The organism is Natrinema salaciae, assembly GCF_900110865.1.
Classification (GTDB): domain Archaea; phylum Halobacteriota; class Halobacteria; order Halobacteriales; family Natrialbaceae; genus Natrinema; species Natrinema salaciae.
Window position 1 is genome coordinate 794,377 of the sequence record NZ_FOFD01000003.1, and the last position, 54,596, is coordinate 848,972.

A 54,596-nucleotide genomic window follows, 5' to 3' on the forward strand; every position below is an offset into this window, starting at 1 on the left:
TTCCAGTGACCATCGCAGGTTATCCTGCATGTGTGAGCACTCCCTCATAAACCTCTCGCTCGTGTACTGTTTCCGGACTGTGTCGCGTCCCGAAACGCGGCGGGGCTCGGCGCGGTTTCCCGCCCCGATACCGCCGGCTGCGCGCTCGAGCGGGCCGCGTGGGAGCGTTTCGGCTCGCCGGACGAAACGGGTTCCGTGCTGGCAGGTCCGGCGTGGTGTCCGCGACGGGACCATCCGGCGGCGATCGGCTGGCACCTCGATCGCTACCGGACGTCCCGGCGCACGGCGATCTCGAACCACGGACAGAGCCGCAACTGCCGGTACCACTCCGGATTCGAGTGGAGCCGCTCGTAGGGGACCCACATCAGCCCGGCGACCTCCTCCTCGTTGGGGTCGAGGCTCCGGTCGGACAGCGTCAGTTGCAGGACCGCACAGACCTCGTGCTCGACGCCCGCGTTCTCGAAGTACCGCTTGTACTCGAAGCGGTCGGTCACCTGCAGGTCGTCGTACTGGTCCGGCGTGATCCCCAGTTCCTCCTCGAGTCGCTGGCGGGTCGCTTCCTCCTGGCTCTGGCCCTCGACGGGGTGGGAGGCGACGGTGCCGTCCCAGTAGGTACCCCACAGGCGCTTGCCCGGCGCTCGCTGGGCGAGTAAGACGTTGCCCTCGCCGTCGAAGACCAGCGAGGTGAACGCCCGGTGGCGAATGCCGTCCCCGGTGTGGGCGTCGAGTCGGTTGACGAGTTCGAGTTCGTTGTCGTCGGCGTCGACGGCGATCACGTCCTGGCCGGCGTTCTCGTGTTGGAGGTCCTCGTCCTCCTGCGGCGCGCTCATACCCGCACAATTACGGTGACTCTTGAAACCAGTATCGTCTCGTCTCGACCGTTTCGAATCGATACCGTCGGTGAGACTACCGATTCGCGGGCACCTCGAGCGGCCAGCGGTCGCCGTCGTCAGGGTCCGGTCGATAGCCGTCTCCGACCGGGATCGTGAGTCGCTGCACGGCCGTCTCGAGGCGGAGGGTCTCGGTCTCGAGCATCTCGCCGTCGAGACTGTACTCGACGGAGTCCCCGCGACTCTCGATCGTGAGCGACGGCGCTCGGCGGCGAATGATGTGCGCGCTGTCCCGGCCGAGCAGGCCCTCGAGCGCCGCGCCGCCGACGAGGTTCGCGGTCGCGGCGTCCTCGACGATCGTGACCTCGAGCAGGCCGTCCTCGACGTTCGCCTGTGCGGTCCGCGCGCCGGTAAAGCGCCGGCAGTTCCCGATGAGGACGAACAGCGCCTCGCCCTCCCAGGCCCGCGCCCGCTCGCCGTCCGGTGCCGACGCCGTCTCCACCCGCAGCGGGAGCGAGTCGAACTCGCCGACCGTCTCGACCGTGTTTTTCACGTACGCGAGCACGCCCAGCTCCGCCTTGCTCTCGGTGGTCGTCTCGCTGCTCGCCTCGGCGGTGATCCCGCCGACGCAGGAGTTGACGAAGAGCCGGTCGTTCGCCGTGCCGATGTCGATCGATCGCCGCCGCCCCGCTTCGATCACGGTAAACGCGTGCTCGATCCCCTCGATCCCGACGTTGGCCGCGAAGTTGTTGCCCGTCCCGGCGGGGACGACCGCGACGGTGGTCGTCTCGAGCGCGTCCGCGGCGGCGACGCCGTTGACGACGGCGTTGAGGGTGCCGTCGCCGCCGGCCGCGGCGACGAGGTCGGCGTCGGGTGCGGCCTCGCGGGCCAGTCGCGTCGCGTCGCCGGCTTCTTCGGTTCTACGAATGTCGAAGCCGTGGTCGCCGGCGAGCGTCGCGACGTCGTCGACGTGGTTCCCGTTTCCGCTGACGGGGTTGAGGACGAGAACGCGGTCGCTCGTCTCCGCGGGAGTCATACTGCAGTACATGCCGGCCGCACGCAAAAGAGTCTGCCCGGCGTTTGCTCCAGTATGTACGCGGTCGATCTGCACGCACACACGCGCTTCTTCCACGGCCGACGCTCGCTCGGGGACCGGTTCGACCCGCTCGGCGTCCGCCTCCTCGCGGCGGTGGCCCGGCGGCGCGGCCTCGACGGGGTCGCGACCACCAACCACGATTACTACACCGCGTTCGATCCGTCCTCCCACGTCGAGACTCTGCCGGGGATCGAGATCACGACCGACCGCGGCCACGTCCTCGTCGTCGGCCCCGATCCGCCGGCGGCGACGAAACCCGGCGCGCTCTCCCCCGGGGAGGCGGTCGCGCTTGCGCACGACCGCGACTGCGCCGCCATCGTCGCCCACCCCTTCCGGAACAGCACGGTGCGGGAACTCGAGGACGTCCCCTTCGACGCGATCGAGGTCAACGGCAAACACCCGCGCTCGCAGCCGCTGGTCGAGCAGTTAGCCGAAGAACGGGATCTCCCGCTGGTCGGCGGTAGCGACGCGCACTACCCCTTCGAGGTGGGCCGGGCGTACACGGTCGTCGAGGCCGACCGGCTCACGCCCACGTCGATCGTCGACGCCATCCGCGAGGGGAACGTCAGCGCGCGCGTCTCGAGGACGGGACCCGACCGCCTGCTCCGCCGGGGCTACCGGGCGATCCACGACCGCAAACAGGTGATCGACGCGATCGAACGGCCGACGCCCGGCGTGGGCAAACCGCCGGGCGAGGAGGAGGCCGATTGAGGGATCAACTGCGGTCCGGCCGACAGACCGATCGCCGTGGGGTGGCGCGCGCTGTCTGCGAGACGCTTCCAACGATCGCGTCTCCAAAGCGAACAGAGAGCGAAGCGATCCGTGAGCGGGCCATCCGTGCTCGTGCGAGTGCGTGGTCCGAAATCACCGTCTTCTGCTCACCGCTACAACGACGGAACGTGGTTTTCACCCCCGTCACTCGAGGACGCGCTGTTCGCAACGGTCACTGTGATATCGTCGGTATCGCGCTTCGAGGGGGCCGTCTCCCCGTACGACTTCCGACTGTCTCGATTCGCAACGGAAGCGAGTCGAACTCGCCGACCACTCCCTTTAATACCGTGACACTTTTCCCCTCTATCTGGTATACTGTGAAACATGATGGTCACGATCGTCGTGGGATACGTTTTCTTGTCCGTCGTCGCTCTTCCGGTTCTCGTCTATTTCGACGCGCGACGACTCGAGATAGACGATCCCGGTAAATGGATCGGAATTGTCCTCTTGACGGGCGGAACGGGTGTTTTGTTGTACCTCTTCGAACGGACTGATGCGAAACACGGAAGCGGGAGCGACGAGGCTGATCCGTTCGGTCTCCCCGGGTCATCGCCCCCCGACAGAGCAGCGTCCGATCGCGATATCGACGACTCCAAGTGAGACGGTACACCGCCGTCTCGTGGGTTTCATCCTCGACCCAGACCGATACAATCCGGGCCCATTAGCAGTAGATATAAGTTCTAACGAGTCAATGGATAGACCGGAAGCCGGTCTCCCGTGGGGACGTTACCGAAACGTCCCGGGTGGTCCAAGCACCCGAGACTTGGCTTCCACCATACGGCGAAGCCATGATTCCGTACAGCCTTCCGGGATATAAACGTCCCGCACGACGCCCGAATCGCCAGCCGCGACCAGTCTCGAGTCCGCGCACACGGCCGCGACGACCCGGGAGGGCCGGCGCGTGAGCGACGACGGCGAGGCCGGCGCGGTCTCCCCGGCCCCGTTCCCCGACTGTCCCCACTGCGGCGAGCCGGTGCAGTTCGTCGTCGCCACGGGTCCCCACACCGGCACCGTCGAACCCTGCGGCTGTTCCCTGCCGCCGGACCTGTTCGACCAACTTCGCGAGGAGTAGTCGCCCTCGCGCTCGAGCCCCCCGAAACCGGCCGGAACGGAGATGAGAACTCGAGGGGCGGTCCGATCGATTCTGCCCGTTTTATTCGTCGCGTTGCGCACTTTTATACTACCCCGTTTCGTACGTATAATCATGGGTCGCGATAGGGAGTCCGTTCCGGTCTTGCTTCCGCCGGAACTTGTTCACGAACTCGATGCGCTGGTCGAACAGGGGATGTTTAGCTCACGGTCCGAAGCGCTCCGGTACGGCGCGCGGCTCGTCGTCCGCGAAGAACGGCGGTCGCGCCACAACTGACGCGCCGACGGGCGGACCCGCGACGACGGTCGCGAGCGACTGGGACGGAACGTGCGTCCGCGCCTCGCCATCGATTCTCGCGCTACTGCACCCGCCCGATCGGCCGGCGAGCTGTGTCGATCGCGAGTCGCTCGAGCCGCCGCCCTCAGCCGCCGGGCCGCCTGAACGTGTACGCCACGTCGTCGGCGTCGATCGTGAGCGACCCCGCGTCGTGGTCCACGACGAACTCGACCGCCCCACGCCAGTCGAAGTCGTGCAGCGGCATCCCCGTACTGACGCGTCCGTCACGCGAGACCTCGAGGTGGGCGGCACCAAAGTCGATCCGAATCCGATCGTCTCCGGTCGTCACGTCGCCGGTTTCGCCGAACCGGCGCAGTTCGTCGATCACCGTCTCCCAGTCGCCGAGCTGGACCCTGTTTGCCATCGGGGTGAAGACGACGCCCGCGAACTAATACCGCCGGGCGACAGATTCAGGTCCCTGGTCCGGGACTACCCGGTACGGATTCGACCTCTCGCATGTCCACATCGCTTCCCGACTCGTTCGATCTCCTCGAGGCGACCGTCGCCGACGTTCGCGCGGCCGTGGCGGACGGGCGCGTCACCGCCGAAGCGCTCGTCGACCGCTATCTGGCGCGTATCGACGCCTACGACGATCTGAACGCGATTCTGACGGTCAACGACGACGCCCGGCGGCGGGCTCGCCGGCTCGATGAGCGCTTCGAGAGCGACGGGTTCGTCGGCCCGCTCCACGGCGTTCCGGTCGTCGTCAAGGACAACCACGACACACACGATATGCCGACCACGGCGGGATCGGTAGCGCTCGCCGAGTCCACGCCGTCGCGCGACGCGTTCGTCGTCGAGCAACTCCGCGACGCCGGGTGCGTCGTCGTCGCGAAGGCGAACCTGCAGGAGCTGTCGTTCGGCGTCGACACGATCAGCTCGCTCGGCGGTGCGACGCGGAACGCGTACGACCTCGAGCGGCGGCCGGCGGGCTCCAGCGGCGGCACTGCGGCGGCCGTCGCCGCGAACCTCGCCGTCGTCGGAACGGGGACCGACACCTGCTCGTCCGTTCGGTCGCCGCCCGCGTTCAACGATCTCGTCGGCGTCCGTCCGACCAGGGGGCTGGTGAGCCGGACGGGCATCGTCCCGCTGAGCGAGACGCAGGACACGCCGGGCCCCATCGCTCGGACCGTCGCGGACGCCGCGCGGCTGCTCGAGGTCGTGGCCGGCTACGATCCCGCGGACCCGGTCACGGCGAGGGGCGCGGATCAGATCCCCGAGGACGGGTACGTCGCCCACCTCGACGATGCCGGTCTCGAGGGGGCGCGCATCGGCGTCGCCCGGCAGTTCTTCGGGCTCCGGAACGAGGAGCACGCGTCCGCGGCCGACGCCGAGGCGGTCACGGCGGTCGTCGAGGACGCGATCGAGGCGATGGCGGCGGCCGGTGCGACGATCGTCGACCCCGTCGAGGTCGTCGACGGCGACCGCCTCGCGAGCGCTCGCGTGCTGCAGTACGAGTTCGCGCGCGACTTCGACGACTACCTGTCGGAACTCGGGGACGCGACGCCCCTCGACTCGCTGGCCGACCTCGTCGACACGGGAACGATCGCCCCGTCGATCGAATCCCGAATGGAAGCGGCCGGCATCCTCGAGATGGACACCGGGTCGCTGGACGAGAACGTCGGCTACCTCCGGCGACTCCGGCGGCGAGGGCGGCTCAGGGAGACGACGCTCTCGAGGCTGGCCGAGCACGACCTCGACGCCGTCCTGTATCCGCCCTCGACGGTTCCGCCCGTCGAGATTCCCGACCACCAGCCGTTCGAAGAGATGAACTGCGAGCTGTCCGCGCACACGGGACTGCCGGCGATCGTCGTCCCGGCCGGCTTCACGGACGACGGGCTCCCGGTCGGCGTCGAACTGCTCGGCAGGGCGTTCGCCGAACCCCGGCTGTTCGAGCTGGCGTCCGCCTTCGAGCGAGCGACCGACAACCGGCGGCCGCCCGACCGGTTCGGGGCGCTCGACTGACGCGTTCGACCGATCGGCCTAGCCGAGCTCCTCGTCCAGAATCAGCCGCGTCTTCGTGTTCACGACCTCCTCCTGGTCGCGGGCCTTCGTGATCAAATCGTTGACCCCGCGCGTGTCCGCGGCGTCGACGACGAGCACGACGTCCTGCTCGCCCGAGACCATCCAGACGAAGTCGACCTCGTCCCACTCGGCCATCCGCTCCGAGACCGCTTTGGTGTCGACGTCGACCGCGACGCTGATCTCGAGCATCGCCTGGACGTTGCCGGTCCGGGTCGAAATCGTGAAGCGTTCGATGACGTCGTCGTCCATCATGCGCTCGACGCGGTTGCGGACGGTCCCCTCGCTCGTCCCAACCTCGTCGGCGATCTCGGTGTACGGCGTCCGGGCGTCTCGCCGGAGAATATCGAGAATCTGTCGGTCCAGGTCGTCCATGGAGATGCGTACCTACGTGTGACCTGCACTTACCGATTACGAAAATCGTAACTGAGCTTCGAAGACAACACTTATGATGGTCCATCCGATACGTAGTTCGTAATGACGGAAGCCTACGTCGCACTGGAGGGCGGCCACGTACTCGAGGGTCGTGGTCGCGCGTCAGGAACGGCTCGCGGTGAACTCGTTTTCACGACAGCGTATACGGGGTACGAGGAGAGTCTGACCGACCCCTCCTACGAGGAGCAGATTCTCACGTTCTCGTACCCGCTGATCGGGAACTACGGCGTCCGCGAGGAGCGGTTCGAGGACGACCGCGTTCACCCGCGTGCCGTGATCGCGAAGGAACTCACCGAGGACGTCGTCGGCTGGCTCGAGGACGAGGGCGTCCCGGCGGTCGACCACCTCGACACGCGCGAGGTCGTCACCGACATCCGCGACGGCGGCGCGATGAAGTGCGGCATCGCCGTCGGCGAGGACGTCACCGAGGAGGACGCGCTGGCCGAACTCGAGCAGTGCGAGGCCATGAGCGACCACACCGACATCGGCGCGCAGGTCAGCGTCGACGAGCCGGCCGTCCACGGCGCGGACAACGACGGCGAGACCGTCGCCCTGATCGACTGCGGCGCGAAGGGCTCGATCGTCGACTCGCTGCTCGAGCGTGACGCGACCGTGCACGTGTTCCCCTACGACGCGGCCGCCGCCGACGTCGAGGCCGTCGACCCCGACATCCTGTTCGTCTCGAACGGTCCCGGCGACCCGGTCAACTTCGAGGGCGCGATCGCGCTCGTCGAGGCGTTCGTCGAGGACACGCCCGTCGCTGGCATCTGTCTCGGCCAGCAGATCGTCGCCGAGGCGCTCGGCGGCACCACCGAGAAGATGACCTTCGGCCACCGCGGCGTCAACCAGCCCGTCCTCGACCTCGAGTCCGGGCAGGTCGTCATGACGACCCAGAACCACGGCTACACCGTCGCCGATCCCGGCGAGCACCTCGAGGTCACGCAGATCAACGTCAACGACGACACGCCCGAAGGGATCGACGGCGTCGAGTACGACGTGATCACCCGCCAGTACCACCCCGAAGCGAACCCCGGCCCCGAAGACACCCTCGACTTCTTCGACGACGTGCTCGCGATGGCTTCCGAGCGAGCGGACACGCGGGCGGTTCCGGCCGACGACTGACGGCCAACTGCGACCGCGACGTGTCGTGTCGATTCTATGTTTGTTCCCGTCCAGTGGCGACGCCGGCCGTGACTCGAGGACGATCGGAGCGACGAGTGAGCGAGTCCGACTCGCGATCGCTTCCGGACCTGCTCACTCGTCGCTCGAACCGTCCCGGTCGAGCCTGTCGGCGTACTCCCGGACCGCCGCGTCGTCGACGGCCTCGAGCAGGACCTCGTCGTCGAGTGCCGCCGCGAGCCGTCGCTGGCCGCGGTCGGCGCGCCGGTCGGCCGCGTCGGCATCGACGTACTGCTCGAGGCGGTCGTCGGTGTGCTCCTCGGCGAGCCGGCGGATCGTGTCCGCCTCGAGATCGTCGGGTGCGTCCCGATCGAACAGGTCGACCCACCGTTCGGGGTCGGCCCACTCCGCTTGCAGGTTCGCGGCCCTGCGCCGCCAGTCGTAGTGATCCGCGAACCGGCCCCAGTACCCGTCCTCGCGTCGCAGGTCGCGGCACAACGCGCGGGCGACGGTCGCGCCGTGGCCGGCAGCGATGATCGCCTGATCGCCGCAGCCGGCGAGCGGCCCGGCGACGTAGCAGCCGTCGACCGGCGTTCGACCGTCGTCGTCCGGATACTCGCGATCGAACCGGTCGGCCGTCTCGCCGTCGCCTTCCGCGGTGACGAACAGCGCGTCGTCGTCGTCGAGCCCGCGGAGATACGACCCGTCGTACTTCGTCGCGGCGATCACGAACCGTGCCGTGAGCGGGTCCCCTTCCTGCGTCTCGAGCCGGAACCCCCCGTCGTCGAGGGACGCGACCGACTCGACGAGGTCGTCGCGGAGCCGACAGCCCGCGGTTTCGGCGTGCTCGTGCGCCAGCGAGAGGAACGTGTCGACGTCGATCGCGCCGGGAAACCCGAGGTAGTTCTCGAGGGACGCACACCGCCGCAGCGAGGAGGGGCCGCGATCGAAGAGCACCGTCTCGAGGTCGGCTCGAGCGGTGAAGACGCCGGCGGCGCAGCCGGCGGGACCGCCACCGACGATAGCGACGTCGGCGTCGAATCCCGGATCGCCGTCGCCGGGTCCGCGCTCGTCGTTGTCGCCGCTCATTCTACGCTCCGTCAGTGACGATCGCCGCCACGCGCTGGCGGTCGAACAGTTGCTCGTCGTCGGGGATCGTCGGGTACGAGTCGCCGGACTCGTAGCCGGGCCACTCGCCGAACTGCTCGGGATAGAGCTGCTTGGCCGTCATCTCCAGCTGGAAGAGGTTCATGATCGGCCCCTGGTATCGCATGCCGCTCGCGAGGACCTGGTCGTTCCCGACCGCGGTCAGTTCCCTGCCCGCGGCGTGTGATTCCAGGCGGTCCCGGACGTTCTCGATCGCGTAGTTCGGCGTGATACCCCAGAGGTGGAGGATGACGTCCGGGTCGGCCTCGAGCATCGTCTCGTAGTCGACCTGCCCCCAGTCGCCCTCCCACTCCACGTCGGCGAGCGCGTCGTGGGCACCGAGTGGCCGCGTCTCCGCCTGCCAGAAGCCGGGCGTGTTGAGGTGGTAGGCGTAGAACACGCCGTCTCCCAGCGTGACTCGGGCGACCGTCGGCCGGTCGTCTTCGGGCGGGAGGGCCGACTCGATCCGCGTCCGCGTCTCGTCGTAGACCGCGGCGAGCGCCTCGTAGCGGTCCCGTTCCTGAAAGACGGCCGCCACCGTCTCGAAGAGCTCCCAGAGGGTGTAGTACTCGTAGCTGTCGGCGTAGACGTCGGCGGGCTCGCTGTGGACGCCGCTGTGGTAGCTGCCGATCCAGGGGGCGACCGCGTCGGCGATCTCCTCGACGTCGTCGTCGTCCCAGTCGTCCTGCGTCGTCAGCACGTACGACGGATCGAGGAAGTGGACGTCGCTCTCCGCGCCGTAGAGCTGTTCTTTCGTCACGCCGCCCTCGAGCGGGTTCTCCAGGCCCTCCCAGTCGAACTCGACCCCCTCGAGTCGGTCGTAGAACTTGGTCATCGTCGTCCCCGACATCTCCGGGGCGAAGAGCGTCTGCACCGCGTCGCCGTGCCCGAGCGCGACCGCCATGTCGGCGTACTGCGTGAAGGTGACGAAGGCCCGCTCGGGGACGCCGTCGAACTCGACCTCGCCCATCGGTGCCATCGACACCGTGTACGAGTCGCCCCCGCTCTCCGAGCCGGGCTCGGTCCCGCTGATACAGCCGGCCAGCGCGGCGCTTCCGGCGGTCACTCCCGTCGCCACGAACGCACGTCGGCTTTGGCCCGATCGCATCGTCGCTTCCATACGTTTTAGGCTCGCCTAACAATTCAAAAGTCGTTCGGTTTTAGGCCGGCCAAAATGTGGGGGAAGGCACCGTCTCGTCGCACAGCGCCGCCCTCGTCGCTCGAGGGCGGCCGCCGATCGCCCCGCTCGCCGCGATCACTCGTCGAACGAATACGTGACCGTGACGCTGGCGCTCACGCTGACGGGGTCCGCCTCGATCTCCGTCGGCGGTGCCGCGTCCTCGGCTGCGTCGCCGCTCGAGAGCGTCTCCCGGACCGGGTGGACCGCCACGTCGTTGGTCGTGACGGCCGTCGTTCCCTCGAGTTCGACGTTGCGGTTGTCCGCGATGTGGCTCGCTTCCTCGTCGGCGCTCCCGAGTGCGGCGTCGATCGCCTCTTTTCGCAGCGTCGAGCGCGTGTCTTCCTGTAGCGTGAAGTTCACGCGTCCGACATCGTCGGCGCCGGCCTCGATCGCCGCGTCGATGACCTCGCCGACGCGGTCGACGTCGGTGACCGTCACCTCGAACGAATGTGATCCCTCGAACCCGTCGGCGTCTCGTCCGTGCGCCGGGTGAACGCGGTACCGGCCTTCTTCGACGTTCTCCTCCGGAATGCCGAGATCGTCGAACGCCGCGCGAAGCTGTTCGGCCCCCGTCGCCAGCTCGTCGGTCACGGCGTCGGCGCTCTCGCCGGTCGCCTGCACGCCGACGCTGATGGTCGCTCGATCCGGGTCGGCGTCGACCTCGCCGGTCGCGCTGACCGTAATCTCGCCGCGGTCCGCGCTCGCGTTCGCGTTCGCGTCCTCGTTCGGTTCGGAGTCGGTACGACTGAGCGGATTACCCGCACAGCCCGCGATCGCCGCCGCGACCCCGACGCTCGAGGCCGCGAGGAACTGTCGTCGATCCATACCGTTCGGTCGACGGGCAGGGAAAAAACCCCTCGCCAAGCTCAAACGGGCCTTTGAGCGTCGAGTCCGTGCGACGATCGATCCCGTTCCCAAGGGCTGGTACGACAGTCGAAGACGTTCGGGGGAATCGATAGTTCGGAAGGCACGAATGACTGTCCGATGGACGGAACTGCCGAATCCACGGCCGACATCGACGCCGCCGAGAGCGTCGACGAACTGATCGGAGAGACGCCGCTCGTTCGGCTGGACGCCTTCGCCGACAACTGCTACGGGAAGCTCGAGGCGGCGAACCCCTACTCGGTCAAGGATCGCATCGCGCGGGCCATCGTCGACGCCGCCGAGCGTGCAGGTGCGCTCGAGCCCGGCGGCACCCTCGTGGAATCGACCAGCGGCAACACGGGAATCGGGCTCGCCGCGGTCGCCGCCGCGCGGGGGTACGACTGCGTGCTGACGATGCCCGAATCGATGTCGACCGAGCGCCGCCAGCTTCTGCGGGCGCTGGGGGCGGACCTCGAGCTCACCCCCGCCGAGGACGGGATGGGCGGGGCCAACGAGCGCGCCGAGGAACTCGTCGCCGACCGCGAGGACGCGATCATGGCCCGCCAGTTCGAAAACGCGGCCAATCCCGCGGCCCACCGGGAGACGACGGGGCCGGAGATCTGGGCGGCGACCGACGGCGGCGTCGACGCCGTGGTCGCGGGCGTCGGCACCGGCGGGACGATCACCGGCGTCTCGGAGTACGTGAAAGAGGAGCAGGGGAAGACCGAGTTCACGTCGGTCGCGGTCGAACCCGCCGAATCGCCGACCCTCTCGGCGCTCAGTTCCGACGGCCACGACATCCAGGGGATCGGCCCCGGCTTCGTCCCCGATATCCTCCGGACCGAGCTCGTCGACGAGACGCGAGCGGTCGAGGCGGCCGATGCGAAAGCCGCGGCCCGGAAATTGGGACGCAGCGACGGACTGCTGGTCGGTATCTCCGCGGGGGCAGCGCTGGCCGCCGCCGCCGACTACGCGACCGACCACCCGGACGAACTGGTCGTCGCAATCCTGCCGGACACCGGCGAACGGTACCTCTCGACGGATCTCTACGCGCTCGAGTAGCCGGTCCGGCCCTCGAGCCGTCCGGGTTTTGCTCGAACGGGGCCGCTCGAGCCCGACCGCCGCCTCAGTCGAGCGCGACCCGACAGCCCGTCTCGGTCGACTCGTAGGCGGCCTCGATGGCGTGCAGGTCCGCGAGCCCGTCTTCGCCGTCGGGCTCGGGATCGGTTCCCGTCAGCACGCAGTAGCCGAAGTAGTCGAACTCCTCGCAGACCTCGTCGACCGTCGGCCCCGTGTACTCCATTCGAACGTCGCCGCTCTCGACGACCATCTCGTGGGGGACGACGCCGCCGAACGGCGACTCGATGTGGATCTTTCCGTCGGTGCCGACCAGTTCGAGCTGGCTGCTCGCGTGGGCGTCGAAGCTCGCCGTACACGAGGCCGTCGCGTCGGTCTCGTACTCGAGCTGGAAGGCGACGTGTTCGTCGACGTCCGCGAAGGGGCCGCCGCTCGAGTGTGCGGTGGCGTACACGCCCGTCGGCTCGCAGTCGAGCAGGAACCGGATGGTGTTGAGCGGATAGACGCCGAGGTCGACCAGCGCCCCGCCGCCGGCCAGCTCCGGATCGAGCCGCCACGTGTCGGGACTCGCGTGCTCGAGCAGCGGGTGCGAGAACGCGCCGTGGACCTGCACGACGTCGCCGATAACCTCCTCGTGAACGAGCTCTCGGGTGCGTCGAACCGTCGGCTCGGTCTGCAGCCGGTAGGCCGTCATCAGCGTCACGCCGGCGTCGGCGCAGGCGTCGACGATCCCTCGAGCGCGCTCGCTGGTGATCTCGAGGGGTTTCTCGCAGAGGACGTGCTTTCCGCGCTCGGCCGCCGCGGTCGCGTACCGTCCGTGGAGGGCGTTCGGCGTGGCGACGTAGACCGCGTCGTAGGCGGCCGCGCGCTCGCCCGCGAGGAAGTCGTCGTAGTCGAGGACCACCGAGACGTCGCACTCCGCTGCGACGGCGGTCACGTCGTCGGGGGAACTCGTGACCAGCGTCGTCGTCTCGCAGTAACTGCTCGCGGCGATCGCGGGGAGTGCGCGCTGGCGGGCGAAGCCGCCGATTCCGACGACGGCGAGCCGGACCGTTCCGTCGGCCGGTTCGTGCTCCCAGTCCCGTACCGTGAAGTTCGCGAACACGTCCTCGAGTGCCATACCGTCTCTAGGGATCACGGCGAAAAGCTTCCATCGACCGGACTCCTGACGGTCTCGAGCGGTGATCTGTCGGCAGCGATGAACAACCGACAATACGTTTTCGACCGTTGTATCCGTCGATGGTATTCCCCCGGAACTAACTTTCGAAGGAAAAATTTATTCAATAGCCGGGACTGATATGCGTGTACCCACAGGTGACGTAAGATGGTCAAAATGGAAACGGCGGAGCTGGAAACCGATCTGAGTTTGTTCAAATACGACTCCCTCGAGCAGCTGCCGTCCCGGTACCGGGATTTGGCGGCGGACGAGCGGACCGATCGCATCGAGGCGGCGCTCGAGGAACTCGGCGACGACGTCGTGATTCTGGGACACAACTATCAGCGACGGGAGATCGTCGAGCACGCGGACTTCATCGGGGACTCCTACCAGCTCTCGAAGGAGGCGGCCGAGGCCGACGCCGAGTACGTGATCTTCGGCGGCGTGACGTTCATGGCCGAGAGCGCGGACATCATCACGGACGACGATCAGTCCGTGATCCTCCCGAGCATGGAGGCGTCGTGTCCGATGGCGGGGATGGCCGAAGCGCTGCAGGTCGACAGCGCGTGGGCCGAGATCACGGCGGCCGCGCCCGACGCCGACATCGTCCCGATCACGTACATGAACTCGTACGCGGATCTGAAAGCGTTCTGTGCGAGTCAGGGCGGGCTCGTCTGTACCTCCTCGAACGCCCACAAGGCGTTCGAGTACGCCTTCGAGCGGGGCGACAAGGTGCTGTTCCTGCCCGACAAGCACCTCGGGGAGAACACCGCCCACCGGCTCGGCATGGAAGACGAGATCGCCGAGTGGGACCCCTGGGACCCCGAGGGCAAGGACGCCGACGAGGTCGCCGAGAGCGACATCATCCTCTGGGACGGCTACTGTCAGGTCCACGAGCGGTTCCGCGAGGACCACGTCGACCAGATCCGGGCGGACCACCCGGACGCCAACGTCATCGTCCACCCCGAGTGCCGTCGCGAGGTCGTCGAAGCGGCCGACGTTGCTGGCTCGACCGCGACGATCTGTGAGACGGTCGCCGAGGCCGACCCCGGCGACACCTGGGCGATCGGCACCGAGATCCACCTCACCAACCACCTCCAGCGCTGGCACCCCGAGGTGAACGTCCTGCCGCTCTGTGGCGACGCCTGCATGGACTGCAACGCCATGCGCCAGATCGACCCCAACTACCTCACCTGGGTGCTCGAGGAACTCGCCGAGGGACGCGAACACAACGTGATCGAGGTCGCCCCCGAAGAGAAGGAACTCGCGGGCGTCGCGCTCGATCGCATGCTCGAGATCTAACCATGACCGAAACCGACACCGACACCGACACCGGCACGGCGACGACCGACGGCGAGACCGCGGACGTTCTCGTCGTCGGCAGCGGTATCGCGGGCTGTGCGGCCGCCCTATCCGCAGCCAGAGCGGGCGCGGAGGTCCTCCTGCTGACGAAGGCGACGAAACCCGACGACGCCAGCACGGACTGGGCGCAGGGCGGTATCTCGACCACGCGAGGCGACCCCGAATCGCTCAAAGCAGACATCGTCGACGCCAGCGACGGCACCGCCGATCCGAACGCCGTCGACGTCCTCGTCGAGAACGCCGACGACGCCGTCGAGGACGTGCTCGTCGACACCCTCGGGGTCGGGTTCGACGAGACCGACGACGGCGAGTTCGACTACACGCGCGAGGCCGCCCACTCGGAGTACCGCATCCTCCACGTCGACGCCGCGACCGGGACCCACATCCTGCGGCCGTTTCTGAACTACGTCGACGACCACGAGCGCATCGAGGTCCGGCAGGACACGGCCGCGCTCGAACTGATCACCGCGGAGGGACGCGTTCACGGCGTGATGTCCGACGAGGAGCCAGCGGGCCACCCGATCTACGCCGGCGCGACGATCCTCGCGACCGGCGGTATCGGTGCGCTCTACGGTCGGTCGACGAATCCCGACGACGCGACGGGCGACGGGATCGCCATGGCCGCGCTCGCCGGCGCGGACGTCGCGGACATGGAGTACATCCAGTTCCACCCGACGGCGTACGATTGCGAGGCGCGAAGCGGCGAAGCCGCGGCGCGAAACCAGACGTTCCTGCTCTCCGAAGCCCTGCGCGGCGAGGGGGCCGTCCTCCGCAACGGCGAGGGCGAGCGGTTCATGGACGACTATCACCCGCAGGGCGACCTCGCGCCCCGCGACGTCGTCGCCCGCGCGGTCGAAACCGAACGCGAGGCGACCGGCGAGGTCGTCCTCGACGTCGGTTCCCTCGCCTTCGAGACCGACTACCCCGCCATCGCCGAGCGGTGCCGCGACCGCGGCATCGAGGGCGACGAGATCCCCGTCGCCCCCTGCGAGCACTTCCTGTGCGGCGGGATCGACGTCGACGAGCACGGCCGCACGTCGCTCGATCGGCTCTACGCCGTCGGCGAGTGCGCCCGCACCGGCGTCCACGGCGCGAACCGGCTGGCCAGCACCAGCCTGCTCGAGGGGCTCGTCTGGGGGCTCCGGGCGGGCGCGGACGCGACCAGCGAGGTGCAACGCACCTCGAAGCGAAGTGGTGGGACCGCGGAGCGCTTCGAGCCCGAGATCGTCGACGCGCCCGAACTTCGAACCCGGGACCCCGACCTCCCCGAACGATTCGCCGCCGAGAAGTTCACCCGGCTCACGCGGACGATGGACGAGTATCTGGGCCTCGAGCGCGACCCCGAGGAGATCGCCCGGGCGAGCGCCGTCCTCCGGCGGCTCAAGGGCGAAGTCGACGCCTACGTCCGCACGCGGACGGCGCGGGACCTCTACGAACTCCGGAACGCCAGCGTCGTGGCGCTGTTGATCGCGCGGGCGGCCGGCGAGAACACCGAGTCGGTCGGCTGTCACTACGTCGCCGACGACGAAACGCCCCTCCCGTAGCGACCGAGCAATCGCGCCGCTGCCGGTGTGATCATCGCGGTCGCGCTTTCCGACGCTTCCGTCGCCCGTTACGTCTGCCGATCCGACGGCGAGTCGTTCGCGTCACCCGTCGCCGACTGCGCCGGTGCCGTCCGTTCGGCGGTCGGCTCCGTCCACTCGGTGACCACGTCCCCCTTCGCGACGTGAATCTCGCGCTGGGGGAACGGAATGTCGATATTCGCTTCGGTCAGCGCCTTGTACATCGCCCTGTTGAGTTTGTGCGTCGCTTTGGCCGCGCGTGTCGGCGACGCTACCCAGCAGAGGAGTTCGTACTCGAGCGCCGAGTCGCCGAACGCCCGAAACCGCATCCGCGGCTTCGGCGAGTCGAGGACGAGCGATTCCTCGTCGGCGATCTCGAGGACGAGTTCCTCGAACGCGTCGATGTCCGTCCCGTAGGCGACGCCGATCGGGACTTTGAGCCGTTTCCGGCGCTTCGGAGCCGACTGGTTGATCACCTTCGCGGCGTTGAGAACCGAGTTCGGAACGGTCACCAGTACTTCGTCGCGCATCATGAGCGTCGTCGACCGGATGCCGACCGAGACGACGGTTCCCGCTTCCCCGGAGTCGAGTTCGATGTAGTCGCCCAGCTTGTAGGTGTCGTCGAAGTAGAGCGCGATGCCGCCGAAGAAGTTGGCGACGGTATCCTTCGCAGCGAACCCGACGGCGATGCCGGCGACGCCGGCGGCCCCGAGCAGCGGCGAGATGCTGTACTCCCACAGCGACAGCAAGACGGCACCCGTTCCGCCGACGACGACCAGCGTCCAGACGTTCGAGAAGACGGGCGCGAAGTCGAACCGCGAGCCCTTGTCCTTGACCTCCTCGACGAACCGGTTGACGATCCGGTTCGAGGCGAAGGCCCAGGCGACGATGATGACGGACAGCGACGGCTTTCCGAAGAACGTCTCGAGTTGATCCGGCGTCACCAGAACGGTTTCGGTAACGGACGGCACCTGTGTGAGCAGGTACACGCCCGTCAGTGCAGCCGTCACGACGATCGGCAATCGGAGCTCCTCGACGAGGATGTGATCGTACCGCGTCTTCGTCCGGCTCGTGTACCGAAGCAGCCCCCGGAGAACCACGATCTCGAGGGCAACCGCGATGCCGAGTGAGATACCGACGAGCAGTATCGTCGCTTGCCACCCGGGAACGCCGTCGAAGAAGGAGGCGAATAGATCGGAGAACGCCGCGGTCATACGGGGGACAGGCAGCGGGACGAGGTAATAGTGTCTGAAACTCGACTGTCACCTTCGCCCGACAATCGCCGAAGCGAACAGGCGACTCGAACCCGGGTCGATCATCGTCGCCCGGATCGCGTGCCGTGTCGATGCGACGGAGCGCGTGCGATCGGTCGGTCCCGTCGGGCGTCTGCGGTCCGGCCAAACGGATCCTTTATTTTCGCCGGGACCGCACCCGCATCCACGGCTGTATGTTCACCGACGCACAAATCGAACGCTGGCTGCGCGAGGACGTCGGCCACCACGACGTCACCAATCAGGTGCCCGGCGAGACGACCGGCCGACTCGTCGCAACTGAACCGGGCGTCGTCGCCGGTCTCGAGGCCGCGGCGGCCGTCTTCGACTCCCTCGGCGTGGCCGTGACCGATCGGCTCGAGGACGGAACCGACGTCGAACCCGGGGACGAACTGCTCCACGTCGCGGGGACCGCCCGCGAGGTCCTCCGGGGCGAACGGGTCGCCGTCAACCTCGCGGGCCACGCCTCGGGGATCGCGACGCGGACGCGGACGGCGGTCGAGAACGCGCGGACCGAATCGGACGACGTGGCGATCGCTGCGACCAGAAAAACCACGCCGGGGCTGCGCGGCCTCGAGAAGCGCGCCGTCGTCGCGGGCGGCGGCGATACCCACCGGCTCGACCTCTCCCACATGGTCATGGTCAAGGACAACCACGTCGCGGAACTGGGACTCGAGGACGCCGTCGCCCGGTTTCAGGAGCGGGCCTCGTTCGCGACGAAGATCGACGTCGAGGTCGAGACCGTCGCGGACGCGCCGCGGGCGGCCGCCGCCGGTGCCGATATCGTTCTGCTCGACAACATGACGCCCGACGAAACGCGGGCGGCCGTCGACGAACTCGCCGACTACGAGGGCGTGCTGGCCGAAGCCAGCGGCGGGATCACCATCGCGGACGTGCCCGAGTACGCCGCGACGGGCGTCGACGTCATCTCGATGGGATCGCTCACCCACTCGGCTCCGTCGCTGGACCTGTCGTTCCGGACCGGTGAGTGAGCGACGTCTTCTGGTCTCCATCCGCCGGGACGGTTCGGGCGGCGCCGCTCCGACGGCCCTCGTTGCCCGTTGCCCGGTGCGTCGTCACTCGCGCGGACGAAGCGTCGACTCCAGATCCCGCTCCTCGAGGAACAGCGACGGATCGTCGTGGGAGAAACTGACCCACCGCTCCGTCGAATCGGCCGTGACGTGAAGGAACAGTTCCTCCTCGAGGAGGGCCGTTTCGAAGACGGCGCGACAGTCCGTGACGTCGTACGCGAGCGGGACGAACACCGCGGTCTCGTCCGCGTCGGCGCGTTCGACCGCGAGCGCGACGCGCCGGTCGCTGTCCGCGTCCGCGAGCGGACGGTAGTAGACGTCGGCCGCAGTGATCTCGACCGTCCCCGCCTCGATGAGGTCCTCGACGGCCGCGTACTCGTCGGCGCTGACGGTGACGTCGAGGCCGACCCGCTCGTCCCGATCGACCGGGGCGACTCGCGTCGGCTCGAGGACGACGCTGTCCCAGCCGTCTTCGCGGTACTCCTCGGCGATGGCCCGCGCGTCCTCGAGGAGTTCCTCCCAGAGCGGCCCCGTCGTCGCGTCGTCCGCCGGTTCCGATCCGTCCGCCGTCATCGATCTCCCTCCGGTCGCGTCGTCATACACGACACCGACGATCCGGAGCGGAAAAACGTTACCTCACGTCCCGTCGTCGGGGAGGTCCAGTCGTTCCATCGCGTCGCGCCAGACGTCCGCCCCGGCGGGATCACACGCGGCTCGCCACTCGCTCGGCGACAGGATCGTCGCGTCGATCTCCCCCTTCTGGGCCGCCGCGGGCGGGTCCGATCGGACCTGGTGGAGCAGGACGCCGACGCCGTTCGTCTCTCGGATCCGGGCCAGCGCCGATTCGGCCTCGTCGACGGGCACGAACGACAGCATACACTCCGTCACGAGAACGTCGATCTCGTCGATGTCGAACGTCTCGCGCAACGTGTCAACGAGGTCGTCGTCGCGAAGATCCGCCTCGACCAGGAACTCCCGCGTCGGCTCCGCGGCCGTCTCCAGGATCGACTGCGAGGTGTCGAACCCGTACGCCGCCACGTCGCGCTCGCGCAGCGCCTCGACGGTCGTCGCCGTGCCACAGCCCGCGACGACGACGACCGGCGCTCGATCGGCGTCCGCGACCGTCTCGGCGAACGACGCTAGCTCCCGAATTTTGTCGTACCGCTCTCCCATATCCCAGCACCGGTCCGGAGGTCGAAAACGTTCTCGGTCGTCGGTCGTCGGTCAGCGTCGGCCGCGAGTCCGTTCGGCGTCGATCCGTTCGACCGAGACGTCCGTCTCGTCGCCGATCAGACACCCTTCGATCGCCGTCCGGACGGTTCTGGGGTCCGACGGCCCGCCCGCGTCGGCGACGGTCCCCACCGTCGCCGGGTCGAGCGGAACCGCGAGCGCGTCGTAGACCGTCTCGAGCGCGTCCGCCAGCGCCTCGCGGTTGGCCACGAGGACGATCCCGGCGACGAGGGCGGCGTCGCTCCGGACGCGCTGTGCGATGCCGACGAGCTTCCGCCGCTCACCGGTCGGCTCCGTCACCGACAGCGAGTGCGCTCCGGGACAGAACGAGTCGTCCGGTTCGCCGCGAACGGGATCGATGTCCAGCGTCCGTAGCGCCCGCTTGAGGGCGTCCGTGGCTCGCTCGTACCGGTCCGTCGACCCGCGTCGGAAGTCCGCGACCGGTTCGGCGCGGGCGAACGCCAGCGTCGTCGCCCCGTCGTAGGCGACCGCACGGCCCCCGACGTCGCGCTCGATCGGGGGGAAGTCGCGCTCCCGTGCAGCTTCGCGGGCGCGGTCGTATCCGTCGCGGCGGCCGTCGCGGCGGCCGAACGCGAGCTGTCTATGGGGGGTCCAGACGCGGACGGCGGGCTCGCCGTCGGTGGCGACCGAGAGCAGCCGTCGACTCGCGTCGCGATCGGCCGCGATCGACGCCGCCCGGCCGCGGAACACGCGCATAGCGGACGTAGAACCCGGTGGGCCTAAACCCTCCCGCCACCCAGAGGCGGATAGCCGATGGCCGTCACCCTTCCCGAGTCCGTCCTCGCGCAGTACGAGCGGTTCTCGCTGTACAACTCGCCGTACCCCGCCCACGACGGCGGCTGCGCGATCGACCTGTACCCGGGCACCCTCGCCGACGGCCGGACTACCGCCGCACCGAGCCCGGTCGCCGGCACCGTCCGCGAGACTCGGACCGTCCGCGCGCCGCCGAAACCATACGCGCCCGAGCACGACCACCTGATCCTGATCGATCCCGCGGCGTCCGGCCCGCTCGCGGGGCTGACGGTCCGCGTGCTCCACGTCGAGCCGTCGGTCGCGGCCGGCGACCGCGTCGAGCGCGGCGAGTCGCTTGGCCGACTCGTCCGGGCGGGCTTTTTCGCGCCGTGGGTCGACAACCACCTCCACGTCGGGGTTCGCGACCCGGACCAGAACCCCTACCGGGCGTCGGGCTCGCTGCCGCTCGAACTCGGCGTGTCCGTCCGGCCGCTCGAGTGGGACGGCACGGGCCGGGTCGTGTCGACCGGCGACACCTACGCGGTCCTCGATTCGCCGGCCCATCCCGATCCCGGCGCGGCGTTCGTCGGCGTGCGGGCCGACGACGGCGGCGTCCTCGACGGCGGACTGCCCCACTACGACGGCGGCGGGTTGCTCGAGCGGCCAGCCCCGGTCGACACGGCCGGCGCTCCCGCCGAGAGGGTCGTCTCGCTGAACGGCGACCGACTCGGCGTCGCCGACGGGCGCACGATCGCGTGGGACGACGCGACCGTGACGGCGAACGGCGAGCCGATCACCGGACTCTCGCTGTTCTGCGCTCGAGACGCCGACTTCGGCGCGAAGCTGATCTGTCCGGAGCGGTCGTTCGAACGCGGGGAGCTGGTTCGGGTGCGCGTCCGCTCGAGCGACGAGCGGTGAACCCGGACACGGCCGATGGCTGTTCGTCGCCCCCGCCAGCGGCGAAACGGTCTAGTCGGTCCGCGCCCGGTGGCGCGCTTTCGACCGCTGGTAGGCGTCGTCCTCGCGGACTCGTTCCCAGTATTCCTCGAAGACGAGTGCGGCGGCTCGCTTGTCCCGGTCGGCCCATCTCTGGGGATCGCGTTCGACGCCGTCGTCGCCGTACTTCCGACCGCTGGGATACTTCGCGTACCGCATCGCCCGGGTGTAGCCCATCTGCAGGTACTTGCGGGCCATGTCCATGCCCGGAAACTCGTCGCGCTCCCGATAGCGTTCGTACCGCTCGTAGATCGCTTCGGCGGCTTCCTCGGCGGCCGCTTCGTCTCTGTACGACCACAGCGGGAGCAGCTCGCTCTTGTAGGGCTCGACTTTGAACACCCCAGCCTCGCCGCGACCGATCTCGTAGGCGTCGGGATCGGCGCGGAAATCGACGTCGTACTCGGGGCCGTCGCCGAGTTCGGTATCGTCGGTCACGGGCGAGGTACGCGCTCGAGTCGAATCAATCCTCGACAACGTGAACGGTGAGAAACGTAGCTGTCAAGAACGTCGCGGGCGGATGGGTGGCTATGCCAGAGGAGACGCCGACGATGGAGGCGCTCGACGAGTTCGACGATCGCGAGGGGATGCTCCAGCACTTCCTCGACGAGAACCAGGAGTTCCTCTCGTGGCTCGGGACGAGCGTCGACAACGTCGGCGACGGGACGATGACGATGTCGATCCCCTACGACGAGAAGTTGACGAATACGCGGCCGGATGCCGGCCCCGACGAGCGGGCCGACCTCCACGGCGGCGTCGCGGCCACCCTCATCGACACCGTCGGCGGGATCGCGCTCCGGACGGCCATGGACGACCCCTTCGGCGTGCGGATCGCGACGATCAACCTGAACGTCAACTACCTCCGTCCGGCGACGTCGGATCTCGTGGCGACCGCGGACGTGGTCCGTGTCGGCGGCAGCGTCGGCGTCAGCGAGATCACCGTCGAGAGTACGACGCCGGACGGGGAAACGAAAGCCGTCGCGACCGGACAGGGTGCCTACCGCGTGTTCCGGCCGGAGTAGTCGCCGGGGCTCCGATTCGACCGCCGTCGCGCACCACCGCGCTCGAGGACGCCGGGTCCCCTCGAGCGGCGGGTCGCCGCGATCTCTCCGTCACATATCGGCGAGGAATAATGTCCGCCGCGTTCGGGACGACTAGATCGACCCGAACACGTTCTGTCGCCTTTCCACTTCGCAGGAATTCGTCTCTCACCTATTACGGTGGCTTTTCGAGTGGAACTTGTGACGAGCGGGGTGGCAGGTCGGCTCCCGCCACCCGCGGACTACCGCGTCACGCCGACTGCGCGGAGCGACCCCTGAAGGACAATGACCCGAACCCACGATTCCGACGACGGACGGACCGAACCGAGCCGCTCGACCGACGCTGCGATCGCCACCGAGAGCGAGTCGGAACGCGATCCGCTGTTCGCCCGCATTCCCCGACGAGACTTCGTGAAAGCCGGCGCGGCCACGGGCGCGATGGCGTCGCTGGCCGGCTGTACGGACCTCCTCAGCGGCGGCGACTCGGTCTCCCTCGAGGACGTCAGGACCGACGTCAAACCCGGCGAACATGACGACTACTACGCGTTCCTCTCGGGCGGTCACACCGGCGAAATCCGCGTCTACGGGCTCCCCTCGATGCGCCAGTTGATGCGCATCCCGGTGTTCCAGTCCGAGAGCGCCCGCGGCTACGGCTACGACGACCGGACGAGCGAGATGCTCGAGGAGTCGGGCGGCTACACGTGGGGTGACGCACACCACCCGCGCGTGAGCCAGACGGACAACGACTACGACGGCCGCTGGGCGTTCGTCAACGACAAGGCCAACGGCCGGATGGCCCGGATCAACCTCACGTACTTCGAGACGGACGCCATCGTCGACATTCCGAACCAGCAGGGAACCCACGGTGCCTGCTGTCTGCTGCCGGACACGAAGTACGTCTTCGGCGTCGGCGAGTTTCGCGTTCCGATGCCCAACGACGGACAGGATCTCACCGATCCGGACAACTACACGTCGACGATCGCCGCGATCAACCCCGAGACGATGAACGTCGAGTGGGAAGTGCTGGTCGACGGGAACATGGACAACGGCGACGGCGGCAAGGAGGGCCGCTGGTTCTTCGCGACCGGCTACAACAGCGAACACGCCACCTCCCAGAGCGAGATGTCCTCGAGCGACACCGACTGGGTGAAGGCTTTCGACGTGCCGGCCATCGAGGAGGCGGTCGAGGCCGGCGAGTACGAGGAGATCGATGGCGTCCCGGTCGTCGACGGGACCCGCGACAGTTCGCTGAACGAGGGCGACCGCCCCGTCGTCCGCTACGTCGACGTATCGAAGAGCCCCCACGGCGTCAGCGTCACACCCGACGGGAAGTACGCGATCGCCAGCGGGAAACTCGACCCGACGGCGACGGTCATCGACATCGAGACCCTCGCCGAGGCCGACGACCCCAACGAGTCGATCGTCGGTCGCCCGCGACTCGGCATGGGACCGCTGCACACCGCCTACGACGGCCGCGGACACGCGTACACGACGCTGTTCATCGACTCGCAGGTCGTCAAGTGGGACATCGAGGCGGCCGTCGAGGCGAGCGAAGAGTCGACGGACCCGGTGGTCGAGAAGATCGACGTCCACTACAACCCCGGCCACCTCATCGCCGCGGAGTCGTACACGGCCGATCCGCAGGGGGACTGGCTGATCTCGCTGAACAAGCTCTCGAAGGACCGGTTCCTCCCGGTCGGCCCGATGCACCCCGAGAACGACCAGCTGATCTACATCGGCGACGACGACGAGGGGATGGCCCTCGTCAAGGACACGCCGTCCTACGCCGAACCCCACGACGCTTCGATCGTCAGCGCGGACAAGATCGACCCCGCGAAGGTCTACGACCCCGACGACTACGACGCGGAGTTCGTCTCGCCGGATGCCAACGACATCGTCCGCGAAGACGGCCGCGTGCACGTGAAGATGCACTCGCAGCGCAACGAGTTCGGCTTCGAGGAGGTGACCGTCACGGAGGGCGACGAAGTGACGATGACCGTCACCAACATCGAGGAGACCTCCGACATCCTCCACTCGTTGGCCATCCCCGAGCACGATATCAACATCAAACTCGCGCCACAGGAGACGCGCGAAGTGACGTTCACGGCCGACGAACCGGGCGTCTACTGGATGTACTGTGCGTTCTTCTGTAGCGCGCTGCACCTCGAGATGCGCTCGCGACTGATCGTCGAACCAGCGGAGTGACCACACGATGAACCGCACCCGCCTCACACGGCTGTTCGAACTCAGACGGGTCCTCCCGATCGCGGCAGCCGTACTGTTCGTGCTCGCCCTGCGCGTTCCGGTGTGGCGGATCACGCTGACGGCACCGCAGTACGTCGACCCACTCGTCGTGGAGCTCTACGCACACCCCCAGATCGGCGGCGACTGGCAGGAGGTCCGCGGCCTCAACAAGTACGTCGGGTTCTACTACCCGGACCCGGTGCACGCCGCCCCCAACTACGAGCCCCACGAGAAGGCGATCGACGTCCCCGAGTGGATCCTCGGCCGAGTCGTGTTCGTCGGCCTGGCCGTGCTCTCGGTGATCGTCGCCGCCTTGCCGACCGGCAAGCTCGAGCGCGGCGTGACCGCGCTGTTCGCCGGGTCGGTCGCGATCTTCGCTGCGATGGGTGCCGTGATCCAGTACCGGCTCTACCAGGCCGGCCACTCGCTGGACCCGGAGGCGCCGCTCAACGGCGTCGAGGGCTTTACGCCGCCGCTGATCGGCACGTACGAGGTCGCGAACATCAGCGGGACCGCCTGGTTCGGCCCGGGCGGCTACATGCTGGTCGGGGCGATCCTCCTGTTGGCCGTCACCGTCGCCTTCCGGGAGTCGACGGCTACGATCGCCGACGTGCCCGCGCTCGTCCGCGACGGCTGGAACCGGGTTCGGGAGTGGATTCGCCGTCGCCGGAACGAAGACGACCGCGCGCCCGCGGCGGACGATCACGGGTCGAACCCGACCGACGAAACGGGCGACCGATCGACGACCGGACAGCCGCAACCCTCGCCGGACGGTGATCGACCGTGAGGGAAGGCACGTTTGCCGTCGTCGCCGCGGCGGTCCTCGTCTGCTCGCTGGCGGGGGCGGCCCTCGCCGCGACGGCCGGATCGGCCACCGACGAGGGCGTCGACGGCTGGCGCGCGGACGTTCCGACCGTTCACGACGTCGCCGAACCCGACGCCGACGGCGTCGCGACGGTCGGCGACCGGGAGTTCGAGTCGGTTCAGGCGGCAGTCGACGCCGCCGAACCGGGTGCCACCGTCCGCCTCGAGGGCCGGTTCGACGAACGCGTCACCGTCTCCACGCCGGACGTGACGCTCGCGGCAGTCGAACGCGACGGCGCAGTGATCGACGGCGGCGGCGACGGGCAGGTCGTCGCGATCGCGGCCGACAACGTCACCCTCGAGAACGTCTGGATTCGGAACTCCGGCGTCGATCGGCAGGACAGGGACAGCGGAGTCGTGGTCAACGGGTCGAACGCGACGCTGTCGGCGCTCCGGCTGACCAAGATCCAGTTCGGTATCTGGATCGGCAGCGTCGACGACGTGACCGTCGAGGATTCCATCGTCGCCGGCCGCGAGGACGTGTCGCTCGCCGAACGCGGCAACGGCATCCACCTCTGGGAGGCGACCGACGCCGAGGTGCGAAACAACTCCGTCACGACCGTCCGCGACGGGATCTACTACCAGTGGGCCGAGGGCGTCGTCGCCGAGGACAACACGATGTGGAACATGCGCTACGGCGTCCACTACATGTATTCGAACGACAACCACCTCGAGGACAACGTCGCGTTCGACAATGACGTCGGCTTCGCACTGATGGTCTCGAAGGGGCTGACGCTCCTGAACAACACCGCCGCGAACAACGACGGCACGAGCGGCCACGGCATCCTCGTCAAAGACGTCGAGGACAGCGAGATCGTCGGCAACGACCTCGTCGGCAACGGCAACGGCCTCTACGTCCACAACTCCCAGGACAACCGCCTCGAATCGAATCTCGTCCTCGAGAACGAGGTCGGCGTCCACATCACGGCGGGCAGCAACGGCGAGGTCGTCTCGGGGAACAGCTTCATCCGGAACGGCGAGGCCGCGTTCGCGGAGACGAACTCGCAAACCCACTGGAACGACACCGAGCGGGGCAATTACTGGGCCGACGCGCGCGTCGCCGACCTCGACGACGACGGGATCAGCGAGAACCGCCATCGGCCCGCCGGCACCGTCGAGCGACTGGTCCACGAGAAACCGCAGGCGGCCGTCTTCGCCGAGAGTCCGGCGTTCGACGCCGTCGAACTGGCCGAGAGTTCGTTCCCCGTCCTCGAGACGCCGGGGATCATCGACCATCGACCGCTCGCGGACGCACCCCACGACGACTGGAGGTCCTACTATGAACATCACGATAACTGACGTCCGTAAACGGTACGGCGACGTCGTCGCGCTCGACGGGCCCTCGTTCGAGGTTCCCGCGGGGTCGACGTTCGGCGTCCTCGGAACGAACGGTGCGGGAAAGACGACGCTGTTCAAACTGCTCGTCGGCCACGACAGCCCCGACGCGGGGCGCATCGAGGTCGGCGGCCTCGACGTCGAGACCGCGGGCCATCGCGTCCGCGAGCGCGTCGGCTACCTTCCCGAACACAGCGGCTTCCCGCCGTCGATGACCGGCCGGGAAGTGCTCGCGGTCCACGCCCGGATCCGCGGGCTCGCCGATCGCCACGAACGGATCGACGAGTGTCTTGCGCTCGTCGGCCTCACCGACGCCGCCGATCGGGCCGTCTCGGGCTACTCGAACGGGATGGCCCGGCGGCTCGGCCTCGCGTCCGTCCTGCTCTCCCGCCCGCCCGTGCTCGTCCTCGACGAGCCGACCGCGGGACTGGACCCGCGCGGCGTGGCCACGTTCCACCGAATCGTCGAACGGATCGACCGCGAGACCGACGCCACGGTCGTCATCTCCTCGCACGTCCTGAGCGAGATCGAACGCCTCTGTGAGGAGGTCGCCGTCCTGCAGGACGGCCGACTGCGCGCCGCCGGCCCCATCGACGAACTGCGTCGGGCGGCCGGCGACCGCGTGACCGTCGTCTGTCGGCCTGCCGACGACCGCGCCGCCGTGCTCGAGGTCGTCCGGGACTGCGGCGAGGTCACCGAGCCCGGCGAGACGATCGAGATCGACTGCGATCGCGCGGACGCGTTCGACCTCGTCGCCGCGCTCGGCGAGCGGCGGGACCTCGTCGAGGGCTTCGAGGTCCGAGAGCCCGGCCTCGAGGCGGTCTTCCACGACGCGCTCGAGCCAGCTGACGGGGACGAGGAGGTGATGGCATGACGGCCGATCGGCGACCCGCCGGCGGCGATGGCGAATCCGCCGCAGGACCGGAACCGGGTCCGAGATCCGACGCCGAACCGACCGCGGAAACGGCAGCCGACACGCGACCGAAACCGGACGGCGGGTACGAGACGGCACCGGTCGTGGCCCACGACGGCGGCTCCGGCACGACCGCGGGCCAGTTGCTGGTCGTCGCCGAGACGGAGTACCGACTGGCGGTACGGAGTCGCTGGGCGGTCGCACTCACCGCGATCGTCACCGTCTTCGCCCTCGGGATGGCAACGTTCAGCGGCTCGGACGCGAGTCCCGTCGGCTTCGACCGGGTCGTCGCGAGCCTGTCCGCCCTCGTCGTCTATCTCGTCCCGCTAGTCGCGCTCGCGTTCAGCTACGATGCCGTCGTCGGTCGCGAGGAGAGCGGCTGGCTGCAGACGCTGTTCTCGCTGCCTGTCTCGCGATCGCGGGTCGTCCTCGGCACCGCCGTCGGCCGCGCGATCGTCCTCGCGAGCGCGACCGTCATCGGGTTCGGCGTCGCCGGCATCCTGCTCCTGCTCGAGTACGGGTTCGGCGGTTTCGACGCGTACGTCGGCTTTCTGCTCGCCGCGGTCGGCCTCGGGCTGGCCTTCCTCGCGATCGGCGTCTGCCTGTCGACGCTGGCTCGAGAGAAGACGCACGCGCTGGGGCTCGCGCTGATCGCGTGGGCCTGGTTCGTCCTCGTCCACGACCTGCTCGCGCTCGGCGTGATCGGGGCATTTTCGCTCCCGGATCTCGCGATCTCGGCGATGGTCGTCGCCAATCCGACCGGCGTCTTCCGGGCGCTCGTGCTCGGCGCGCTCGGCGCGGGCGGCGACGCCGGATTCGCCGCGGTGCTCGCGGCGGCGGGACTGTCACCGGCGGTGCTGGTCGCCGCGCTCCTCGCCTGGATCGGCGGTCCGATCGCGCTCGCGGCGGTCGCCATCAGACGGCGACGGGTTTGACCGTCAGGAGTCGGCGGTCACCGCCCGAAGCCGCGCGATGAGAACGATCGTCGCGACCCCGAACGCGACGGCGACCAGATCCGAACCGGCCGAGAGGAAATACCAGAACGCGTACGCACTGACGCCGACGCCCACCAGGTAGACCGATCGCAGCCGTCGTTCGTTCATTCGGTATTGGCCTCTGCCGTGCTGCCTCGAGTGTTCTCCGAGCCACGCCGCTGGCCGCTCGGTGCCTCGTCGAGTCTCGTCTCCGGTTTCCCCATACCCCTCGTCGGGGCGTCGAGACCAAAAGTCCCCCACTGTCATCGACCCACGACTGAAGCCGTGGGCTTCCTCCTTGTATCTCTGTGAGCGCCGCGCCGGCGGGCCCTCGGCTGCCCGATCGGCTGCGGCCGGGCCGCGGGAGCGCACGCGTCGACTCAGCGCTCGGCGGACAGCATCCGAAGCCGCACCACGAGGTAGGCGGCCACGAACGCAAATGCGCCGGCGTACAGCCACGTGCCGTTCGTGACCGCGTACGCGAACGCGACGACGTTGAGCGCGATGCCCGCCAGGTAGAGCGGTCGGAGCCGCCGTCGGTTCATTCGCCGTCACCGTCCGTCCGCGTCTCGAGGCGCGAGTCGACCGCCGGTGTCGCGAGCTGCGGTTGCGTCGCGTCCATGCCCTCCGTTGGACCGACGGCGAGGAAAAGCCGACGGTGGCGCGGCCGCCGCTCACGCGAACTCGAGGATCTCGCTCGGCTCGACCTCGCCGAACAGCCACGCGGCGTGGTCGAGGGCGTACTCGTGGTGTTCGTCCTCGATCGCGCCGATGCAGTCCTCGACCAGTATCGGCCGGAAGTCCCGCAGTCCCGCGCTGCCGCCGGTGTGGAGCACGCAGACGTTCGCCAGCGTGCCACAGAGCACGAGATCCTCGATCCCGCGGGCGTTCAACCAGCCCTCGAGTTCGGTGTTGTAGAACGCGTCGTAGGTGTGTTTCTCGACGACGTGGTCCGCGTCTTCGACGGGGAGTTCGTCGACGACCTCGGTCTCCCACGATCCCTCGAGGACGTGTTCGCCCCACTGCTCGAACTCGTCGTAGTAGTGGGCGTCGTCGAACTGTTCCGGTGGGTGGACGTCGCGGGTGAAGAGCACCTGCGCCCCGGCCTCTCGGGCGCGCTCGACGAGGGCCGCGATCGGTTCGATGACCGCCTCGCTGCCCGGCGCGTACAGCGAGCCCTCGGGGTGACAGAACCCGTTTTGCATGTCGACGACCACCACTGCCGTGCGGTCTGGGTCGAGGCGCATGTCTATGCGGTCGTACGGACGGAATCGTAAAAACGTTCGCGCCGGACTCGAGACCGGTACCGACGCGACCGACGACGCCGAGGCGCTGACAGGCACCGACTGACGTCCGTAGCGACGGCGCAACCGTCGTCCTTTTTGGACTCCTATTCGTAGGTGCGCTATCCACGCGAAATGAGATCGACGCGAACCCGCTCGTCCGTCGCCCTCCTCGCGGTCCTACTCACCGTCACGGTAGTCACCGGCGGGCTCACCGGTCCGGTGGTCGCGACCGCGGCCGCGAACTCGGGCGATTCACAACCCCTGCCGACAGATCCGGCTTCCGCGCTCGCCGCGACCGACGCCTCGAGCGCGACGCAGGCGGACCGCCCCGCGAATCCGACGACCGAGGACACCGTCGGCTACGTCGCGGGCTACTGGTACGACGACGAGTTGGCCGTCGACGACCGACCGAGCCCGGTCGTGGACGAGGACGAACTCGACCCCATCGTCTACCGGGCGATGGCCCGCGTCGAGCGGATTCGGAACGTGACCTTCGACGAGCGGGTCGACGTCACCGTCGTCTCTCGCGCGGAGTACCGGGAGACCAACGGCGACCGCTTCGCGAACCTCACGTCGGGCGACCGCCTCGAGCAGAACGTCGCGTACGAGGCGCTGTTCGTGGTCGATCGGAACACCGCAGCGGCCGACGCGACCGAGACGCTCTACGGGGACGCCGTCGCCGGCTACTACGATCCCGGGACCGACCAGATCGTCCTCGTCTCCGAGAACGCCGACAGCCTCGAGGTGAACAAACGCACGCTCGCCCACGAACTCGTTCACGCGCTGCAGGACCAGCGGTTCGACCTCTCGAGTCTCGGGGGAGCGACGCAGGACGAGGAGTTGGCCGTGAACGGACTGGTCGAAGGCGACGCCAGCCTGGTAGAGCGCGAATACGAGAGCCGGTGTCGCGACGAGTGGCGCTGTCTCGGCCCCGCCGACGAGCCGACGAACCAGGCGACGGAGATCAACTGGGGGCTCTACTTCACCGTCTACCACCCGTACAGCGACGGCCCCGACTACGTCGAGCAGCTGCGCGAGCGCGCCGAGGGCTGGTCCGCGGTCAACGCGGCCTACGACGACCCGCCGTCGACCACGTCGGCCGTCATCCGCCCCAGTTCCGAGCGCGAGCCGGCCGACGTCTCGGTTCCGGACCGCTCGAGCGAGGACTGGGACCAGCTCCGGGTCGACGGCGAGGTGGCGAACGACACCGTCGGCGAGGCGGGGATGGTCGCGATGTTCGCCGCGGACGGGCGAGACAGAAGCCGACCCGCGGTGATCGAAGCCGACGAGCTCTTCGAGGACTCCCCGGGATCGTACGACTACGACCACCCGGTCACGAACGGCTGGGCCGGCGACGAACTGGTCGTCTACACCACCGACGGAGCCGGCAACGAGAGCGAGCCGACCGCGGCCGCCGGCCGCGCCGGCTACGTCTGGCGAACGGAGTGGCAGTCCGGCGGGGACGCGACGGCGTTTGCCGACGGCTATCTCCAGTTACTCGAGAGCCACGACGCGGAATCGGTCGACGGGCGGCGGGACACCTACGTGATCGACGACGGCGGCTACGCCGGGGCGTACTACCTCGAGCGGAACGAAACGACGATCACGATCGTCCGCGCGCCGTCGGTCGACGCGCTCTCGAACGTCGAGGCCGGTGCCGCACCCGAGGGCGACGATACCCTCTCGATCGGCGACGACGAGACCGATCTCGTCCCCGGCTTCGGTCCATTGATCGCGATCGCCGCGCTCGCGGTGCTCGGGACGGGGCTCCGGATCGTCGTCGATCGGGGCTGACTCGGCGTCGGTCCTCGCCCCCGCGTCCGGGACGGGTCCGACTGATCGATACTCACTTTACGCTCTCGCCGAACGATGAGCCAATGAGCCGGGTCAGGCTAGTCGTCGTCCTCGCGCTGGTCGTCCTGTCGGGCTGTGCGGTCCCCGGCGACTCGGGCGGGTTCGACACCGACCGTGACCTCGGCTACGTCGGCGACTACGCCCACGACGACGTCTTCGATTTCGACACGAGCGACGGCCTCACCGAGGCGCAACTCGAGGCTGTGACCTACCGCTCGATGGCCCGGGTCGAGGTCGTCCGCGGCCTGAAGTACGAACACGACGTCGACGTCGAGGTCGTGACCCGGTCGGAGTACCGCGACCGACGGACGGCCGGGGACGGAACCGGGAACGCGTCGGCGTTCAGAAACGAACTCTGGCGCGGCGCGTTCGTCGTCGACGGTGAGACGGACGTCGATCGCGCGTTCGACGACCTCTACGGCGACTCCGTTCTGGGATACTACGTGAACGACCGGATCGTCATCGTCACCGACGACGCCGAGGACGTTCGGATCGATCGCCGGACCCTGGTCCACGAGCTGACGCACGCGCTGCAGGACCAGCGCTTCGGCATCGCACGCGAGAGCGAGACGATCGACGGGGTGCGAGCCGAGAACGGACTTATCGAGGGAGAGGCGAACGACGTCACCCGCCGATACAACCGGCGCTGCGGGGCGGAGTGGCAGTGTCTGCCCGCCAATCGGTCGTCGACGGCCGCGGGCGAGACGCTCGCCGAGCGCTCGTTCAACGTCGGCCTCTTCCTGTCGATCTACGTCCCCTACGCCGAGGGGCCGCCGTTCGTCGCCGAGCTCCACGACCGCGGCGGGTGGGACGCCGTCGACCGGGCCCACGACGAGCCGCCGCGGAGCACCGCCCAGCTGATCCATCCCGAGCGCTACCCGGACACCACCCCAGTCGACGTCGACGTTTCGGACCGCTCGAGCGACGACTGGCGGCTCGTCACCGAGAACCCCGACGACGGCGCGGCTGCCGGCGGCGAGCCCCGAACGGAGACGATCGGCGAAGCAACCCTGTTCGCGACGCTCTGGGCCAACGGCGTGATCGACCGCCCGCTCGCCGAGGGAGCGACCGCCCGCTCGCCGTACAACTACTCCCACCCCGCGACGACGGGCTGGGCCGGCGACAGCCTCCGGGTCTATCGGAACGCGGACGATCCCGACCGCACCGGCCACGTCTGGCGGCTCGCCTGGGAGAGCCGGGCCGACGCGGCGGCGTTCGCCGACGCGTACCGTCGGCTCCTCGCGAACCGCGGTGCGGAACGGGTCGACGCTGCCGACGGGGAGCGCTACCGGATCCCCGACGACGACCCCTTCGCGGGCGCGTATCGGCTCTCGGTCACCGACGAGACGGTCGAGATCGTCGGCGCGCCGACCGTCGACGATCTCGCTGCCATTCGCCCAGCGGATTCGACGACGAACTCGTCACGGGCGGCCGCGATCACTGCGTCGCCGGAGACCGCGACGATATCGGCGACAACGGCGCACACGTCGGCAGACGGGTAGCTTTTTTGCCTCCCGCGGGAAATCGACGATATGTCAAATCCGTTTGGAACCGTCTCCCCGGCGGCGATTCTCGAGGGGGACGCGACCGACGCCTACTTCGAGCGGACGCGGGCGACCCTCGAGCACGCGGGCAAGAACCCCCGCGTCGTCGCCGAGGTGACCGCCGACCAGTTTCCGACCGGGGGGTTCGAGGTCTTCACCGGCGTGAAAGACGTCGCGACGCTGTTCGAGGGACGCGCCGTCGACGTCGACGCGCTCCCCGACGGACAGCTGTTCGACGGCGGCCCCGTCCTCAGGATCGAGGGCCCCTACCTCGAGTTCGCCGAACTCGAAACGTCGCTGCTCGGCTTCTGCTCGCAGCCGAGCGGCTTCGCGACGGCCGCGCTCGAGGCCAGGGTGGCAGCCCCCGACTCGCTCGTGCTCTCCTTTGGCGCACGCCACGTCCATCCCTCGATCGCGTCGACGGTCGAACGTGCGTCGTTGCTCGCCGGTCTCGACGGGTTCTCTCACGTGGCGGCGGGCGAGATCCTGGGCCGAGAGGCCGGCGGCACGATGCCCCACGCGCTCATGTTCTGTTTCGGCGAAGGCAACCAGGCCGAGGCCTGGACGGCGTTCGACGAGGCCGTCGGCGAGGACGTGCCCAGAATCGCGCTGACGGACACGTTCTGGGACGAGAAGAGCGAGAGCCTGCTGGCCGCCGACACGCTCGGGGACGACCTCGACGGGGTCCGCCTGGACACGACCGGATCGCGACGGGGGGACTTCCGACACATCGTCCGCGAAGTCCGCTGGGAACTCGACGCCCGCGGCCGCGAGGACGTCGACATCTTCTGCAGCGGCGGCCTCGACCCCGAGTCGATCCGCACCCTGCGCGACGTCGCCGACGGCTTCGGCGTCGGCAGCCACATCACGGGCGCGGACTCGGTCGACTTCAGTCTCGATATCGTCGAACTCGACGGCGAACCGGTCTCGAAGCGGGGAAAACTGTCCGGCGTCAAGGACGTCTACCGGACGTCCAACGGCGGCCATCACGTCGCGCTCGCCGACAGCGACGGGCCCGCCGGGGCCGACTCCCTGCTCGAACCGCTCGTCCGCGACGGCGAGATCGTCCGGGAGTTCGATCTGGACGCGGCGACCGACCGGTGTCTCGAGGACGCCGAGGCGGTCGGGTTCGGACGGACGAACGCTGCAGACTAGCCCTCCGGTGACCGACCGGGGCGGCCCAATCGGTTTCGATCCTTCTGCCGTCCGTTCGCGCCCGCTCCCGTCTGAGACCGGCGAGCGCCGTCTGCGAGGAGAACGGACCGGCGTTCGAACCGCTCCACAATTACCTGTGAAATCGAACGTATATCGGCATATATACTAATAGAAGAAAATCTCTAATCAGTAAATACAGCTGCCCTATCCGGATCTTATTTCTATATTCTCGTTCATACTATCCGTATATGTCTGTGGAAGATATAGTAGTGATATTTTATATGTTGGGCCTCCCTCGTTTCTGACGCACTATGGCAGCGACGTCCAGAAACGGAAAGGTACTGCTCACTCTCGGAATACTGTTGGTGGCCGTCGACGGGCTTGGACTGACGGCCTTCGGCGGACCGTTGCACGTCCTCGCGCCGGTCACCGATTTCTGGTGGTTACTGGTTCTCGCCGGCGTCAGTCTGATGCTGCTCCCGCGCCTCGCGACGAGCGCCAGCGTTCCGTTCTTCGGCGTCGGCGGAAGCGCCACTCACGACCGACAGGACATCATCGCGGCGACCGACTGGTCTCGGCTGGGAACGGACGCGTTCCGGAACTCCTACGGCATCGCGCTGACGGCGTCCGCCGCCGTCCTGTTCGTTCTGGCGCTCGGCCTGCAGGCGTTCGGTCTCGTCGCCCTCTGGGTCGGGGCCATGATCGTCGGTGCGCTGGTCATCGCTATCACCTGGCGATCGTCGAACTCCATCATCGAGGACTATACGCGAACGATCACCGTCCGTGCGCCCGATAATTTCGCGGCGCACTCGTTCCACATCGCGCTCCGACAGCAGGCGGAGGACCTCGGGTACAGGATCGTCTCGACCACCTCCCCGACGGAAGGCGGGCAGCGTTCGGCTGTCGCAGACGAGATCTTCCACGCCAACGGCGGGTTCAGGGCTCGGAACCGCCCGATCGAGGAATCGCGACCGCTGGCTCCCGAGGTCGAGGACGAGTACCTCGAGCGAGTGCTCACGGTCGCGACGCTCGGCGTGTTCGTCTCGCTGCTGGGCGTGACGCTCGTCAGCGTCGATCTCGGCGGCCCGGCCGTCAGAGCGCTCGGGGCCGTTCTCTTCGTCGTCGGGGTCGCGATCGTCGCGTACGACTACGCGATCCGGACGCGGGAGTGGGCGGAGCTCTACTGTGTCGAGGAGGGGACGATCTATTCGACGACCGTGAACCACTACGCGGACGACGTCCTCGACGCCTTCGATTCGCCGAAGCTCGAGCCGAACGCGTCGACGACGGAGACGGCCGCCGTCCTTTCGGTGACGGTCAGCGGCACCTGTACGCCGCTCTACGGCGAGGAGAACGTCGAGGCGGACTTCGAAGCGCTCGCCGATGCCGTCGAAGCGGCCGCGGACGACTATCGGTTCGAGGTCGTCGACGAGGGTCGCGAAGACACGACGGACGAAACGCTCGCGTACGACGAAGACGAAACGGCCACCCAGGCGTAAGGAACGCGTCGTCACTGGCGGTCGATGCCGTTTTTTCGCGCCGATTCGTCGATCGTCTGCGGACGGCACTCGGGTCGACAGTTACCGGCCTTGCCACGCGAACAGGACGCTACCGAGGCAGCCGCCGAGGACGAACAGCACCGTCGATTCGATCGCGACGAGTAGCACCAACGGATCGAACAGGAGCGCCGCGAACGCTTTTTCGGCGACCGTTACCTCGCCGGTGAAGTAGTCGCCGAAGAGAAGACTGTAGGGCAGCGTGAGATCACCGACCGGGACCGCCGTCGCCTGCTGAACGTGTCTCTCCGGATGCAGTCGATCGAAGGGGTTGGTTCTGAACACCCGAAGCAGTCCGATCAGTCGTCCGAGCCCCGACACCAGCACCAGAAATATCGCCGCCGGAAGCGTGACGACGACGCTCCGCGTCACCCCGTAGACGATCCGTTCCGACGTCCGCATCGGACGCGTCCGCCACAGTACGACGGGAATCGCGGCGATTCCGAGCAGACCGGTCGACCAGATGGGAAGATAGCCGCCGACGATCCAGTAGACGAGAAAACAGTAGCAGACGATGACGACCGTGCCAGTGACTTCGGGCAGTAACTGCTTGTACTTCGACATTCGTGACGCTCTTGCTGGTATGCGTTCATAACTCCCCGTCCTCCGCCGGACGAGCGTTCGAGCGGACCGCGGACTGTCGGACCCGAGCCGCTTTTGGAACCGCCCGTACTCTGCGCGTGACGCGGTCCGGAGCGGTACGAATAGCGACTGTCGACGAACCAATCGCGTTCGTCCGTTGTCGATCGGAGCCAGTTAGACCTCTTCGATACTGCCGTCCGCCTCGCGCTCGCGGAATACCTGCCCTTCGAACAGCGTGACGACGACGTCGTCGTCCTGCCAGGCACCGGGCGCGAGCTTCGCCTTCCGACACGTTCGATCGAGGTACTCGCGGGCGCTCCAGCCGTTCTCGACCGGGACCGTCGGGTAGAGCCAGCCACCCTCGCCGCCGTCGATGGCGACGCCGTGCGTACCGAGCTCGAGGTCGGCCAGCGGATCGTCGGTCAGCAGTACGTTCTTGACGGTACAGACCGAGACCGTGAGGTTCGGGAGTTCCGATGGGCTCACCTCGGAGGCACAGGAGTCTTCGCTGGCCGCTTCGATCGCCGCGTCGACGATGACGTGGCCGAGCTGGTCGCCCGAGCGGTAGCCGCCCGCACAGCCCCGCAGGCTCCCCCGGCCGCGGGTCGACTCGAGGCGGACGAACGCCCCCGTTCGTTCGTAGAAGGCTTCGCGCATGCTTCCCGGTTGTTCTCGCTGCCCGTGTTGTACGTAAGACTCGACGGATTCGCGCGCGAGTTCGACCGCGCGGGCACCGTCTTCGTAGGAGAGGTCGACGCCCTGTCGCTGGGACATACAGATGGACATGGTGTTAGTCGTCCTAAAACGCTTCCATTCGTCTCGAGACCCGGCAGCGGTGAAACCGCCCCCATTTATTTAGTATCTCCAATGGAGAAAACTACTCGAGTGGTCCGCGATCGAGGTACCGTCTCGCCGCGGGTCACTCGAAGTCGTCGACGAGCCGATCCATGCAGCCGATCGGCTGATCGGGTTGGAAGTACTTGCAGTGTCCGGGGACCGAATTCGTGACGTCGACATCGTGGTAGTTGTCCGGCGTCGACCCGCTGGACCACCAGCCGTCACAGTCCGCACCGTCACAGCCCAGTCCGCTGTCGATCGTACTGAAGTCGTAGATCGTACAGACGGTGAAGTCGTCTTCGGAGCGGTAGCTGTACACCTCGTCGGCGGAATCCCGAATGCCGTCGGCGTACCGGCCGTCGTCACAGACCGAGTCGTCCTCGACGGCGGCCCCGACCAGCGAGACGGTCTCGAGGACGACGTCGCCGCCGAGTTCCGCGAGTGCACCGAGCGTCACTCGGGCACCCAGGGAGTGGCCCACGAGGCGGATGGTCGTGCTCGCGTCCGCCTGGACCTCCTCGCGGAGCCAGCGTCCCAGACGGACGCCGGCGTCGTCCGCGTTGTCCTCTGCACCCCAGAAGTTCAGCGTATCCGATGCCCACGACGCGACGATCACCGGTTCGTCGTAGCCCGCTTGCTGGAGCGCCAGATCGAGCGCATACGCCTGATCGTCGCTCTCTTCTCTGCCCTTCCAGCCGTGTGCGAAGATGCAGATTTCCTCCTCGTTCAGGCCCCAGGGGTCGGGATCGTTCCGTGTCAGATCGATCGTCGGGTACCCATGTGGCGCGGCCGGCCAGTTCTTGCACTCCTTGAGTTCGCCTGCGGACGCCGTCCCGCTGCCCGCCGCCAGACCGACTGCACCGACGGTTGCGGCCGACGTCACTCGGAGGACGCGACGCCGGGTCGGCTCGTTCGAATTGCTATCTGTTACCGTGACATCTTCTCCTTTGGTATCGTTACGCATACTTCGTAACCTACAGCAATTATCATGACTAAATATCTTCCGGGATATTTCTATAGTTGTACTCCACGCGATCGACAGCGGATCGTAAGCCGAGAAGCGAGCGGCGTGTTTCCCGCGGAACCGGTCCTGAGACACCCAGCGGCCGAGAACCCGTCTCGGACGATCGGGGGACTTATTCCGGTAGAGCCCCCTAGAACGACTGGGAGAGAGAGCCCGGCTGCCGCGATGGTTTCACCGGCAACGGTGGCCCACGCTCTACCGTTGCCCGACTCTTCGAGTCGCGCAACGGCCGCGAGGAAAGTCCCCCCACCTGTTCGGGCAGGTGACCGGACGCAAGTCCGGAGCGGGAGACCGCTGGCTCTGGAACAGAAACGACACGTCTCGGCCCGACCGATGACGCGCGCGAACCCGACCGAGAGGAAGGGGAGTGAACCCGCAGAGGGACCGGGCGATTCGGAGTGCGATCGGCTCGAAGTGCCGTCAGCACGAGAATCGCCTCCGAACTCGCGGCGTCGCCGCGAGTCGTGTGGTCGCATCTCGCGCGCGGTTTGAATCCGCGGATCGTGCTCGTCACGGTCGACCACACCCAGACGGCCGAGGATCGATGGAACGGCGAATCCTCACCGGTGCAAGTCCGCGCCGTGGTAGCCCGAACACCCTGCGGCTTCGCCGCGGACGGCGCGGACGCTCAGCCGAATGCCGGGCCGAACAGAAGGGGGCTTACTCCTCTCACCCAGTTTTCCTCCCTCGAGAGCCGTCGCGGTCGCGAGAGTACCGCTGCTCCGACGCGCCGTGCTACGGCATCCAGGTCAACAGCTTCCGCAACAGGAGCGTGTGGTTGCCTCGACCGCCGGCGTCCCCGCCATCATCATCACGCTCGAGCTGGTCGTTTGCTCCCCCGTTCCCGGGATCGTTCGGTTCGCGGTCGGTCTCGTTCTCGTCGCCGCGGTCGGCGTGCTCGCCGCCGTGGTCGGCGTCACCGTTTTCGCCGTCCTGGCCGGGGTCGTCGCTTTCGCCGTCTTCGCTCCCGTCCTCGGCGCTGCCGTCTCGTCCGCTCCCGCCTCTGCGAATCGCGGTCAGCCCGCCGTCGTCGATATAGATCGTTCGGTTGGCGACCACGCACCGCCCTCCAACGGACGCACTCTCCGCTCGCGAGAAGACCCACTGTTCGCTCCCGTCGTCGAGATCGAAGGCGACGAGCGAGTTCTTGTACTCGCCTCCCCGTAACCCGATGCTGACGAGCACCGTGTTGCAAGCGATCACGGGTTCGCCGATACAGTGCGAGTAGTTTCCAACGGCCCACTGCTGATCACCGCTCTCGAGGTCGACCGCGACGAGCCGATATCGCGTCACGAAGACCAGCATCCCCCCGCGGACGGCGAAGCGGCGAATACCGCCGTCCCACACGCCGTCGCGCTCACCGGTCGACGAATCGTAGGCGACGACCGCTTCGGACTCGGTTCTGACGAACACGCTGTCGTCGGTCGCCGTGAGATCGGACAAGTGATAGTAGTACGTGTCAGTCGCCAGCTGTTCTTCGCCCGTCAGCGGGTCCAGCCCGGCGATCGTTCCGGATTCGGCGATCGTGAAGACGTGTTCATCGTTCGCCACCACCTCGTGGCCGATCGCGCGTTCGACCTCTTTTGGCTCGTTCCAGGGGTCGCCCACGTTTATCGTGACCGAGTCGCGACGCCAGTCGATCGTCCCGGTCTCGCAGTCGATCGCGTACAGCGTCCCGTCGGCGCACACGTACACGCGCTCGAACGCGACCGTCGGTGCTGAGACGGACGGATCGTCGGCGTCGAGCGCGGTCTGCCACAGTACGTCTCCGCTCGCGGAATCGAGCGCAGTGACGGTCTTCTCGCCGCTGACGTAGACGGTCCCGTATCCCACCGTCGGCGGTTCGCTGGCACCGACCGCCTTGCTCTGCCATTCGATGGACCCGTCGGCGGCGTTGAGTGCACGTACCGTTCCGTCGACCGATACGTAGGCAGTGCCGTCGTCGACGACCGGCAACCCCGCGACGTCGGCCGTCCAGTCGGCCTCGAGCGTGTCGAACGCGAACCCGTCACCGAACCCGTGGTCGGAGCCGACCGCGGCCGTCTTCCCGTATCCGCCTCGAAATGCGGACCACCCCCCCGCAGCCTCGGGCGGGTGCGGCGGGAGCTCGTCTACAACGTCGTTCTCTCTCACGTCGTTCTCTGCAGTGTCGTCCGTCGGAACCGCTCCACCCGTCCCCGTAAGTACACTGCCAGCCGCGGCGGCCGTCGCACACCCTTTCAAGAATCGTCGTCTCGTCTGTGGCATACATTCCAACAGCGCAGTAACCATCCTATCTATTCCATAATTAAACCACTCCGGGAACGATAATATGTCACTTCCCACTGTTTCATCTTTGCAAGAGTGTACTCCCGTCCCGGGATTAGGCGGTCATTCCCGGTCGACGGTGTCGCACGCGGTCCAGTGCTGTCTCTCGAAGACGACATCCGAGACGCGCCAGTGACGGTCGCTCGCGAACGGTTCCTCTCTATCGCTAATTACTGTCGAAGACGTAAGCGCTGAGCACCGCGAAGCACTCGAAAGAAGTGCCCATCCCGGCGAGAGTTGAACACGGGAAGACGATCGTTCCCGTCGGTCGCGCTGTGACTTCTGCGCAACTCGCCGGGTTCGTTTTCCGGTACGAACGATTCGCTCCGCTCGTCGTCGTTGCGTTTTGAGAGTCGTCGACACCAGCCGCTCGCTCCGCTCGCGGTTTGGTGTCGGCAGAAACGTCCTGACGGAGATTTGAACTCCGGTCCCTGGCTCCGCAAGCCAAGAGGATAGTCCACTACCCTATCAGGACTCATCTCTTCATACCCCGGTGAACATTAAAGCCCTTTCGAAAGCCTCCCGTCGCCGCCCCGGGGTTTCGTACCGATCCACCGACGTGTTCGTCCGCTCGAGCGCTCGGTCGACCGCCGTTCGCCGAAACGATAGGAACGGATTTGACGCCCGAACGCCGACACGACGTATGCGACGACGGGGACTACTCGAGCGACTGGGGGCCGGCACCGGGGCAACTACGGTGGGGGCGGTTGCGGGCTGTCTCGGGACCGAAGGCGGCGAACCGGAGCCGGGATCGGAGTCTGGATCGGGGCCGAAATCTGAGACCGGCGACCCGGGCACGGTCGTCAGCAGCCGGATTTCGTCCGAGGGCGTCTGCGCCGAGGGAACCGACGCCGGGCGGGAGGCGATCGTCACGATCACCGCGGCCGGCGTCGAACTCACCGGCTCGATCGAGGCCCCGACCCCGTGTTCCGATGCGTCGCTCTCGGCGATCGAGTTCGTCACCCCGGCCGAACTCGCCGTGACCGTCGGACTCGAGGAGCAAGACGGGGTCTGTGGTGACTGTCTCGGCCGAATCGACTACGCGGCGACGATCGAGATCGACGGGACGCTCCCGGAGACCGTCACGGTGACCCACGACGCCGTCGCCGGCGAAACAACGATCGAGAACACGACCGTAGAGAGCGACTGACGGATCGCGCAGGGGGCCGGTGACGCTCGAATCGACGGTTCGTCGGCGTCCCGTGCCGTGGTTTATATGTGATCGCGAGGGCAGAGAGGGGTATGACTCTCCGTTGGAGGACGACTGCTGCGTGGTCTCGACCGCCGGTCCCTGCGAGATCGCGCCCGGACGATTCACGCGAGCCACGGGCCGTCGGTCCCGTTCCCGGTAACCGAGGCGCGGCACCGGGACACCGAATGGATAACGCTTATGCGCGGGCTACCCATGCACGAGCATAGAATGAGCGACATCGAGGGCGTATATGAGGACCTCGAGGCCGACGTTTCTCTCGAGGAGTTTCGCGAGGCCGTCGAGGCGAAAGTCGAGCAGATGGGGGGACTCGCGGACGAGGAGACGGCGGCGATGCTCGTCGCTCACGAGGTTGGCGAGAGCGAAGTCGGCGGTATCGCCGACATCGAACCCGGGATGGAAGAGGCCAAGTTCGTCGCCAAGGTGATCTCGATCGGCGAGGTGCGGACCTTCGAACGCGACGGCGAGGACGAGGACGGCCAGGTCGTCAACGTCGAGGTGGCGGACGAGACCGGCTCCGTTCGAGCGGCCTTCTGGGACGACCACGCGGAAGCCGCGATCGAGGAACTCGAGGCGGGACAGGTCTTGCGGATCAAGGGCCGCCCCAAAGAGGGGTTTTCGGGCGTCGAGGTCAGCGTCGACGACGTCGAACCCGACGACGAGACCGAGATCGACGTGCAGGTCTCGGATACCTACACCGTCGAGGACCTCTCGCTGGGTCTCTCGAACGTCAACCTCGTCGGACTGATTCTGGACACCGACAGCGTGCGCACGTTCGACCGCGACGACGGCTCCGAAGGGAAGGTCTCGAACCTCGTGCTGGGCGACTCGACCGGCCGGATCCGCGTGACGCTCTGGGACGAGCAGGCCGATCTGGCCACCGAACTCGAGGCCGGCACGACCGTCGAGGTGATCGACGGCTACGTCAAGGACCGCGACGGGACCCTCGAACTCCACGTCGGTAATCGCGGTGCCGTCGAAGCGGTCGACGAGGAGGTCGAGTACGTACCGGAGAGCACGCCGATCGACGACCTCGAGATCGATCAGACGGTCGACATCGCGGGCGTCGTCCGCTCGGCCGATCCGAAGCGAACCTTCGACCGCGACGACGGCTCGGAGGGACAGGTACGGAACATCCGCGTTCAGGACGCGACCGGCGACATCCGCGTGGCCCTCTGGGGCGAGAAAGCAGACACCGACGTGGGACCGGGCGACGAGGTCGCGCTCGGCGACGTCGAAATCCAGGACGGCTGGCAGGACGACCTCGAGGCCTCCGCGGGGTGGCAGTCGACGATCACGATCCTCGAGTCGGAGTCGTCCGACTCCGGCGCTGGCGAAACCGATGCGAGCGGCTCGACCGATGCGAACGCCGGCCTGTCTGCCTTCGCCGGCGACGACGGGTCGGGCGAGGATACAGCGGACACCGCCGATCTGGAAACCGATACCGACTCCGACTCCGACTCCGACGAACCGTCCGACGGCGAGGAACTCGAGTTCACCGGCGTCGTCGTGCAGGCCGGCGATCCGATCGTACTCGACGACGGCGAAACGACGATGAGCGTCGCGACCGACGCTGACGTCGGTCTCGGCGAAGAGGTGACCGCCCGCGGAGTCGTCCGCGACGGCCGCCTCGAGGCAAACGACGTGTTCTGAGGTCGCGAGCAACCTCATCGTCCGTCTAGGAAAAGCGTTAAGGGAGTTAGCTTCGCCTATCATGATATGAACGTCGAACTCCCGTTCGCCCCGGTGGATACGATCATCCGGCGGAACGCGGGCGATCTTCGGGTGAGTGCCGACGCGTCGAAGGAACTCGCAACACGGATTCAGGAACACGGGAGCGAACTCGCGATCGATGCCGCCGAGGAGGCCACGGCGGACGGCCGCAAGACGCTGATGGCGGGCGATTTCGGCGTCGAGCGGGTCGTCGACAAGGACGACCTCGAGCTGCCGGTCGCTCCGGTCGATCGCATCGCCAGACTGGAGATCGACGACCGATATCGCGTTTCGATGAACGCACGCGTCGCGCTGGCCGATATCCTCGAGGACTACGCCGACAACGTCGCCCGGGCCGCGGCGATCCTCGCGCGTCACGCCGACCGTCGGACCATCACCGACGACGACATCGAGACGTACTTCTCGTTGTTCGAGTGAGCAGATGCAGTTCGGCTACAGCGAGCTCTGTCTCGCACACGATCCCGGTTCGCGCCACCCGGAGTCGCCGGACCGGCTACGAGCGATCCGGGAACGGCTGAAGCGGAAACACGGCGTCGAGTACGTCGACGCGGACCCCTGTGAACTCGACACGATGGCGGCCGTCCACGACCGCGAGTACCTCGAGTCGGTTCGGGAGTTCTGTGCCGACGGCGGCGGCAGCTGGGACCCCGACACCACAGCGGTCGAGGAGACGTGGGACGCGGCCCGCCGGAGCGCGGGGCTCGCCTGCTGGGCCGCCGAGCAGGCCCTCGAGGGTGCGACGGGGCGCGAGACCCCGTTCTCGATCGGTCGACCGCCGGGCCATCACGCCGTCACCGACAACGCGATGGGGTTTTGCTTCGTCAACAACGTCGCCGTCGCCGCCCAACACGCGCTCGACACCGACGCGTACGACGTCGACCGCGTCGCGATCGTCGACTGGGACGTCCACCACGGCAACGGGACGCAGGACATCTTCTACGACCGTGGCGACGTTTTCTTCGTCTCGCTTCACGAGAAAGGGCTCTACCCCGGGACCGGCGAGATCGAGGAGACCGGTGCGGCTGACGGAACGGGGACGACGATGAACGTTCCCATGCCGGCCGGGACCGACGACCGGGAGTATCTGGCCGCGTTCGACGGCCCGATCGCCGCTGCACTCACCGATTTCGACCCGGATCTGCTGTTGATCAGCGCCGGCTTCGACGCGCATCGCCACGATCCCATTTCGCGAATCAGACTCTCGACCGAAGCGTACGCCCTGATGAGCGATCGCGTCCGCTCCCTCGCGGACGACACCGACGCCGCGCTGGCGTTCGTCCTCGAGGGCGGGTACGGGCTGGACGTCCTCGCCGACAGCGTCGCGCTCGTCCACGAGACCTTCGACGGTCGGGAGCCGATCGAACCCGACGACGAACCCGGCGAAAACGCAGAATCGACGCTCGAGGACGTCCTCGACGCCCACGAGCTGGATGTCGACTTGGACGACGTGTAGTCCGACATCGCGATCGGCTCAGGGATGCGGCTCGAAGTAGGCCGCGAGCTCCGGGCCGAACTCATCGAGCAGGGCTGTGACCTCCTCGCCGACCAGCACGTCGTACCCATCCTCGAGTGCGGTTTCGACGTGTGCCCCGAGCCCGACGTCGAAGAGGCGGTCGCTCTCGAGGAACGATCGGGCGGTGGTGAACTCGCGATCGCGCTCGGTGACGTACCGGTCGCCGTCGATGAAGGGACCGTAGGCGTCGGGATCGTCAGCATAGGCGTCGTAGAATCCCTCGGCGTGGTCGCGGACGTGGACCGGCGGTCCCTCGTGGCGCTCGATCGCAGGCCGTTCGCTGACCGCGAGCTCGGCGAAGACGACGGCGGTTCCGTCGGCCATCGTCGTCGCCCGAAAGACGTCGAACCCGCGCTCGTCCAGTCCCCGTGTGATTCCCTCGAGGGACTTCTGAAGCTGCGGATAGAGCTGATCCTCGACGAGAGCCGGTGCCTCGAACCGGACGGTGACGGGAGTCGTCCCGCGCCGCTCGAGGTGCTCGCGCAGTTCCGCGCCGGTCAGCGGGTCGGGTTCCTCGGATTCGAACAGCTCGAGCCGGGGGTTCCGGAGGAACGCGCGGGCGTAGTGCTGGAAGCGGGCGACGTTCGCTTCCGCGCAGACCGCCGCGACGTTGCGTTCGGGATCGGTGGGGTCGATGACGACCAGCGGATCGTCGAACGGGAGGTCGAGGTCGGCGTTGCCGCCGGCCACGTCTCGAGACGGCGTTGCCGTCTCGTGCGCCCGGCCGTGCCCCTCGGGATCGAGTTCGACCGGCGGCTGCCAGTCTGCCGCGGCCTCGAGCAACGGTCGAAACCCGCCGTACTCGCAGACGAGCAGTTCAGTCAGGAACCCGCTGAACCCTCGCGTCCGGAGATCGCTGCCGTACACGCCGATTCCCTTGAGGAACTGCTTGGTGACCCGAACGGCTGCGGCGAGCTCGTCGTCGAGTCGCCGCTCGAGGTACCGCGTGTGGAACGGCGTCCGATCGACCGCCGAGCGGATCTCGGTGGCCGACTCGAGCCGAAAGCAGGGGACGACGTCGACGTCGAACCCCTCGACTTCGCCTTTGACGTAGGGGTGTTCGGCGTACTCCTCGTGCCCCTCGGGAAGGGTCGCGTGGCCGACCTCGAGACCGTACTCTTCGAGGGTCTCCCGGTCGAGTTCCGGCGGGAATCGAACGAACACGTCGATATCGCGGTCGCCGCTGATCCACGTGTCCCTGGCCGTGGAGCCGACCTGCAGGACGTCGGCGCCGTCACAGCGGTCGGTCGCCGCGGTCTCGGCCCGCTCGATCAGCCGGTCGGCCACGTCCCGGAGCCGTGCCCGTTCGTCTTCGTCCGGGTCGACGCGATCGCGGATCTCGGCGACGACTCGCTCGAGGTCGCGATCCCCGTCTCGATCCTCGCGCTCGTCGCAGTCGACGTCCTCCTCGCTCATCGCCCGCATCTACTCGAGCGGTGCGTGAAAGGGTATCGAACCGCGGGAAGCGAAAACGAAAGCCCTATCAAATCAACCCGGCTATCACAGGATGAGCCGAAGTAGCTCAGATGGTAGAGCACCTCGCTGTTAACGAGGTTGTCCCAGGTTCGAGTCCTGGCTTCGGCGCTTCTCCGTCCGCATCGGATCCCCGAGTCACTGCCCCCCCGATAGCGGATCGTTTTCGCGTCGAATCGCACGCCTGCGTCGACAGAGAAACGCTGTGAACCCGCTGGTGGAGCGCGCCTCGCAGATCCGGTTCAGTAGCAGCGGTGGACCGCCCTCGACGGGTCGTCCGCCCGGTCGGGCGAGGGATTATCATCCTCCGGGAGCGAGGGACGTCTATGACTAGCGACAGTGACGACCGCCGGAGCACCGACGATCACGGCCACGACATCATCGACCCGCTCTTCGTCGGGATCGTAACCGTCTCGAGTTCGCGCGCGGCCAAAGACGACCCCGACGATCCGGGCGGAGACACCATCCAAGACTGTTTCGAGGCCGAGGACCACGTGGTTCGGGAACGGCTGCTGGTCCGTGACGACTACTCGGCGATCCGGACCGCCGTTCGGAGCCTGGTCGCGCGTCGAGATATCGACGTAGTGTGTACCACTGGCGGCACCGGCGTCACCGTCGACGACGTCTCCCCCGAGGCGACGGCATCGCTGTTCGAGCGCGAACTACCGGGCTTTGGCGAACGCTTCCGGTCGCTCTCGTGGGACGAGGTCGGAACGCGAGCGATAGCCTCCCGTGCGACCGCAGGGATCGCCGTCGATACACCGGTCTTCTGCCTCCCCGGGAGCCAAAGCGCCTGTGAGACCGCCTGTACGGAACTGATCGTTCCCGAAGCGCCCCACCTCGCGGGACTAGCCACGCGCCACCGCACCGGAACGACCGACCGAACGCTCGCGGAGTATCAGGGCGAGTAGCCGGTTCGACGCCGCCCACAGTACGGTGCCTCCCCGAGGCGGCTGCCAACCGTATTGCGGATCACGTCCCGGTTCCGGAACCCGAGCGAACTGATCGTGACCGAGGCACTAGCCGGACCGACGCGACCGGCCGCCGGCCGTCTCGAGCCGCTGCTGCGAGCAGTCAACTCGCCTGAACCAGCCTTTATTGAACGCAAGCGCGTATCGCCGACTGCTATGTGCCACCACTTCAAATCCATCACCGAACTCGACGCCGAGGAACGCGAGGACGTCCTCGACTCGCACAGTCGGGCGGAACTCGAGGCCGAACTGAGCGACGACGAACTCGAGGCGCTGACCGCGTAGACTCCGATCGTTTTCTTCCGAGCGAAACAGACAGCAAGCGTTAATTAGCATGCCCGACTTCTCCCGATTACGGGCCCTTAGCTCAGTCTGGTAAGAGCGCTCGGCTCATAACGCGATCTGACACTGTGAGATCGTGTGAGACACCGAGTGGTCGATGGTTCGAATCCGTCAGGGCCCATCCGCAACAACCCCGAAGCGTGGCCGAAACGGATTCGGCCGATAATCGGGGCGGCAAGTGTGGCCACGCTCACTGCCCTCGGAACGCTCGAAGAGGTCGATCCGGTAGAACTCTCCGATGTTCTCGGTGCCACACTGTACGACCACGTCGATCCTGAAGCGCTAGACACGCTTGTCGCTGTCCAAGAACGCGTCAGCCTGTCGTTCCTGATCGACGACTATCGGGTGCGGATCGACGGTGAGGAGCTGGCGATTACAGAGATTCAGGAGAAAGCCCACGACTGAAGTCGGTAGTCACTCGCGCCTGACAACCGCCATCTCATTGAAGAAGTAGAACTCTGTGATAAATCCAGAGGAATGATATTCCACATCGCCCTCGTATTTTAGCGTGACTGGAATCCTGAATTGTGTTCCATCGTGGAATGTAATGACGTAGTCTTTATCGACCGTCCCTCGATTGCTTTCGGCAGAAGAACTAGTTCTGAACCCAAAGAGATTGGAGTGAGTTATTGTAACTGTCTCACCAGCCAAAACTGCAGTACCATGCTGTGTCCTGCCGATCGGCGTTTCGGTATCCGGGTCCGCAAATGAGGCTTGGAACGCCGAAACAGGCATCGGCCCTTCATTTTTGATGGTGACTCTACAGCTAGCGAGCTCTTCTTCTGGGTCTTCTTTCTGCGCCCCGAGTTGTCGATACGTCCCGATTTCCTCTACAGTCAAACTCCGGTCGAGCGTTATCGTGTGTTCAGCGACTAGTTCATCGAATTCCGTGACAGCTTGGAGTGTGTACTCGCCGGGAGGGCGTTGGACCTGACCGACAGAATCCGTCAACTCGACTTTGAGCGTATTTCCACCGTGCCAGTTTGTTTGCTCTGGTTCGCCACTTGGTGGGACTACGTCGATTACATCGACATCCGTGGCCATTTCCGTATCAATACTCGCAACGATTTCGGTGTCTACAAGTTCTACGCGGGTGAATAGCGCGGAATTGGCCGTTGTGCTGTCCGACTCAGAATCCTTCGCTCCGCTCTGCTTTGGACTCGATGCCGAGTTTTCGTCTGCTAGGCATCCTGCAGTTGCAGTTACCGCTCCTCCTGCAAGCGTCGTTGCTAAAAACCGCCGTCTCTTCATTATGTTGTTCGACATTATTGTCTACAAGGCCTGTAGGGACCTCCTCTGTAGACCGATGGGGAAGGAATACAGTACCCAACTGTAGTGACGGTCTGTTATTATAATATGCTGACGGCCAATGCACCGGTTCAGCGATTGAAACCCGCAAACATATACTGATAGAAAACATCAAAGAATAGATGTGATCATCTTCACCTGCCGAGTCCTGCGGTAATCGCCGCCACCGTGCCAGCGCAACAACGGGAATCACATGAGCGAACCATCTTGTCTTTGCGGGTCGTGCAGCCCAAGCGCCCATGTGGCCGGTAGACGACGAAGCAGTACCGGCCGCCGTGCCGCCGAAGTTTCTCGTGATACTCGCGGTAGACCTCTGATTCGTTTCGTCGACGAGTGGTCGTTCATATCCCGAACCACCTACTTGTAGGCGATGTGGTAGAATCCGGCTCCGTTCAGGAACACCATGAACCAACCGAGCAGCCACGTCGATTCGAGAGTGACCGCGACAGCCGGCACGAGCGCCGAGAGGATGTTCAGGATGAACATCAGCAGCAGGACGACCGTCTCCATGTCGATGTAGTCGTCGATGGTCGTCTGGCCGTTCGTCACCCAAGCGGTGACGACCGTGACGATCGAGACGACGAAGCCGCAGGTGATCTCGGTGCCGTGCGACGAGTAGAGAACGCCGCCAAAGCCCGTGTTGAACGGCTCGTTCAGACTGAACGTGCCGACCGCTGCGACGGAGAACGTCGCGAGCACGAACAGCGGTGCGAGCACGCTGTCGATCAAGTCGATTCCGTCTTCGCGCCGTACCGCGTTCGGCACAGCATTCTGTGGCAGGCTAAGCGCCATACGGCCGGTGGCATCCCCGCTCGCCGAAAAAGTCAGCAAAACCAAGGCTCAACAATCGTTATACCAAGGCGGGTTGCCCGCCTCTTCGTATGGCGCTGAACAAACTCCAACAGTTAGACCAGAACTCTGCCGGTGTGACGCTGCCGAAAGACGATCTTCGCCTCGAGGGACTGCTCGACGAAAATGGTGAGATCGACGGTGAACATCACGTCCACATTCGTCACGTCGACGACGGAGAGTGGACGCTCGAGCTCGTTGGGGAGATCGACGGTGAGTAATACTGATAGTATTGGGATTTACCGAAATCGAAGACCAATTGAGTAGGATTCTTGGACGAAATCGTAACCGTGAGCAGCGAGAGAGCGGTTAAGTCTCGATTCCAGAACGGTCATCAGGAGAAGCGAAAACGCGTGGATAGCGTTGCGCTCGAACGACATTTCGATGGCGGTTTCCGCCTCGGTTGATTCGATCGAAGAGCGTGCAGTGACGATAGATCGCCCGTCGCGCTGAATGGTCTGCTCGATCGTTTCATCGGGCAACGTCGTGACGCTCAGCTGGTACCGTTTCGAAAAGAGCCCGAGTGGTCCTGTTCTCGTGAAGTGGACAGTGCCAGATTGGGGGCCAGATTCGACATCCGCGTTCGCGAGCCACATAGACGTGAGTGGATTTCGTACCGACGACAGCTCCTCGCGAACCGCCTCAGCCGGCTTGTTGCACCGTGCCTTGAGTTCCCCCCGGAGGACGAACAGTGGTGCGTGGAGTAGCAGATGTCCTCCAAGCACTACCGCTCCCGCCAGGAAGAGCCCAATCGGTTGGGCGAGTGCATACAGGCTGATAATCAACAGCGCGAAATAGCCGTACACGAATAGATTGAACGACCGCATCACGTCCGTATCGGCCGTGGATGATCCTGTTTTGGTATCACTCATCACTGATTTATCCTTTTCCAGCAACAGTATAACAGTGATGACCTCCGCGCCCTTCAGGACGCGGTTTCCCGAAGATTACGATCGGTGAACCGGCCATCACCGATTCCTACGTCTACGAGGACTATGCTGGACCGGTAACTGTTGAGACCGAGGATTCTCTCAGTCACTGGGCGTCTCAACGTCGATATCGGTTGAAACTGAGTGTGAAGTTTTCCCGGTCGAGAGCGTGTCCGCGATCTCCCGTCGCTGCTCGAGCGTGAGATCCTCTCTCTCGAGGACCTGCCGAATGTTCGCGACGAGTTCGACGACGTCGTGGCAGGCGAAGGCGACCGCGTTCGACCGATTGCAGTCGTAGTAGTCGGCAGCACGTTCGATCTCGTCGTATCTCCACTCATTCCCATCGCCGGTTCGGATACGGACCGAGCCGGGCACATCGGCACTATGGTGAGCTATGCTCGTGAACACACGCCGCTATTCCTAGTTCTCTTCGGTCACTGGACCGTCGTAGATTTATAAAGAGGGGTCGGCGTGCAGCACGATCGGTGAAATCACCGCCGGACCTGGGTTCGATACAGGCGCAATATGAACACGGCTCGAGCTGGCTCGTGTTCATATTCGGGAATTGCGTTTCGTCGACGTGCAACCGCCTGGGGAATTGCACAGTTCCCGTGAAATTACAGTCAATTCTAGTAGATAAAACTTCGATCTTAGAAATGAGGGCCGATCCAGATTACCAATCAGCGCGATCGCGTGTTCAATCGGGCGGTCGATCTTACACACCTCGACTCGCAATCGATGTGCAAAATCGGGGATCGGATTCTGTCGACGTGCGACCCCTTGGGGCGGTGGTTTGGGGATTATGGGATAAACTATCAGCGGACGACCGTTTATCGCAGTGTAGTCCTCGATGGTCGTCTGGCCGTTCGTCGCCCAGGCGTGACGACCGTGATGATCGAAACGACGAAGCCGTAGGTTATCTCGGTGCCGTGCGACGAGTACAGGACGCCGGCGAAACCCGTGTTGAACGGCTCGTTCAGACTGAACGTGCCGACCGCCGCGACGGAGAACGTCGCGAGCACGAACAGCGGTGCGAGTACGCTGTCGATCAAGTCGATACCATTTCTCGACGAACCGCGGCCGAGACCGTGTTTTGTGGTACGCTCAGTGCCATGTGGTGTTACCCACACGAGACCTTCCGGAATCAGGTAATATGGGTCACACTCGAGCAACGGAGATAGGACTCATATTTCGCGGATCACAATGCGAGACGCGGACTTTCCTACAGGCGGGTATATTAAGAACCTCGTGGGTTGGCCGAATTATCGAACAATTCTGATTTACAATCAATAGAAGTATGAAGGGGAAAGAACCGACACTAAATCATGGTCCAAATCGTACTTTCGTGGCCGCTGGCGGTGTTGCTTGCTCTTCTCGGTGCCGCATGGATCTACTCCGATGGTCAAAAGCGAAATATGGAATCTGCCGATATGTGGGCTGTCGGATTCTTTCTCGGGATGTTCATCCCTCCCATCATCGGTGCGGTGATTGTCGGTGTAGTGTTCCTCTGGAAACGGAAACCGAGGCAAGGTTCCCCACAACCGGTTGACCAGTACTGATACCCATACAACCACCAGACGCGGGGTAAGCAAACGAAGTGGTTGAGAACTGTGGTCTTGGGACGCTGGGAACCCGAGGCCGTGTTCATGCACAAGCCCACCGTTCCTCTCACTCTGTCTACGCTTGATCATCGCTATCACCAACGACGGATACAGAGACAATCCAGAAGGCACGATTATCACGGCGTAAGAAGAGTTCTATGTCTCCCTCAGCCGATTATCAGTATACCTATTGGTGGGCTAACCTGTTCGGTATTCTTCAACACCTTGGCAGATATGCTCGTGCAACACGATAAAGTGGAGGTAGCATTGGAGAAGGCATGTGTCGAGGCAAATCTCTGGTGAGGAATTCATAATCTTACTCGAACGATATTTTATCAAATATGGCTTCAATAGCTCCCGTATAGTATGACTTCTGAAGAAAAAACGGTTTTTTTCGCATTTCCCCTGCGGGTCGTCTGTGCCGTCATGATCGCAAATCTCCTCCCGCTGATCGGGTTAGCAGGGTTCCAGTGGGGATTGACCGAGTTGTTGGTTGTCTACTGGGCTGAAGCCGTGATCGGCACCGTCGTCGGCATGATACAAACGTTCCCTACCAGACTTGTCGACGTCCCGTTGCCACACCCCCGTTCCGAGCCGTTGCTCAAGGTTCGGCATGGAGCACTGAGTGTTGGTCCTCTCACTGGTTACGTTCGAAACGCATCGGTTATCGGAGCTCAGTCGATGTTTCTATTCGTCTTTTTCAGTTCGGCGCTTGCGCTGTTCGTTCCGGCGTCGCCACTGTACTACTCATCACACGAGACGATCGAGACCGTCGTGATCGTTGCTGGAGTCCTCGCCGGGACACATCTGTTGACCGCGAAGGTGTACTTTGACGAGCAACGATACGAGCGAGCCCCCGCGAAGCAGGCGTTTCAATCGTGGTTCAGGACTGGCGCGGGCGTTACCGGCCTCGTTGTTTTATTGTGGCTTCGAGACGGGAGTGGTGCTGGTTCTGTGCTAGCAGCTTGGCCTGTGGGCCTATCGTACATACTCATCGTTGGGAAGATCGCGATGACGTTGTTCTTCCGGTGTCGTGACCGGGACCGATTCGAGTTGCCCGAATACGACGTGAGCCCGTTCGAAGACCAGAGCGGCGGCGGTGACCCCTTTCGGACTGCTGGAGTTACGGCCGTTACACTACCTCGTGTGGAGCGACCGGCCACGCAGCCACGAGCGACGGCCCGTCCTAGTATCTGGCGGATTCTCGGACTCAGCCCGATCCTCGGGCTATTCATGTCACGTACTGGGGACGCAATCGTGTTTCTTCTCTTCGCTATTTTCACCATTGTAGCGGACGTCCCACTAGTTCTGACACTCATTGTGCTTACTATTGCACTGGTGTTCGCTGTGGTGCCTGTACTCGTATTCACACTCCCAAGACATGCGACCCTAACGTACGAGTTCTATGGCGATCAACTGGTCTGTTACGATCATTGGCTAGAGGAACCGGTCTGGCAGCTCGCGTCCGAAGATATAAGAGCGGTGTCCCACGAGCGCGGGATCGATGCCTGGATTGGGGGATACGGAACAGTGGTCATCGAGACGGACGACGGTCCACCCGCCCGGCTGTCGTATCTCCGGGACTACGACAAGGTCACCGACCGTCTCGAGCGGGTTATTGAGACGGAATCAGGGCAGTATTCGGGGGAGAACTGGCCAGATTCGCATTGAACGGCCGCTAGAGTGATGACAATAGGCCATAGGTCTCAAGGCTGATCTGGCTGAGTAGCACGTCTTTTGAACTACTGAGTTCGCACGTACACTGTCTGATTCGTACGGTTTTGACACTGACGAGGCGGCTAGCTCTGATTTTGTCACTTCTATCCT

The 54,596-nt window shown here is 66.1% G+C and carries 57 protein-coding genes, 3 tRNA genes, 1 other RNA gene and 2 pseudogenes (1 of these 63 running past the window's edge); 34 read left to right on the forward strand and 29 right to left on the reverse strand.

Annotation, left to right across the window (positions count from 1 at the left end):
- From BMX07_RS13170 to BMX07_RS13180, 3 genes are all read right to left on the reverse strand, one after another.
- Positions 1-13, reverse strand: the beginning of a protein-coding gene (locus BMX07_RS13170) for a glycosyltransferase family 4 protein (protein WP_090618340.1). Its footprint begins 1,361 nt before the window's first position; 13 of the gene's 1,374 nt are visible here — the first part of the coding sequence; the start codon lies at positions 11-13; its stop codon lies beyond the left edge, outside the window.
- Between the two features lie 250 nt (positions 14-263).
- A complete protein-coding gene (locus BMX07_RS13175) occupies positions 264-830 on the reverse strand; it encodes an NUDIX hydrolase (RefSeq protein WP_090618341.1) in 567 nt (188 codons plus the stop codon).
- Between the two features lie 76 nt (positions 831-906).
- Positions 907-1,866 (reverse strand): diacylglycerol/lipid kinase family protein, encoded by a 960-nt coding sequence (locus BMX07_RS13180; protein ID WP_394328392.1) that lies wholly within the window; start codon positions 1,864-1,866, stop codon positions 907-909.
- Positions 1,867-1,920: 54 nt separating this feature from the next.
- Between BMX07_RS13180 and BMX07_RS13185 the strand changes: the two genes are divergently transcribed.
- From BMX07_RS13185 to BMX07_RS13195, 4 genes are all read left to right on the forward strand, one after another.
- On the forward strand, positions 1,921-2,637 hold the full coding sequence (locus tag BMX07_RS13185; RefSeq protein ID WP_090618343.1) for a PHP domain-containing protein: 717 nt from the start codon (positions 1,921-1,923) through the stop codon (positions 2,635-2,637).
- A 384-nt stretch (positions 2,638-3,021) separates the two neighbouring features.
- Positions 3,022-3,297, forward strand: coding sequence for a hypothetical protein (locus tag BMX07_RS13190; protein ID WP_090618344.1), 276 nt, complete (start codon positions 3,022-3,024; stop codon positions 3,295-3,297).
- A 301-nt stretch (positions 3,298-3,598) separates the two neighbouring features.
- Positions 3,599-3,769: a hypothetical protein gene (locus BMX07_RS24515; RefSeq protein ID WP_175480142.1), complete on the forward strand. Its 171-nt coding sequence runs from the start codon at positions 3,599-3,601 to the stop codon at positions 3,767-3,769.
- Between the two features lie 132 nt (positions 3,770-3,901).
- On the forward strand, positions 3,902-4,063 hold the full coding sequence (locus BMX07_RS13195; RefSeq protein ID WP_175480143.1) for a ribbon-helix-helix domain-containing protein: 162 nt from the start codon (positions 3,902-3,904) through the stop codon (positions 4,061-4,063).
- Positions 4,064-4,208: 145 nt separating this feature from the next.
- Here the strand turns inward: BMX07_RS13195 and BMX07_RS13200 are convergent, their stop codons facing one another.
- Positions 4,209-4,487: a hypothetical protein gene (locus BMX07_RS13200; protein ID WP_090618345.1), complete on the reverse strand. Its 279-nt coding sequence runs from the start codon at positions 4,485-4,487 to the stop codon at positions 4,209-4,211.
- Positions 4,488-4,579: 92 nt separating this feature from the next.
- Here BMX07_RS13200 and BMX07_RS13205 point away from each other — a divergent pair, with 92 nt between their 5' ends.
- A complete protein-coding gene (locus BMX07_RS13205; RefSeq protein WP_090618346.1) occupies positions 4,580-6,088 on the forward strand; it encodes an amidase family protein in 1,509 nt (502 codons plus the stop codon).
- An 18-nt stretch (positions 6,089-6,106) separates the two neighbouring features.
- Here BMX07_RS13205 and BMX07_RS13210 read toward each other — a convergent pair whose 3' ends face one another.
- Entirely contained in the window at positions 6,107-6,520 is a 414-nt protein-coding gene (locus tag BMX07_RS13210) for an Lrp/AsnC family transcriptional regulator (protein WP_090618347.1), read from the reverse strand.
- Between the two features lie 102 nt (positions 6,521-6,622).
- Between BMX07_RS13210 and carA the strand changes: the two genes are divergently transcribed.
- Positions 6,623-7,702, forward strand: coding sequence for a glutamine-hydrolyzing carbamoyl-phosphate synthase small subunit (gene carA, locus BMX07_RS13215; RefSeq protein WP_090618348.1), 1,080 nt, complete (start codon positions 6,623-6,625; stop codon positions 7,700-7,702).
- A gap of 132 nt (positions 7,703-7,834) precedes the next feature.
- Here carA and BMX07_RS13220 read toward each other — a convergent pair whose 3' ends face one another.
- The 3 genes from BMX07_RS13220 to BMX07_RS13230 form a co-directional block, all read right to left on the reverse strand.
- On the reverse strand, positions 7,835-8,788 hold the full coding sequence (locus BMX07_RS13220) for an NAD(P)/FAD-dependent oxidoreductase (RefSeq protein ID WP_090618349.1): 954 nt from the start codon (positions 8,786-8,788) through the stop codon (positions 7,835-7,837).
- Between the two features lies 1 nt (position 8,789).
- The gene (locus BMX07_RS13225; RefSeq protein WP_090618350.1) at positions 8,790-9,965 is read right to left on the reverse strand and encodes an ABC transporter substrate-binding protein; all 1,176 of its coding nucleotides are present in this window, start codon (positions 9,963-9,965) and stop codon (positions 8,790-8,792) included.
- Positions 9,966-10,100: 135 nt separating this feature from the next.
- Positions 10,101-10,850: an SIMPL domain-containing protein gene (locus BMX07_RS13230; protein ID WP_090618351.1), complete on the reverse strand. Its 750-nt coding sequence runs from the start codon at positions 10,848-10,850 to the stop codon at positions 10,101-10,103.
- 159 nt (positions 10,851-11,009) lie between these two features.
- Here BMX07_RS13230 and cysK point away from each other — a divergent pair, with 159 nt between their 5' ends.
- On the forward strand, positions 11,010-11,951 hold the full coding sequence (gene cysK, locus BMX07_RS13235; protein WP_090618352.1) for a cysteine synthase A: 942 nt from the start codon (positions 11,010-11,012) through the stop codon (positions 11,949-11,951).
- Positions 11,952-12,015: 64 nt separating this feature from the next.
- Here cysK and gfo6 read toward each other — a convergent pair whose 3' ends face one another.
- Positions 12,016-13,086: a D-xylose 1-dehydrogenase Gfo6 gene (gfo6, locus tag BMX07_RS13240; RefSeq protein WP_090618353.1), complete on the reverse strand. Its 1,071-nt coding sequence runs from the start codon at positions 13,084-13,086 to the stop codon at positions 12,016-12,018.
- 204 nt (positions 13,087-13,290) lie between these two features.
- Between gfo6 and nadA the strand changes: the two genes are divergently transcribed.
- Both nadA and BMX07_RS13250 read left to right on the forward strand, forming a co-directional pair.
- Positions 13,291-14,424: a quinolinate synthase NadA gene (gene nadA, locus BMX07_RS13245; RefSeq protein WP_090618354.1), complete on the forward strand. Its 1,134-nt coding sequence runs from the start codon at positions 13,291-13,293 to the stop codon at positions 14,422-14,424.
- Between the two features lie 2 nt (positions 14,425-14,426).
- Entirely contained in the window at positions 14,427-16,028 is a 1,602-nt protein-coding gene (locus BMX07_RS13250) for an L-aspartate oxidase (protein WP_090618355.1), read from the forward strand.
- A 68-nt stretch (positions 16,029-16,096) separates the two neighbouring features.
- Here the strand turns inward: BMX07_RS13250 and BMX07_RS13255 are convergent, their stop codons facing one another.
- A complete protein-coding gene (locus tag BMX07_RS13255) occupies positions 16,097-17,260 on the reverse strand; it encodes a mechanosensitive ion channel family protein (protein WP_090618356.1) in 1,164 nt (387 codons plus the stop codon).
- Positions 17,261-17,493: 233 nt separating this feature from the next.
- Between BMX07_RS13255 and nadC the strand changes: the two genes are divergently transcribed.
- On the forward strand, positions 17,494-18,309 hold the full coding sequence (nadC, locus tag BMX07_RS13260; protein ID WP_090618452.1) for a carboxylating nicotinate-nucleotide diphosphorylase: 816 nt from the start codon (positions 17,494-17,496) through the stop codon (positions 18,307-18,309).
- Between the two features lie 84 nt (positions 18,310-18,393).
- Here nadC and BMX07_RS13265 read toward each other — a convergent pair whose 3' ends face one another.
- From BMX07_RS13265 to BMX07_RS13275, 3 genes are all read right to left on the reverse strand, one after another.
- A complete protein-coding gene (locus BMX07_RS13265) occupies positions 18,394-18,921 on the reverse strand; it encodes a DUF7529 family protein (protein ID WP_090618357.1) in 528 nt (175 codons plus the stop codon).
- A 63-nt stretch (positions 18,922-18,984) separates the two neighbouring features.
- Entirely contained in the window at positions 18,985-19,521 is a 537-nt protein-coding gene (locus BMX07_RS13270; protein ID WP_090618358.1) for a class I SAM-dependent methyltransferase, read from the reverse strand.
- Between the two features lie 51 nt (positions 19,522-19,572).
- Positions 19,573-20,295: a lipoyl protein ligase domain-containing protein gene (locus BMX07_RS13275; protein WP_090618359.1), complete on the reverse strand. Its 723-nt coding sequence runs from the start codon at positions 20,293-20,295 to the stop codon at positions 19,573-19,575.
- A 57-nt stretch (positions 20,296-20,352) separates the two neighbouring features.
- On the opposite strand from BMX07_RS13275, the gene BMX07_RS13280 reads away from it, so the two are divergent.
- Positions 20,353-21,249 (forward strand): DUF8155 domain-containing protein, encoded by an 897-nt coding sequence (locus BMX07_RS13280; protein ID WP_090618360.1) that lies wholly within the window; start codon positions 20,353-20,355, stop codon positions 21,247-21,249.
- Between the two features lie 51 nt (positions 21,250-21,300).
- Here the strand turns inward: BMX07_RS13280 and BMX07_RS13285 are convergent, their stop codons facing one another.
- Complete coding sequence (locus tag BMX07_RS13285; RefSeq protein ID WP_090618361.1) at positions 21,301-21,762, reverse strand: DUF4385 family protein; 462 nt, start codon at positions 21,760-21,762, stop codon at positions 21,301-21,303.
- A gap of 92 nt (positions 21,763-21,854) precedes the next feature.
- On the opposite strand from BMX07_RS13285, the gene BMX07_RS13290 reads away from it, so the two are divergent.
- The 6 genes from BMX07_RS13290 (at position 21,855) to BMX07_RS13315 (ending at position 28,655) form a co-directional block, all read left to right on the forward strand.
- Positions 21,855-22,346, forward strand: coding sequence for a PaaI family thioesterase (locus BMX07_RS13290; RefSeq protein WP_090618362.1), 492 nt, complete (start codon positions 21,855-21,857; stop codon positions 22,344-22,346).
- A gap of 303 nt (positions 22,347-22,649) precedes the next feature.
- Positions 22,650-24,569: a TAT-dependent nitrous-oxide reductase gene (nosZ, locus tag BMX07_RS13295; RefSeq protein WP_245742112.1), complete on the forward strand. Its 1,920-nt coding sequence runs from the start codon at positions 22,650-22,652 to the stop codon at positions 24,567-24,569.
- 7 nt (positions 24,570-24,576) lie between these two features.
- The gene (locus tag BMX07_RS13300; RefSeq protein WP_090618363.1) at positions 24,577-25,395 is read left to right on the forward strand and encodes a hypothetical protein; all 819 of its coding nucleotides are present in this window, start codon (positions 24,577-24,579) and stop codon (positions 25,393-25,395) included.
- Entirely contained in the window at positions 25,392-26,771 is a 1,380-nt protein-coding gene (gene nosD, locus BMX07_RS13305; protein WP_090618364.1) for a nitrous oxide reductase family maturation protein NosD, read from the forward strand. Before BMX07_RS13300 ends, nosD begins: the two co-directional genes overlap by 4 nt.
- Entirely contained in the window at positions 26,752-27,681 is a 930-nt protein-coding gene (locus tag BMX07_RS13310) for an ABC transporter ATP-binding protein (RefSeq protein WP_090618365.1), read from the forward strand. Before nosD ends, BMX07_RS13310 begins: the two co-directional genes overlap by 20 nt.
- Positions 27,678-28,655, forward strand: coding sequence for an ABC transporter permease (locus BMX07_RS13315; RefSeq protein ID WP_090618366.1), 978 nt, complete (start codon positions 27,678-27,680; stop codon positions 28,653-28,655). The genes BMX07_RS13310 and BMX07_RS13315 overlap by 4 nt, the downstream gene beginning before the upstream one ends.
- Positions 28,656-28,658: 3 nt before the next feature.
- On the opposite strand, the gene BMX07_RS24520 is transcribed toward BMX07_RS13315, so the two are convergent.
- The 3 genes from BMX07_RS24520 to BMX07_RS13320 form a co-directional block, all read right to left on the reverse strand.
- A complete protein-coding gene (locus tag BMX07_RS24520) occupies positions 28,659-28,823 on the reverse strand; it encodes a hypothetical protein (RefSeq protein WP_175480144.1) in 165 nt (54 codons plus the stop codon).
- Positions 28,824-29,074: 251 nt separating this feature from the next.
- Entirely contained in the window at positions 29,075-29,239 is a 165-nt protein-coding gene (locus BMX07_RS24525) for a hypothetical protein (protein WP_175480145.1), read from the reverse strand.
- A gap of 129 nt (positions 29,240-29,368) precedes the next feature.
- Positions 29,369-29,941: a cysteine hydrolase family protein gene (locus BMX07_RS13320; protein ID WP_090618367.1), complete on the reverse strand. Its 573-nt coding sequence runs from the start codon at positions 29,939-29,941 to the stop codon at positions 29,369-29,371.
- A 171-nt stretch (positions 29,942-30,112) separates the two neighbouring features.
- Between BMX07_RS13320 and BMX07_RS13325 the strand changes: the two genes are divergently transcribed.
- From BMX07_RS13325 to BMX07_RS13340, 4 genes are all read left to right on the forward strand, one after another.
- On the forward strand, positions 30,113-31,774 hold the full coding sequence (locus BMX07_RS13325) for an Hvo_1808 family surface protein (protein WP_090618368.1): 1,662 nt from the start codon (positions 30,113-30,115) through the stop codon (positions 31,772-31,774).
- 83 nt (positions 31,775-31,857) lie between these two features.
- The gene (locus BMX07_RS13330) at positions 31,858-33,336 is read left to right on the forward strand and encodes an Hvo_1808 family surface protein (protein ID WP_090618369.1); all 1,479 of its coding nucleotides are present in this window, start codon (positions 31,858-31,860) and stop codon (positions 33,334-33,336) included.
- Positions 33,337-33,366: 30 nt separating this feature from the next.
- Positions 33,367-34,533, forward strand: a complete 1,167-nt coding sequence (locus BMX07_RS13335) for a nicotinate phosphoribosyltransferase (RefSeq protein ID WP_090618370.1) — start codon at positions 33,367-33,369, stop codon at positions 34,531-34,533.
- A gap of 311 nt (positions 34,534-34,844) precedes the next feature.
- Positions 34,845-36,032: a hypothetical protein gene (locus tag BMX07_RS13340; RefSeq protein ID WP_139210884.1), complete on the forward strand. Its 1,188-nt coding sequence runs from the start codon at positions 34,845-34,847 to the stop codon at positions 36,030-36,032.
- 81 nt (positions 36,033-36,113) lie between these two features.
- Here the strand turns inward: BMX07_RS13340 and BMX07_RS13345 are convergent, their stop codons facing one another.
- From BMX07_RS13345 to BMX07_RS13355, 3 genes are all read right to left on the reverse strand, one after another.
- Positions 36,114-36,653 (reverse strand): hypothetical protein, encoded by a 540-nt coding sequence (locus BMX07_RS13345; protein WP_090618372.1) that lies wholly within the window; start codon positions 36,651-36,653, stop codon positions 36,114-36,116.
- A 192-nt stretch (positions 36,654-36,845) separates the two neighbouring features.
- Positions 36,846-37,445 carry a TIGR00296 family protein gene (locus tag BMX07_RS13350; RefSeq protein ID WP_090618373.1) on the reverse strand — a complete coding sequence of 200 codons (600 nt, stop codon included), beginning with the start codon at positions 37,443-37,445 and terminating at the stop codon, positions 36,846-36,848.
- A gap of 145 nt (positions 37,446-37,590) precedes the next feature.
- Positions 37,591-38,472: an alpha/beta hydrolase gene (locus BMX07_RS13355; RefSeq protein WP_090618374.1), complete on the reverse strand. Its 882-nt coding sequence runs from the start codon at positions 38,470-38,472 to the stop codon at positions 37,591-37,593.
- A gap of 201 nt (positions 38,473-38,673) precedes the next feature.
- On the opposite strand from BMX07_RS13355, the gene rnpB reads away from it, so the two are divergent.
- An RNA gene (gene rnpB / locus BMX07_RS13360) (RNase P RNA component) lies at positions 38,674-39,207 on the forward strand.
- A 60-nt stretch (positions 39,208-39,267) separates the two neighbouring features.
- Here rnpB and BMX07_RS13365 read toward each other — a convergent pair.
- Both BMX07_RS13365 and BMX07_RS13370 read right to left on the reverse strand, forming a co-directional pair.
- Positions 39,268-40,779, reverse strand: a complete 1,512-nt coding sequence (locus tag BMX07_RS13365; protein WP_175480146.1) for a PQQ-binding-like beta-propeller repeat protein — start codon at positions 40,777-40,779, stop codon at positions 39,268-39,270.
- A gap of 462 nt (positions 40,780-41,241) precedes the next feature.
- Positions 41,242-41,314, reverse strand: a tRNA-Arg gene (locus tag BMX07_RS13370).
- A 168-nt stretch (positions 41,315-41,482) separates the two neighbouring features.
- On the opposite strand from BMX07_RS13370, the gene BMX07_RS13375 reads away from it, so the two are divergent.
- The 4 genes from BMX07_RS13375 (at position 41,483) to BMX07_RS13390 (ending at position 45,236) form a co-directional block, all read left to right on the forward strand.
- The gene (locus tag BMX07_RS13375; protein ID WP_090618376.1) at positions 41,483-41,989 is read left to right on the forward strand and encodes a hypothetical protein; all 507 of its coding nucleotides are present in this window, start codon (positions 41,483-41,485) and stop codon (positions 41,987-41,989) included.
- 270 nt (positions 41,990-42,259) lie between these two features.
- Positions 42,260-43,702, forward strand: coding sequence for a single-stranded DNA binding protein (locus BMX07_RS13380; protein WP_090618454.1), 1,443 nt, complete (start codon positions 42,260-42,262; stop codon positions 43,700-43,702).
- 66 nt (positions 43,703-43,768) lie between these two features.
- A complete protein-coding gene (locus BMX07_RS13385) occupies positions 43,769-44,200 on the forward strand; it encodes a histone (RefSeq protein WP_090618377.1) in 432 nt (143 codons plus the stop codon).
- A gap of 4 nt (positions 44,201-44,204) precedes the next feature.
- Entirely contained in the window at positions 44,205-45,236 is a 1,032-nt protein-coding gene (locus tag BMX07_RS13390; RefSeq protein WP_090618378.1) for a histone deacetylase family protein, read from the forward strand.
- Between the two features lie 18 nt (positions 45,237-45,254).
- Here BMX07_RS13390 and cca read toward each other — a convergent pair whose 3' ends face one another.
- The gene (cca, locus tag BMX07_RS13395; protein WP_090618455.1) at positions 45,255-46,712 is read right to left on the reverse strand and encodes a CCA tRNA nucleotidyltransferase; all 1,458 of its coding nucleotides are present in this window, start codon (positions 46,710-46,712) and stop codon (positions 45,255-45,257) included.
- A 95-nt stretch (positions 46,713-46,807) separates the two neighbouring features.
- Here cca and BMX07_RS13400 point away from each other — a divergent pair.
- From BMX07_RS13400 to BMX07_RS13415, 5 genes are all read left to right on the forward strand, one after another.
- Positions 46,808-46,880, forward strand: a tRNA-Asn gene (locus BMX07_RS13400).
- Positions 46,881-47,095: 215 nt separating this feature from the next.
- Positions 47,096-47,680 (forward strand): MogA/MoaB family molybdenum cofactor biosynthesis protein, encoded by a 585-nt coding sequence (locus BMX07_RS13405; protein WP_090618379.1) that lies wholly within the window; start codon positions 47,096-47,098, stop codon positions 47,678-47,680.
- A 216-nt stretch (positions 47,681-47,896) separates the two neighbouring features.
- Positions 47,897-48,025 carry a hypothetical protein gene (locus BMX07_RS25460; protein ID WP_281246962.1) on the forward strand — a complete coding sequence of 43 codons (129 nt, stop codon included), beginning with the start codon at positions 47,897-47,899 and terminating at the stop codon, positions 48,023-48,025.
- A 71-nt stretch (positions 48,026-48,096) separates the two neighbouring features.
- Positions 48,097-48,203 (forward strand) — tRNA-Ile (locus BMX07_RS13410).
- Between the two features lie 59 nt (positions 48,204-48,262).
- Positions 48,263-48,487, forward strand: a complete 225-nt coding sequence (locus tag BMX07_RS13415) for a HalOD1 output domain-containing protein (protein ID WP_090618380.1) — start codon at positions 48,263-48,265, stop codon at positions 48,485-48,487.
- Positions 48,488-48,496: 9 nt separating this feature from the next.
- Here BMX07_RS13415 and BMX07_RS23795 read toward each other — a convergent pair whose 3' ends face one another.
- The 3 genes and pseudogenes from BMX07_RS23795 to BMX07_RS13430 all read right to left on the reverse strand — a co-directional run bounded on the left by BMX07_RS23795 (position 48,497) and on the right by BMX07_RS13430 (position 50,182).
- Complete coding sequence (locus tag BMX07_RS23795; protein WP_139210886.1) at positions 48,497-49,348, reverse strand: twin-arginine translocation signal domain-containing protein; 852 nt, start codon at positions 49,346-49,348, stop codon at positions 48,497-48,499.
- 153 nt (positions 49,349-49,501) lie between these two features.
- Positions 49,502-49,704, reverse strand: a pseudogene (locus tag BMX07_RS25155) (hypothetical protein); the annotation flags it as partial.
- 43 nt (positions 49,705-49,747) lie between these two features.
- A complete protein-coding gene (locus tag BMX07_RS13430) occupies positions 49,748-50,182 on the reverse strand; it encodes a DUF8023 family protein (RefSeq protein ID WP_090618382.1) in 435 nt (144 codons plus the stop codon).
- Between the two features lie 89 nt (positions 50,183-50,271).
- Between BMX07_RS13430 and BMX07_RS13435 the strand changes: the two genes are divergently transcribed.
- Positions 50,272-50,460, forward strand: a complete 189-nt coding sequence (locus tag BMX07_RS13435) for a DUF8053 family protein (protein WP_090618383.1) — start codon at positions 50,272-50,274, stop codon at positions 50,458-50,460.
- A gap of 18 nt (positions 50,461-50,478) precedes the next feature.
- Here BMX07_RS13435 and BMX07_RS13440 read toward each other — a convergent pair whose 3' ends face one another.
- From BMX07_RS13440 to BMX07_RS25160, 3 genes are all read right to left on the reverse strand, one after another.
- Positions 50,479-51,111 carry a hypothetical protein gene (locus tag BMX07_RS13440; protein ID WP_090618384.1) on the reverse strand — a complete coding sequence of 211 codons (633 nt, stop codon included), beginning with the start codon at positions 51,109-51,111 and terminating at the stop codon, positions 50,479-50,481.
- Between the two features lie 159 nt (positions 51,112-51,270).
- Positions 51,271-51,543, reverse strand: a complete 273-nt coding sequence (locus tag BMX07_RS13445; protein WP_394328393.1) for a DUF7692 domain-containing protein — start codon at positions 51,541-51,543, stop codon at positions 51,271-51,273.
- 455 nt (positions 51,544-51,998) lie between these two features.
- Positions 51,999-52,340 (reverse strand): DUF8023 family protein, encoded by a 342-nt coding sequence (locus tag BMX07_RS25160; protein WP_139210888.1) that lies wholly within the window; start codon positions 52,338-52,340, stop codon positions 51,999-52,001.
- A 419-nt stretch (positions 52,341-52,759) separates the two neighbouring features.
- Between BMX07_RS25160 and BMX07_RS25165 the strand changes: the two are divergent.
- A pseudogene (locus BMX07_RS25165) lies at positions 52,760-52,917 on the forward strand (IS5/IS1182 family transposase); the annotation flags it as partial.
- Positions 52,918-53,135: 218 nt separating this feature from the next.
- Positions 53,136-54,440 carry a DUF6498-containing protein gene (locus BMX07_RS13460; RefSeq protein WP_139210890.1) on the forward strand — a complete coding sequence of 435 codons (1,305 nt, stop codon included), beginning with the start codon at positions 53,136-53,138 and terminating at the stop codon, positions 54,438-54,440.
- Positions 54,441-54,596: the final 156 nt, after the last annotated feature.

Excerpts from the sequence above, each read along its gene's own strand:
- BMX07_RS13345 (WP_090618372.1), bottom strand. The coding sequence starts at position 36,653 with ATGTCGAAGTACAAGCAGTTACTGCCCGAAGTCACTGGCACGGTCGTC.
- BMX07_RS13175 (WP_090618341.1), bottom strand. The coding sequence starts at position 830 with ATGAGCGCGCCGCAGGAGGACGAGGACCTCCAACACGAGAACGCCGGC.
- nadA (WP_090618354.1), top strand. The coding sequence starts at position 13,291 with ATGGTCAAAATGGAAACGGCGGAGCTGGAAACCGATCTGAGTTTGTTC.
- BMX07_RS13335 (WP_090618370.1), top strand. The coding sequence starts at position 33,367 with ATGTCAAATCCGTTTGGAACCGTCTCCCCGGCGGCGATTCTCGAGGGG.
- cysK (WP_090618352.1), top strand. The coding sequence starts at position 11,010 with ATGGACGGAACTGCCGAATCCACGGCCGACATCGACGCCGCCGAGAGC.
- BMX07_RS13340 (WP_139210884.1), top strand. The coding sequence starts at position 34,845 with ATGGCAGCGACGTCCAGAAACGGAAAGGTACTGCTCACTCTCGGAATA.
- BMX07_RS13310 (WP_090618365.1), top strand. The coding sequence starts at position 26,752 with ATGAACATCACGATAACTGACGTCCGTAAACGGTACGGCGACGTCGTC.
- BMX07_RS13355 (WP_090618374.1), bottom strand. The coding sequence starts at position 38,472 with ATGCGTAACGATACCAAAGGAGAAGATGTCACGGTAACAGATAGCAAT.
- BMX07_RS13265 (WP_090618357.1), bottom strand. The coding sequence starts at position 18,921 with ATGACGGCGGACGGATCGGAACCGGCGGACGACGCGACGACGGGGCCG.
- BMX07_RS13365 (WP_175480146.1), bottom strand. The coding sequence starts at position 40,779 with ATGCCACAGACGAGACGACGATTCTTGAAAGGGTGTGCGACGGCCGCC.
- BMX07_RS13330 (WP_090618369.1), top strand. The coding sequence starts at position 31,858 with ATGAGCCGGGTCAGGCTAGTCGTCGTCCTCGCGCTGGTCGTCCTGTCG.
- BMX07_RS13430 (WP_090618382.1), bottom strand. The coding sequence starts at position 50,182 with ATGGCGCTTAGCCTGCCACAGAATGCTGTGCCGAACGCGGTACGGCGC.
- BMX07_RS23795 (WP_139210886.1), bottom strand. The coding sequence starts at position 49,348 with ATGTCGAACAACATAATGAAGAGACGGCGGTTTTTAGCAACGACGCTT.
- BMX07_RS13405 (WP_090618379.1), top strand. The coding sequence starts at position 47,096 with ATGACTAGCGACAGTGACGACCGCCGGAGCACCGACGATCACGGCCAC.
- cca (WP_090618455.1), bottom strand. The coding sequence starts at position 46,712 with ATGAGCGAGGAGGACGTCGACTGCGACGAGCGCGAGGATCGAGACGGG.
- BMX07_RS13375 (WP_090618376.1), top strand. The coding sequence starts at position 41,483 with ATGCGACGACGGGGACTACTCGAGCGACTGGGGGCCGGCACCGGGGCA.
- BMX07_RS13270 (WP_090618358.1), bottom strand. The coding sequence starts at position 19,521 with ATGGGAGAGCGGTACGACAAAATTCGGGAGCTAGCGTCGTTCGCCGAG.
- BMX07_RS25460 (WP_281246962.1), top strand. The coding sequence starts at position 47,897 with ATGTGCCACCACTTCAAATCCATCACCGAACTCGACGCCGAGGAACGC.
- BMX07_RS13385 (WP_090618377.1), top strand. The coding sequence starts at position 43,769 with ATGAACGTCGAACTCCCGTTCGCCCCGGTGGATACGATCATCCGGCGG.
- BMX07_RS13185 (WP_090618343.1), top strand. The coding sequence starts at position 1,921 with ATGTACGCGGTCGATCTGCACGCACACACGCGCTTCTTCCACGGCCGA.
- BMX07_RS24525 (WP_175480145.1), bottom strand. The coding sequence starts at position 29,239 with ATGAACCGACGGCGGCTCCGACCGCTCTACCTGGCGGGCATCGCGCTC.
- BMX07_RS13440 (WP_090618384.1), bottom strand. The coding sequence starts at position 51,111 with ATGAGTGATACCAAAACAGGATCATCCACGGCCGATACGGACGTGATG.
- BMX07_RS13195 (WP_175480143.1), top strand. The coding sequence starts at position 3,902 with ATGGGTCGCGATAGGGAGTCCGTTCCGGTCTTGCTTCCGCCGGAACTT.
- nadC (WP_090618452.1), top strand. The coding sequence starts at position 17,494 with ATGTTCACCGACGCACAAATCGAACGCTGGCTGCGCGAGGACGTCGGC.
- gfo6 (WP_090618353.1), bottom strand. The coding sequence starts at position 13,086 with ATGGCACTCGAGGACGTGTTCGCGAACTTCACGGTACGGGACTGGGAG.
- BMX07_RS13390 (WP_090618378.1), top strand. The coding sequence starts at position 44,205 with ATGCAGTTCGGCTACAGCGAGCTCTGTCTCGCACACGATCCCGGTTCG.
- BMX07_RS13180 (WP_394328392.1), bottom strand. The coding sequence starts at position 1,866 with ATGACTCCCGCGGAGACGAGCGACCGCGTTCTCGTCCTCAACCCCGTC.
- BMX07_RS13250 (WP_090618355.1), top strand. The coding sequence starts at position 14,427 with ATGACCGAAACCGACACCGACACCGACACCGGCACGGCGACGACCGAC.
- BMX07_RS13280 (WP_090618360.1), top strand. The coding sequence starts at position 20,353 with ATGGCCGTCACCCTTCCCGAGTCCGTCCTCGCGCAGTACGAGCGGTTC.
- BMX07_RS13325 (WP_090618368.1), top strand. The coding sequence starts at position 30,113 with ATGAGATCGACGCGAACCCGCTCGTCCGTCGCCCTCCTCGCGGTCCTA.
- BMX07_RS13275 (WP_090618359.1), bottom strand. The coding sequence starts at position 20,295 with ATGCGCGTGTTCCGCGGCCGGGCGGCGTCGATCGCGGCCGATCGCGAC.
- carA (WP_090618348.1), top strand. The coding sequence starts at position 6,623 with ATGACGGAAGCCTACGTCGCACTGGAGGGCGGCCACGTACTCGAGGGT.
- BMX07_RS13200 (WP_090618345.1), bottom strand. The coding sequence starts at position 4,487 with ATGGCAAACAGGGTCCAGCTCGGCGACTGGGAGACGGTGATCGACGAA.
- BMX07_RS13210 (WP_090618347.1), bottom strand. The coding sequence starts at position 6,520 with ATGGACGACCTGGACCGACAGATTCTCGATATTCTCCGGCGAGACGCC.
- BMX07_RS13225 (WP_090618350.1), bottom strand. The coding sequence starts at position 9,965 with ATGGAAGCGACGATGCGATCGGGCCAAAGCCGACGTGCGTTCGTGGCG.
- BMX07_RS13190 (WP_090618344.1), top strand. The coding sequence starts at position 3,022 with ATGATGGTCACGATCGTCGTGGGATACGTTTTCTTGTCCGTCGTCGCT.
- BMX07_RS13435 (WP_090618383.1), top strand. The coding sequence starts at position 50,272 with ATGGCGCTGAACAAACTCCAACAGTTAGACCAGAACTCTGCCGGTGTG.
- BMX07_RS13230 (WP_090618351.1), bottom strand. The coding sequence starts at position 10,850 with ATGGATCGACGACAGTTCCTCGCGGCCTCGAGCGTCGGGGTCGCGGCG.
- BMX07_RS13380 (WP_090618454.1), top strand. The coding sequence starts at position 42,260 with ATGAGCGACATCGAGGGCGTATATGAGGACCTCGAGGCCGACGTTTCT.
- BMX07_RS13350 (WP_090618373.1), bottom strand. The coding sequence starts at position 37,445 with ATGTCCCAGCGACAGGGCGTCGACCTCTCCTACGAAGACGGTGCCCGC.
- BMX07_RS13205 (WP_090618346.1), top strand. The coding sequence starts at position 4,580 with ATGTCCACATCGCTTCCCGACTCGTTCGATCTCCTCGAGGCGACCGTC.
- BMX07_RS13315 (WP_090618366.1), top strand. The coding sequence starts at position 27,678 with ATGACGGCCGATCGGCGACCCGCCGGCGGCGATGGCGAATCCGCCGCA.
- BMX07_RS13460 (WP_139210890.1), top strand. The coding sequence starts at position 53,136 with ATGACTTCTGAAGAAAAAACGGTTTTTTTCGCATTTCCCCTGCGGGTC.
- BMX07_RS13320 (WP_090618367.1), bottom strand. The coding sequence starts at position 29,941 with ATGCGCCTCGACCCAGACCGCACGGCAGTGGTGGTCGTCGACATGCAA.
- BMX07_RS24520 (WP_175480144.1), bottom strand. The coding sequence starts at position 28,823 with ATGAACGAACGACGGCTGCGATCGGTCTACCTGGTGGGCGTCGGCGTC.
- BMX07_RS13290 (WP_090618362.1), top strand. The coding sequence starts at position 21,855 with ATGCCAGAGGAGACGCCGACGATGGAGGCGCTCGACGAGTTCGACGAT.
- BMX07_RS13255 (WP_090618356.1), bottom strand. The coding sequence starts at position 17,260 with ATGACCGCGGCGTTCTCCGATCTATTCGCCTCCTTCTTCGACGGCGTT.
- BMX07_RS13300 (WP_090618363.1), top strand. The coding sequence starts at position 24,577 with ATGAACCGCACCCGCCTCACACGGCTGTTCGAACTCAGACGGGTCCTC.
- BMX07_RS13220 (WP_090618349.1), bottom strand. The coding sequence starts at position 8,788 with ATGAGCGGCGACAACGACGAGCGCGGACCCGGCGACGGCGATCCGGGA.
- nosZ (WP_245742112.1), top strand. The coding sequence starts at position 22,650 with ATGACCCGAACCCACGATTCCGACGACGGACGGACCGAACCGAGCCGC.